A 56,404-nucleotide genomic window follows, 5' to 3' on the forward strand; every position below is an offset into this window, starting at 1 on the left:
ACTACGGTCGAACCCTCTACATGTTTTGTGCTGCGGACAGTCCCTACGATCTGCCGGTCTATCCGCGACTCTTTCGCGCCAGCCGGCATGACTCCGTGTCCTGGATTTGCGGTTACCGCGAACTTCGTCACTGGTTTCCGGATTGGAAAGTGGGAGAGGCGATCTTGGACTCGGCCCACGACGCCCTCCCGATCTATACCCTGCTGGAACACGATGATGTCTCCGCCATCATCGACCTGAACCTCAGGCGTTCCGGCAAACTGGTATACAACGATATGGAAATCGGTTCGGACGGCGTTCCCGTGTGCCCGATTGGCCGGAAGATGATCGGTTGGGGCAAATGCCCCGGCCGTCAACGCGTCAAATGGCGTTGTCCCGCCAAAGTAGGGAAATGGGAGTGTCCCCATCCTTGTTCACCTTCCGAGTACGGAAGGACATTCTACACATCCACTTCGGATAATCCTCGTCTGTTTCCTCGCGTCAGGCGCGACAGCAAGGAATGGAAACAGCGATATGCCCTACGGACCGGAGTGGAGCGGTGCATCAAGCGTCAAAAGGTGGATTACAAACTCGAAGCCTCTGAAGGTCGCAGTTCCCGTCACTGGAACATTCGAGTCTACTTGATTGCCATGTGCCAGCATGCCGACGCATGGTTGGAAGAAGCAAGGAAAGCGAACCTTCCTTCACTGGACGAATGGTTTGCAAGCCAATTAGCTGCATAGTCACAGGGCTGTTCCATATTTTTAAAAAACCCGATATTGTCGGGTTATTTGGCATGCCCATCTTTTTGAAAATGGCTTTCAAGGTTAACAAAATAGGCGATTTTTGACCCATTCACCCCTTGTCCAGACTCGGATTCATCTCTCTAATTCCGAGCTACTATAGTTAAAAATTACGGAAAAAATCTACACCTCCCTCGCTTATTAATTGAATTCTCTCCTAATTTGTAATTACCTTTGTCAAAAATATTACAATTTATTCATATATATTAAAAATTACTGAAGATTTGTATTGATATGAAGGAATATTACTTTTGGAGTAGAAGTATAAAACAATGAAGGAGAGAAAAACATGAATTTTAAAAAGGACGATCAAATCGTAATAAAAAGCGGCCTTTATCTAGATCTAACTCAAGAGCTACTAGTTAATAACAACTTTCCAATTTCTCTCTCAAGGATAGAGTTTCGTCTTCTTCGTTGCTTAGCCCTGAATATGGGTTCTATTGTTCCAAACCAAGTTCTTATAGAAGGTGCTTGGGGGAAAAAATTCAATTGTATCAAGCAATCAATTACACGTACATATTCATCGAATACGAAAACTTTTTGAAGAAAAACCGAAACAACCTAAATATTTACTGACCGTTCGCGGGATAGGTTATATTCTCTACTGTCCAGAGAATAACTATATCTAACTCAGTTTCATATTTTTTTAATACGAGGAGGTACATTATGGAGAATAAAGCCGAATTATTTAAAAAATTAGCATGGGTACCAATTCTAGGTTTCCTTATTGCTGGATTAGTGTCAGGGAACGGGACGATGATCGCTTTACTGTTTATTTGTGGCCTAGTACTAGGTATTATTTTTTTCGGATTAGCGGAAATTATGAACCTATTGCACAAAATCCATGAGAAACTAGGAAATGGTTGAAATGAAATAACAAGGTTATTTCTGAAAGTCGAATGTTAAAACATAGAAGCCGGTATCTCTAAGTTGTAACGGCTTCTTTTTTATTGGGTAGAATTACATAGAGTATGTTTTCGTAAGAATGTTGGCGGACTTCATAATGTAGATTGTCAGGAATAAAGTACTTGTACGTTTGAAACCATAAGCTATACCAACAAGCGTAGGAGGTTTCAATGGAAAAGCAAAATCAACAACAAGCACAGGATTCAACGATGAATATGCTCGGAGTCATAAATGCCAAAGGAGATGTGGAGGAGATCCGAAAGTATTTTAAGGCGCAGGAACCTCCAGAGTCACAGCGGAAAAAAGAATAGTCTGTGTGAGATCCAAGGCCCAATCGGACATTCCGGATAGCCTTGGCTTTCTTCATGGAAAGGGTCAGGTAGCGGTTAAAATCACAATCAATCAGGATATATTGGAGGTAGAGGCATGAAAAACTGATTCAGGGGAATGAGAACCATGAAGAATATAACAAACGATATTGTGGCGATTGTCGGGGGCTCCAGCGGAATTGGCAAAGAATCAGCCAAGCTGTTGGCCGCTCTTGGGGCACAGGTTGTATTGATTGCTAGAGGAGCGGAGCGTTTGCAGGAGGTGGCGGAGGAAATCCGTAACCAAGGAGGGCGGGCGGAAGTTGTTGTGGCGGATGTTGCTTCCGCGGATCATGTTCAAAAAGCGGCTCGAACAATTGAAGAGAAATTCGGTCAATTGGATGTGATGATTTACAGCGCGGCCGTTTTTTATTTATCACCTGTGGAAACGATGGATCTAAATCTTGCGAGGCAATCGATGGAGATCAATTACTGGGGAGCCGTGAACGTTACCCAGGCGTTTTTGCCATTGATTCGTAAAGGGCGGCGCAAATCGATGATTTATATTTCCTCTTTGTCCGCCCAGTGTACACCGCCATTCTTTACGGCTTATGCTGCCACCAAACATGCACTGAGAGGCTTTCTGCTCTCTTTGCGACAGGAACTGAGGCCGGAGGGAATCTATGTTGGAATGGTCTCACCCGGACCGGTGGAAACGCCTTTAATTGAGAATGACCTGCATCAGGACATGTACCGCTTGCCTCCCGGCATTCCTGTCTTGACACCTGAAGCGGCGGCAAAAGGGGTCGTGAGAACTCTTTTGAAACAGAAGCAGGATCTGGTTGTGCCGGGAAGAATGGCTTTCGCGGCGAGACTGGCCAGTGCATTTCCCTCAATAGTGGAGAGGTATTACCGTCTTTCGATTCCCGGCTGGAATCACCTCATTTTGTCCCAAACCAAAAGATCCCGTGTATTGACTGAAGATGAAACAAACAACCCGGTCGTATAGACCGGGTTTTGGTTTAAAGGCGAGTTGTCATGTCATAGGAACCTGGGGTACGATGCGGCCTTCGATTCGTTCGAAGATATCGTCCAGATTTTTCCCTGTAATGGTTAATCCGTGATTTTTAAGCCCAATAATTGCCCTCGAAGGGTCATCCGCTTGGCGGACAAGATCTGCAACCGCTTTCGCGAGCTCCACCGTTCCGCAGGGATAATTGATTTGGGTAGAGGGGATTCCGTCCATCCAAGCATGGATATGGACAATCGCTCCTACTTGAGGATGCTCCGTATAGATCATCCAGTGTTCAATTGCATCGACCGATACGCGGCGGGGCTGAACATGTGCAGGAACGCTTAACAGCATCGTGTTTCGATCCGAGTCAAACTGTTTGATCAAGAGCACATCTTGACCGATTCTCCTCAGATCCCCCTTGTTGACACCGCTGCCGCTCATCCAGAAACGGTTTCCTTCCTTGCGTGCGCTCAAATTCCCGTAGCTGAGTCCGCCAATGCCGTAAAGCCGCTTCACATGGCGGAAGTCTTCGGGGGGCAGGATCTCCTGAATCGGGAAAGGAGCGGGCCACAAGTTCATCGCTTCAATTTTCTTGCCCGCTTCCCTAATCTGTTCGGTGACCTCATCACCTTCCCACAGATGTTCCGGCAGATCGGGGTGAAAATCGTTATTGATAATCAAATTGGAAGAGGCAAGCGGCTCCAACCGCTCAAAGATCTTATCAAAGTAAGCATCTTCTTGGCCTTCTTGAAAAGGAACATTGTAATATCCCTGTTCGAGAGTTACAAAATACGTTTCAAACGTCTCCGGAGTCCGAACCATATAAATCAACAGGTTGGAAAGTGCCCGAATCAAAATCGGGTAGCCGGCAAGCAGAATATTGTCCGGTTTTTGATCGGTTTCGACAACAGTAACTACATACGTCGCCTGGGCATTGCGCCGGTACGGGCGAGGAGAATTGGGATCCACGAAGTTCAATACAAGACGGATATCGTCCTCCGGGTGTTCCGCCATCCGATACCCGTGCCCAGCCAGCTTTCGATTCAGTCCATCGGCAAACCATTGTTGAAAGTTGTTTCGAAATTCACCAGCAAAAGCGTAACTTGCCATAAGAACCTCCAAATAATTCCTTATAGATTTTGTGTTCAGTATTTCCTGATCTTTACCAAAAAAACCGGAAAATCGAAAAAACTTTACATATCGGAAGTTGTCAGCACTTTAGCAACTGCCGGAAAATTGTATGAGAGCCTACTGAACCGGGAATAACTGCTTGTAACATCCGATGGAGGCAAAGTAGCAATGAAAACACTGCTAATCGTGAATGAAAATGCCGGGCGGGGCAAAACGAAGAAACGTTGGCCGCAATTTCAACATTATCTCAACGCACTGGGAATTGAGCACGACGTGCATCTTACTGCCGCACCCAAAGAGGCAATTGAAGTCGCCAGAATGGCTGGCGCGGATCAATATTCCTATGTGGTGGCAGTAGGCGGGGATGGGACTGTTAATGAAGTGGTAAATGGAATTGCAGGACAAAAAATAGCGTTTGGGGTACTGCCTGCAGGTACAGGAAATGATTTCGCACGCATGTTAAATATCCCGCGCGATCCACGTTTGGCCGTAAGGCGTTTATCAGACAGAAATCACACAGCTGTTGATCTGATGGAAATGAACGGTCAGTTGGTTGCGGGAGCGATTGGAATCGGTTTTGATGGGGCAATCGCGGAGGACATCAATCGGACATCCTGGAAGAAAAGAGTCGGGCCATTCGGCTATGTTCTCAGCATGTTAAAACTCATTTTTACGTTTCCTCCCTTTACGATGCATTTGAAAATTGATGATCGGAGTTTCGTGTTTCAGAATTGTTGGTTGGTGGCGGTTGGAAATTCAAAATTTTACGCCGGCGGAATGAAAATTTGCCCAGATGCAAAACATGATGATGGGCTGCTTGACGTTTGCATCGTGCACAATATGTCGCCCTTGCAGTTATTAAAGCTGTTTCCCTCTGCCTTTTCGGGGAACCATGTTCTTCATCCCAATGTGATGTGTTTACAGGGAAAAAAGGTTCGCGTGCTAACCGATCCGGCGGTTCCGATTCACGGCGACGGTGAGATCTTAGGCCGAACTCCGAGTGAAATTTTGATTCGCCCACAAGCATTGACTGTAGTCTAGAAGGAGCGAAAGCCATGCGATTCGTACTCGTTAGTTTATGGGGAGTTGTTTGTGTATTGGCAGGGGACTGGATTTTGCGAAAAGGGATTGAATTTCAGCAGCAAGGAATTCGACGAGGGGTCTGGATTCAAATCTTGGCCGCTATTGTGACAATCGGCCTCCCGATTCTGGTGGCTTTTATAGTGAAATAAACGAAAGCCGCAGTCTTGTGTGTACCTAAGACTGCGGCTTTTCTTTAGTGGAATCGGAGGATGACTCGCGTATTGACAGCAGAAGCGATTCAGCATCAATTCTCCATCGGTCCAGGAGGGCATCACGGGTTACGATGAGTTCAATGTCCTTCCGAAGACGCTTTCCTTCCGATGTGTGGATCGAGATTTTAGAAGGTATCTTAACTTCTTGAGGACCTTGAAATTGTGGGAGATCCAGATTCACCTCTTCCTCTTTTTCGGTTATCCGGATTCCTTCAATGTTTTTGGCCAGTTCAATGAATTCTTCAACCGCTGTCGGATTTGACTGGTTCAGCGTCAGCCGCACGATGTGGAAATCTTGTTCATGGAGCGCTGTGATCAACAAATCCACCAACCGGGATGGAGTCGCGGCAACAATATATTCATGCAGTCGTCCCGATGCTTTTTGTATCATGAGATGATGGCCTGGATCTTGTTTGCGCATCTTATGAGTGGTGCTGCCTTCGAAATGGATACAAAAGTGTCCTGGAAAGTCATTTCCTTTAATCGCTCCCGCTCCATGCGGCATGCCGTTCATGGAAGCAGCAATTGCACGTCCGCCCACTTTGACAAGTATGGCCCTGCGCTTCCAACTCCACTTCCCGCTATAGATTTCTTTCATTGTATGGCTATCCTCACGGGTCACGGGCTGCACATCAGCATGACGGTTACCTGCGCGCCGCTGAACGTTGAAAGAGAGACCGGATTCCAGGTCAATTACCTGAGCGGTACCTTTCCGGGGAAGAATTTGCTTTACGGCATCCCAAGTAAGCGGTTCGCCATAGTGTTTTGCCTCCAACTGTTGAATGAAGTGATTCAGCTTTTCCTTTGTCTCTGTCGAGAGTTGGAGTTGTGTCTTATCGGCTAAGTTAAAAACGCTCAGAGAGTAGTCCACGACGTATTCGCTTCGATTGTTCCCCCGATTTACTGTCAAGTACGCGTACGGCAAATCCGGAACCCGTTCTGCCTTGCTTTTCTTACTTTTCGTTATGGAACGCAGGAATTGCCGTTCATGGACTTCCATCGTGGAAGAAAACTTCGCCTCAGGAGAAGATTTGACCGTAATGATGATTCCATCGGCTGATGCCGCTTCACCAATTTCTGTATTTCCACCGCAGATCACCATCAAGGTGGTAATGATGCAAATGATTGAAACAAAGAGGACTTTCGACTTTTTCCACATCATTAGATTCCCTCCAACCCTTACTATCACCAACATGTAATTGGGCATATTCGTGGTAAATATGGGGGAAACTCCATGAGGAATCCTACGTGACAGGTGAAAAAATGAATACAAACAGACTAATTCTTGCCGGTTTTCTATTGTGTCTCCTGGGTTTAACCATTCCCCATGCACAGAAGGAGGTCTTCAATTCCTCTCCTGTCCCTACCGGGGAAGTGGCATTGCAAATTGATCCCCTCCGCAATCAACTAACGTTATTAATCGACGGAGTTGCCTACAAAAAATACCCGATTGCGCTGGGGAAGCCTGAAACACCTACGCCGGTTGGAGAATGGAAGGTGATCAATAAATATAAAAACTGGGGAGCCGGATTTGGAACCAGGTGGATCGGTCTTGACGTACCGTGGGGGGTGTACGGAATTCATGGAACAAATAAACCGCATTCAATCGGGAGTGATGCGAGTCACGGATGTGTTCGGATGTTGAATCGGCATGTTGAACAACTATACGAATGGGTGAAAATCGGAACACCAGTATCAATTGTCGGACATCCCTTACGCGAGCCTTCGTTGGAACCTCGCCGCTTGGCTGCGGGCGATAGCGGATCCGATGTGCAGTTGATTCAAAGTCGTCTGCGCAGCGGGGGATTTTACAACGGTGAGTGTGACGGTCGTTTCCGACTCTCTACGGAACAGGCTCTCAAAGCATTTGAAAAAGCGAACCGTCTTCCTGTTGACGGAGTCATGAGCCTGCACGACTATCGGGCAATGGGTCTTATGGAATAAAGAGCGGGTCTTCACAGGACTCGCTCTTTGTACGACAAGTACAGATTTTATTGCAGTATCTGTTATAATACAGATGGAGTTTATCAGAAAAATAGGTGACCGGCGGAAGATTGATGTTGAAAAGCCGGGGGAGGGGTTGGAAGAATGAGTTTCAAAACTGCTGATTTATGTGATGAATTTCATGAAGAACTGCAAATATGCGAGACAAGCTTTATCTCGTATGGAGGAAGAAAACGTTTTTCCGGACCCATTGTAACGGTAGAAGTCCTTGATGATAATGTATTGGTGCGGCAGGCGATTGAAACCGTTCCGCCCGGATCCGTCTTGGTCGTAGACGGTAAAGGTTCAAGACGGTGCGCTTTGTTGGGTGATATGTTGGCCGCCTTGGCAGTGTCCCGAGGGCTGGCCGGTGTGATCCTCAACGGGTGTGCACGAGATGTGGCAGACATTGCGGAATTACAGCTCGGGGTTTTCGCACTGGGGAGTATGCCATTAAAAAGCAAGAAGGAAGGCAAAGGGAAACGCGATGTCGTATTGAAGTTTGGCGGTGTGGAGTGGACACCCGGACACTACGCATACGCAGATGAAGACGGAGTTGTAATCGCGTCCCGTCCGCTGATCTAGCCAATACGAAGAGGTGCTGCATGCTGCAGCACCTTTTCTATATCGCCTAGTACAGGATCTTGTTCCAAGCGTCCGATGCTCGGTGTCATGCTATTTCCACGGTCGTGCCAAGGTTGGAAGGTATTTTATTCTGCTTTTTAGCTTTGCAGATGTTTGCGTGTAAGAATCGCCCGCCTCTGGTTGGATACATACACTCCGAACAGGATGAGAACCAAACCGATCAACAAATTCCAGGTGACGGATTCATTAAGCAGCACATAGCCCCACAAGATTGCGGTGGCGGGAACCAGGTAGGTAACCATCGTTGCCAGTTCCGGACTTCCTTTTTGCAGCAGATGGAAAAACAGGATAAAAGCGATGCCGGAGCCGAATGCTCCCAATCCGATAAGTGCCAGAAGGTTCGACCACGAGAAAAGGGCTTCTGCGGAGAACCCGCCAAACAGAAGCGTCAGCATGCCGCCGGCAACAGCTCCCACAAGCAAGGTTCCAAACGAGATTTCATAGACTGACAATCCAGAGAAGTGACGCTTTGAATAGTGGGACGAAAACCCGTAGGAAAGAGAGGCTGTAAGCATAAAAAACAGACCCAAGAGGTCTACCGATACTATGGTGGCGGGATTGATGTCGAGCAGCACGATCAGCCCCAAAAATCCGATCCCGAGGCCAATCCAGTGGTTGCGGGTCGGTTTCCCCTGAAACAATAACATTCCAATCACAGTCGCCCAAAGCGGTGTAGTGGCGTTGAGAATGGAAGCCATACTGCTGGTGATGCGTGTTTCACTTAAAGCGATCAGCCCCCAGGGAACCACCGTGTTGAACAGCCCTACTACAATTAAAGGCAACCATGGTAACTCTTTAAATCGGATTTTTTGGCTGCCGGGCACGAGCAAAATCAGAATTGCAAGCAGGCCAAAAAAGATTCGCAAAAAAGCGATGGACCAGGGGTTAAAGTCCTGCAGCAGGATTTTGATAAAGAAAAAGGAGCCTCCCCAGATGAGGCTTAACAGAGCCAGTGAAAAATAAAGGGAACGTGTCATCTAGAGTGCCTTCTTTCTGTGGTGGTCATTTGCAAACACTTTTCCGGTCATCCATAAGCCCGCAATTATCACTGCCGGATACAAAACTGCCCAACCGACAAACGGAAAGATAACGGCTGTAAGCAGGAACGACAGCCAACTGATGCCAACTCCCCACCTGCTGCCCTTAAGCAGCCGGATTCCTGCGGCACAGCCGCCGAGGTAGGTCAGAATAAAAGTTGCGTTTGGAAACTGGATTAACGTAGAAAGGGATACAGTGTCAGTAACGTAAAGCAGGAGAACCAACACGAACAAAACGGTTAAGAATCCCAGTCCGCCTATCGGTGTGCCATATTTTTTCGAAAGGGCTGCCAGCGGCTTGGGAGCATCTCCCTTGACCGCCAACGCATTGGCAAGCCGGGAGGCGGCGCCGACATAGGCGATGATGGTGGCGGTGCAAATGAACACCCCTGTGAATCCGGCAACGACAGCCCCGCTTGCTCCAAGCATTCTTTCGATAACAAGCACGAGTGATGCTTCCGAACTGGCCGATCCGTAACTGTGGGTTCCGACAGCAGCGAAGGCAGTCAGGAAATATAAAATCCCTACCAGTACCGCGGCGATGGTAACGCCCTTGATTGCTTCCCGCTGCGGATCAACAAACTCTTCCGACAGATGGGAGACAGCTTCCCACCCGATAAAACACCAGAACAGAATGGCGGCGGCCTGCCCGATGCTGACCCATCCGTTTGGCAGAAAAGGAGTGAAATGTGCCGGCTCGATATTGGGAACAGATCCGATGATCGCGATTACAAGCACCGATATAATGGCGGCCACCACCGCGACCTGAACCTGACCGGCCAATTTCATGCCAACGAGATTTGTTGCGATCCCGATCATGAGCATTAGAACGGCTATCAAGACCCGGCTTTCTTCACCCCATCCCATTGCGGTGCTTAAATAACCTGCTCCTGTCAGTGCAGCAACAGGGGCACCGATCGGCACGGACATCAGAAAAAACCAGCCGACCAAAATGCCGGCCTGAGGACCGAACGCTCTCGTGACAAAGTGGGATACTCCACCGGCATTCGGAAATTTGGCGGACAGCAGTCCCATCGACAATGCCATCGGGAGGATGAGGATGGTCATCAGTCCCCATGCGACAAGGGAGGCGGGACCTGCTATTTCGGCCGCCAAACCGGGCACAAGCAGCACCCCTGATCCAAGAACGGCTCCTATATATAGGGCAACGGCCTGCGGCAATCCAATAGTCGCTTTGATTCCGGCTTGACTCTCCATGATGAAAACTCCCATCGATGTAAATTTCTTCTTGTTTCTATTCTATCAGGGGAAGTATAATCAGTGAAATGAATGGTTTCGATATTATGAATCGGTTTTTTCGATGGGAGGGATTCCGGTGGAGTTACGACATCTTAATACTTTTAAGGTAGTTGCGGAAATGCGGGGCTTCACCCGTGCGGCGGAACTCTTGGGGTACGCCCAGTCCAGTGTTACCGCGCAAATTCAGGCACTGGAAGAGGAACTGGGCACCCCGCTGTTTGATCGTCTTGGCAAGAAGGTGGTGCTGACCGAAGCGGGAAGACGTCTGCTCCCATTCGCACAGGAGATGCTGAAACTGCAGGCATCGGTAAAAGAAGTAATCCATACGGATACCACACCGTCAGGCACTTTGACAATCGGAGCAATTGAGTCTCTGGCTGCTTATCGCTTACCCGCCATCCTTCAAGAATATAAGAAACTGTATCCGCAAGTAAAAATCATATTAAAGCCCAGTGTTTGCTGGGAAATGAGAAATCAGGTGCGCAACGGGGAACTGGATCTGGCTTTCGTCCTGGATGCGGAAGTGGAAGCACCAGACCTTGTGACCGAAAAACTGGTCAGGGAACGAATGGCATTGATTGCTCCGCCGGATCATCCCTTGGCGGCGAAAGAATGGATTGAAGCGAAAGATCTGGAAAACGAAACTCTGCTGCAAACCGAAACCGGCTGCAGTTACAGGATGCAATTCGAACAATATCTCCAACGTTATGGGGTTGTACACTCGGGAAACCTGGAATTCTGGAATATCGAAGCGATCAAGAATTGTGTAATGTGTGACATAGGAATCTCTTTTCTCCCCATGATTACGGTGGAATCGGAGTTGAAGGATCAAAAATTGGCCCTCCTGCAATGGGATGAGACCGCGGTCCAAGTTGCAACCCAGATGGTATATCACAAAGCCAAGTGGATGTCACCCGCTCTAACGGAGTTTATCCGGATTGTTCGGAAGCATGCGGAGGGTTGGCGTTCCTCATACTCTTCACCATGATTTTCCATTGCGGTATAGTAGAGTCATGGAGGTGGTTGGTAATGAATTTCCAATTATCCCTTCGATCCATCGGAATCGTTAAAAATGAGGTGTCGGAAACGGTTGATGACAATTGGGGAGAGGTTGTATCCGAAATCCAATTCACGCATGTTATCGTGATTTTCTATATGCATCAGTCTTCTTTTGATGCCCGGAGTGACTTGATTCGCCGTCCGCGCGGACGTGAGGATATGCCTGCGGTGGGGATTTTTGCACAGCGTGCGAAGCATCGGCCGAACCCGATTGGGGTCACGACAGTGAAATTGTTGGAGGTTTATGGGGCGGTTCTGCGAGTCAAGGGACTCGATGCTGTTGACGGAACGCCCGTTTTGGACATAAAACCCTATTTTCCTGTTTTTGATCGGCGGGATGATGCAACGGTACCGGCCTGGGTTGAGAGACTAATGGAGGGATATTTCTAGGAGAGCGGGGATGAAATGGAATTTGCGGTTACAGGAATCGATCATATTCAACTTGCCGCACCTGTCGGTTGTGAAGAAGAGGCTCGATATTTTTACGGAGAAATCTTGGGAATGCAGGAGCTTAAAAAACCGGAGTTACTTCGGAAACGAGGGGGAGTTTGGTTTCGGTGCGGAGACCGGCAGCTGCATAGTGGAGTGGAAGCTGATTTTAGACCTGCAAAGAAAACACATCCGGCGTTTCGGGTAAAAGATGTTGAACGATTGAAGGCGCACTTGCCGGCAACCGGGTTCGAAGTTCAGGATGATGATGCGCTTTCTGAGGCAAAACGATTTTACGTTGAGGATCCGTTTGGCAACCGGTTGGAGTTTCTTGAATGGAGGGCTTAACATGAGTAAGGTCCGGGTTTTTCTTCAATCTTATCATCCGATTGTCCACTCCCTGATCTTTGGTACTGTCATTGCCCGGGCTGCCGATTCTATGAGCTTGCCATTCCTTGCCATCTATCTCTCCCGCCAGACCGATTTGAGTCCCGTCATGATCGGGATTACCATTGGACTGGGACCTGTTGCAGGCACAATAGGCGGTTTTATTGGCGGCACGTTATCCGACAGGTTCGGACGCAAGAAAGTGATGTTAAGTGCCCTTTACACGTGGGGACTCGTTTTTCTCGGATTTGCGTTTGCGAACAGTTCCTGGATGTTTATGATGCTGGCGATGGTAAACGGGTTATGCCGTTCTTTCTTTGAACCGGTTTCCCAGGCGTTGATGGCCGATCTGACAGAGCCGGAGCGGCGCTTACGGGTATTCTCAATGAGGTATACCGCAATCAATGTCGGAGTTTCTGTGGGGCCGCTCCTAGGAGCTGTTCTTGGATTGACAGCCGGCTGGCTTCCTTTCTTTGTTACCGGGACCATTTATCTGGTTTATGCCGCAACTCTGCATACCCTGCTTAACCGTTTCGGTATTCGAGAAATTGAGGGACAGCAAAAAGAACCCGTTACCTTCCTTTCCGCCTGGAGCGTACTTGCACAGGATGTTGCGTTCCGCTATTTCATAGTGGGCGGGATTTTCACGTCACTTGCTTACGCTCAAATGACAGTTACATTATCGCAGTATGTGGAGCAAAGCTTTACGGATGGAGTTAAATTATTCGCCTGGTTAATGAGCGTGAACGCCATTGCAGTAATTGTGTTTCAGATGCCGTTGGCAAAGTGGGCGGAGAAGCGCACCCCCTTGATCGCGATTGCAGTTGGAAATTGCCTGTACGCGCTTGGGGACGTTGGATTTGCTTATTCGAACGGGTGGAGTACGATGATTGCCTCCATGGTGATTTTTACTTTGGGCGAGATTCTCACCTTTCCGGCAGGGAGCGTATTTATTGACCGGTTGGCCCCGGAAGGTATGCGGGGAACCTATTTTGGCGCCAAGACGTTCACCAATGTCGGTCATTTCCTGGGGCCGTGGGTTGGAGGAATTCTATTGGTGGCCTACGGAGGCTCCGCGATGTTCATGATTTTTGCGGCCGTGATTCTTTTTTCAACTGTTTTCTATTGGGCGGGACAACGGCGGCACGAGATTCGTACAGGCAAAACTATGCATATGGCGAAAAGCTTGTAGTATGATAGAGGTAGACTTCAGGGGAGGTTGCTTTCGTGGAAGCAGTGGTAAAGCAGGAATCGCAGACTCAGTATCGGATCTTGTACTTTATTTGTGCCGCTCATTTTTTGCAAGACTTGTTGACATCCGTGGTTCCGGCAATGCTTCCGGTTTTGCAAACCAGTCTCTCTCTCGATTACGCCCGGTTGGGGATTGTAGTGATGGTGGCGAATATCACGGCCTCTTTTTTTCAACCTGTATTGGGTTCTGTGACTGATAAAAAACCGGCTCCGTGGCTGCTGCCGCTTGCCGCCCTATTTGCCGGGGTGGGCCTGACGGGTCTTGCGGTTGCCGATAGTTTCACCGAGATTTTGCTGATGGTGGTTCTGATCGGACTTGGATCCGCTACGTTCCATCCGGAAGGCTCCCGGGTAGCTCACTTGGCTGCCGGTCCCCGAAAAGGGTTGGCTCAGGCCATTTTCCAGGTTGGCGGAAACGCAGGGCAGGCGGTGGGGCCGTTGATGATTCCTCTGCTGTTTCTGCCGTTTGGGCTGAAAGGTGCGTACTGGTTATTGATTCCCATGCTGTTGGGGGCGAGCGCTCTGACTGTTGTTGCCCGTTGGTATAAAAATTGGGCAGGTGCTCGGAAAAAATCCGGTCAACCAGTTCAGGGGGCGAATCGGTACGGGGCTTTGAGTTTGCTGGTGGCCGTTGTCAGCATTCGCTCTTGGATTCACAGCGGAATCTCCAGCTTTCTGCCTTTGTACTACATTAACGCAGTCGGGATGAGCACAAAATTGGCGGAAGTTTATCTGTTTGTATTTTTATTCGCCGGTGCACTTGGTACTTTTGTCGGAGGTCCGTTAGCAGATCGGTTCGGCAAGAAGAGCGTGCTCCTCTTTTCAATGGTTGGTTCGATTCCTTTCATATTAGTGATTCCTTATTTGACCGGAATCTGGGCATTGATCAATATCTTCATCGTCGGATTTATCAGCTTGTCGAGCTTTGCCGTTTCGGTTGTGTTTGCGCAAGAGCTTGTACCGGGTAAAGTGGGAATGGTATCGGGTCTGATGATCGGATTCGCCATTGGCGCCGGCGGTGTCGGGGCGGCCGTAATGGGGTATTTTGCAAACTCAATCGGCATTGCTGCCTTAATGGAAATGCTGCTGATCCTGCCCGTCCTTGGATGGCTGCTGGGGATCCGGCTGCCGAAAGATCGTACTGCTCAGGCGCCCATATCGACTTCTGCCTGAAGTGCGGCAAAAAAGCGTACCGAATCTAGCGGTACGCCTCTTTTTTGTTCAGAACCACACGCACGGAGGCGTTCGATTTGTAAAACAGATTGACCATCATGTTGGAAAGCAGCTGCACGGAAATGCCGAAGAGGGTCACATGCCATCCGATCAATGCCCCCGCGGCCAGTAAGATGGCCGAATTGATGGCAAACAGATTGGTGCCGAACCGGGTTCCCCATTTGCGTTCGATCAATTTTGCCAAGATGTCCATTCCGCCTGTTGTGGAACCGCTGTATAGAATTATGCTCATGCTAATCCCAAAACACAAAGCTCCCACAGATGCCGACAACCATTCAACCCGAAGGGGCGGCCCGATGGGAAGCAGATCGATGGTCAATGACATGAGGGACACGGTGAGCAGTGTGCGCAGAACAAATTGAAACCCATGGATTCGATAGCCCAGAAGCAATAGAGCGGCGTTCAGCAAAAAAAGGCCTGTGCCGTTGGGCACCCCGAACAGATTAAAAAGCAGAACGGAAACACCTGCTGCTCCCCCGGAAGGAATATTGAACGGGAATAGAAACAGTTTCATGGATGCGCCCGCCATCGCGGATCCCAGGATAAGTGAAAAGTATCGCAAGATGCATGTCTCCGTTTTTTGAGAGTTTGTCCTAATTATATCTGTTTCATCTCATATGTTCACCTAAAAGAGAATAATCTTCTAGGAGGAATATTTTTACTGAGTATAGAAAGTAAAATTAGAATCTTCTAGAAAATTGATGGAGGGGTTGCTATGAGGTTAGGAGGGTATCGCAACAGGGCAGCATGGGTCGATCTGACAAACGGAGACATCGAGTACAAAGGCATCAATGAGGAAGATGCAATTAAGTACATTGGCGGCCGTGGATTAGGCGTCAAGTACATGTTGGATAACGGTCCTGAGGTAGAACCGTTTTCGCCGGACAATCTGCTGTGTATCATGACAGGTCCTCTGACGGGGACACGTGTGAACATGAGCGGCCGCTTGTGTGTGGTTACCAAATCGCCGCTGACCAATACGGTAACGGACTCCCATATGGGCGGTTGGACTGCCGCGCGTTTGAAATGGGCCAATTTTGACGCGTTGGTTTTTAAAGGACAAAGCGACACCCCGGTGTATCTCTATGTGGAGGATGGACAGGTCGAATTGCGGGATGCCTCCGATCTTTGGGGACTGAATGTACGCACGACCATCAACACCTTGAAAGACCGGTACGGCAGTAATGATATCAGTGTCATGGCCATTGGGGAAGCGGGAGAGAAGTTGGTCAAATTCGCTTCCATCATCAACGAACACGACCGTTCTGCAGGCCGTGGCGGGACGGGGGCGGTCATGGGCCACAAGAACCTGAAAGCCATTGTTATCAAAGGGAAATCGAACATGCCGAAACCAGCCGATGAAGAAAAGTATAAAGTTGCAGTCAGGAACGGATTGAAAGCGATTATGGAAAGTCCGGTAACCGCACCGAACAAGGGCGGCTTATCCCTCTACGGAACGAACGTGCTGATGAACGTGACCAACACGGTAGGCGCTTTGCCGACAAGAAACTCCCAATTCTCCAATTTTGACAATGCGGATGATATCAGCGGTGAAACGATCCGCGATACGATCCTTGTGGAGGAACCGACCTGTCATGCATGTCCGGTTGCCTGCAAGAAGCTTGTTGAAGTGCCGGAAGGAAAATACAAGACTCGTGTGGAAAGCTACGAATATGAATCCGCTTGGGCACTTGGCGCAAACTGCGGTACGAACAATAAAGAAGCGATTGCCTATATGATCGACCAATGCAATGAATACGGCATGGATACGATAGAAATGGGGAATGCCCTTTCAACCGCTATGGAAGCCTATGAAAAAGGGCTCCACCAAGAGCGGATCGATTGGGGCGATGTGGATCTGATGATCGAATGGATCCGCAAGACGGCAGCAAGGGAAGGAATCGGAAACATTCTGGCCGAAGGGGCCGGCCGGGCGGCAGCCGCTTTTGGCAATGCAAAGCTGGCTATGGTCGTCAAAAATCAATCGATTCCCGCCTATGACCCACGCGGCATTCAGGGGATGGGCCTCGCTTATGCAACAAGCAACCGGGGAGCCTGTCACTTGCGCGGATATACTGTGGCGAGTGAAATCATGGGAATTCCCGAGCCGACGGACCGCTTGAAGGCTGAGGGGAAAGGGCTGCTCCTTAAAATCTTCCAGGACATGCACGCGTTCTCCGATTCGCTTGATATTTGCAAGTTCTCAGCTTTTGCCGAGGGTGCGCAGGAGTATGCGGAGCAATATTCGGCGGTGGTCGGAATCGACATTACAATGGAAGATGTATTCAAAATCGGGGAGCGTGTTTATAACCTGGAGCGGTACTATAACAACCTGGCCGGATTTGACCGGAAAGACGACACTCTCCCGGAACGCTTCCTGACCGAAGAAGGTTCGGGCGGCAGCGCAGGAGAGATCAGCAAGCTGCCGGAAATGCTCAAAGAGTACTACGAAGAACGAGGCTGGGTCGATGGCGTGGTTCCGGTGCAGAAACTGCGGGATCTTGGAATCAAGCCGATTGAAGACCTCGAAGGCGAGGTTATCGCGTAAGATAAAGAAATTTTATAGTGCAACGGATGGCTGTCTGCGGCTGGTCTTACTCATGACCGGCGTCAGACAGCTTTTTTTGTGGCAATCATTCCTCTTTATCATAACGCTTTTAATTTCTCTTTGAGATCAGGCAGCTCTCGAAATACCACATTCCATACAATGTCTAAATCAACACCCATATAGTTATGAATCAAAACATTTCTCAAGGCTTTCATTTGACTCCATGGAATGTCTGGATAATTATCACGAAATGCTTCTGAAATTTTACTTGTTGCTTCTCCAATAATCTCTAAGTTTCTGATTACCGCATCCTGGATCAGTTCTGATTTTACAAAAGCGTCGCGATCCAAGGAGGTGTATGTTTCGATCTTTTGGATGCTGCTTAAGATATGGGCAATATAAATTCGATCGTCCTTCATAACTGAATCGCTTCCCCTAAGACTTTATTTTGAATTAATGGATGAAGCGATTTTTCAGTCACTATATCGACTGAGTATCCGAATCGTTCTTCCAGCTCCTGTTTGAATCGGATAAGGTCAAAAAGACTACGCCCTTCTTCGAAGTTGACCAGGAGATCAATATCACTTTCCTCTTTTTCTTCCCCTCTGGCAGCCGATCCAAAAATTCGAACATTATATGCTCCGTGCTTAGATGCTATTTCTAGGATGCTATTACGTTCCTCTTGTATTTTCTGTAGTAAGGACATTTTCCCACATCCTTTAGTAGTTTTCACAAGCTTTACGCTTCTTGATAATAAGTCTGCGTTCTCTTTCCGTTCATGTCAATTGAATTTTCTACTGAACGTGCTTGTCCTTTGACAACTAAGAACTTTCCGTCGTTTTGTTTTTTGTTCGTGAAAATATTTCCGAAAATTTAGTCCGAGGAGTGGTGGATTGCCAGTGACCGTGTTGTTGAGAAATTAAAGCACGACCGGAGCAGACAAGAACACTTCCGTGATGGATCGCTATTGATTCAGGTGAATGTAAATGATCAAGGATACCCCGTACCGTCCACTAACGATTTAAACCTTGATTTGTCTGATGAAAGATTGCTTGTTCCCGTTCCGGCCGCTTTTCAAAAAATAAAGGAGCGTGATTTACAGTTGGCCCTGTCGTGGCGGATGATCACCGTTCTGTATTTACTGATTATTTTAGGCGCGGCTGGCAAGTTGCGGATTTTATTAAAAATCAAACTTCAGGTAAAGACGAAACAGGGACTGTTCACTATTACGCACTCCGAAAGTTGAAGTAAGAGATGGAGGAATTTCCGTGGAATTCAAACACATCGTGTTACGACATTTGAAAATGGAACTGCTGCACCCGTTTACAACCAGTCTGGGCACAGAATACGAAAAAGATTTTATTCTTGTAGAGATCGTATCCAGGCAGGGAATATCCGGGTGGGCAGAATCTGTGGCCTCGAAGGATCCCCTGTATAAAGAAGAAACGTTAAAAACCAACTGGCATATTATGGAGGATTTTTTGATCCCTCTCCTGCTGCAAGAGCCGATTCATCATCCGGATGAAGTTTCGGATCGGTTTAAGCATATCCGGGGCAATTACATGGCAAAGTCCGCTTTGGAGGGAGCAGTGTGGGACCTTTACGCGAAAGAACAAGGAATTCCGCTATCAAAAGCTTTGGGCGGCAGGAAAGAGAAAATCGAGGTAGGGATAAGCATAGGCATCCAGAATTCAGTGGAACAATTGCTGCGCTTGATTGAGGAATACGTGTATCAAGGATATAAACGGATCAAAGTGAAGATACAGCCGGGATGGGACGTGGAAATCATCAGGGAAATCAGAAGACACTTTCCCGACATTCCATTGATGGCGGATGCCAATAGTGCGTACTCGCTGAAGGATATGGATCGATTGACTGCGCTGGACGAGTTTCAATTGACCATGATTGAACAGCCTCTTGCTCACGATGATCTGATAGATCATGCAGACTTGCAAGCGAGACTGCAAACGCCGATTTGTTTGGACGAAAGCATTCATTCTGCGGAAGATGTGCGCAAAGCAATCAAGCTGGGAAGCTGCAAGATTGTCAATATAAAAATAGGCCGGGTAGGAGGATTGACGGAAGCCAAGAAAATTCACGACTTGTGCGAGGAACATCAAATTCCGGTCTGGTGCGGCGGAATGCTGGAGTCGGGGGTCGGGAGAGCTCACAACATTGCGATTACAACATTGCCCAACTTTATTTTTCCAGGGGACACCGCGGCTTCTTCCCGATACTGGCAGCAAGATATCATTGATCCGGAGGTTACGGTGGAAAACGGCATCATTACGATTCCAACCACGCCAGAGATCGGATATGAGCCCAATTATAAACGTATTGAAGAGAGGACTTTTACAGCAAATTATACAAGAGATAAGAATGAACAAGACTCTGGTGGCCGAGGAGGGGACTCGAATCGTTGGTACCCCGCAGATTATTCAAACTGCTGCGGGGTATCACCCGCCTCCTCGAAGCGCCTTCACCCGGAAATCTGCTATCACTCGCTCCACAACTTCAGGGCTGCCTGTAAAGGTAATAAACGTGCGGGGAATCTTCATGACTGTTGAAAAAGAGATTGTATCTTCTTCCGATAGTTCCGCCTTCCAGCCATCCCCGAGAATCACAGAGGAACCGGATTCTTTTCCTCCCAATTCCACTAAAAATCTTTTATAAGAAGACTGGTAGAGTCCCCGGAATTCGAGCCGCACCACGCATCAACCGCCCCCAACCGGCGGGATCAACGCGACTTCGTCCGCAGCTGACAGAACGGAATCGAGACCGTTTCCGTGAATAATGTTTTTCCCGTTAATAAATACATGGACATGCGGCAGCAAACGTTGCTCGGAGTCGAAAAGTTCGTTTTCAAAAGCCGGAAACTTCTCAATCAGGGCGAAAAGCAATTGACGGATGGTCTGGCCGTCCTGAATATCCAGCGTTACTTCCTTGCCTGCAGCAATTTGGCGAAATGTTGCGAATACTTTAATGACCATGTGAATTCCCCCTTCCCTACTAAAGTATCACATTTTTAGAGATTATGGTTATGGGAACCGAAATAGCAAAAAACGGCACCAAGGCCGCTTTTGTTAGTGGACCAACTCACTTTGTTGAGAAAGAACAAAGAGATACTCGAGGTAACTTTCCAAATCCAAACGTCCGTCCCGGATAAAAAATTCGAGGGTTTTCAATTCTATCAACCTCCGAAATGTTTGATTGGTAGTATTAGTATAGACCTGAATCTAGTAACTTATTCCTTTGTATGCTAGATTTTTTTCGAGAGAAAAAACAGGGAAATCGAAGTGGATAGAAGACGGGAACGACAGGATATAATGAAATGAGGAATGGAGGTCGGCGGGTTGGAACATCGTGAGAAAGTAAGCAAGAGAGCGGCTTGGATCGCAGTTGCGTCCAACGTCCTTCTAACGGTTTTGAAACTGGTCGTCGGATACATATTCCTTAGTAATGCCTTAGTCGCGGACGGATATCACTCAGCGGCTGATGTATTGGCTTCGGTGGCCGTTTTGATCGCCATGAAGGTTTCCAATCAGCCTGCGGATGAAGATCACCCTTACGGTCATGGCAAAGCGGAAGTGATCGCATCTGGAGTTGTCGCGGGGATTCTGACGGTGGCCGCTTTGGAGATCGGAATCGGTTCAATCGAAGCGATGACGGAACCTGCCCATCCACCGCACTGGATTGCATTTGCCGTCGCCAGTTTCTCTTGGGTATTGAAACAGATTTTATATAGATATACGATGGGGCTTGGCAAACGGTTGAACTCTGCCGGATTAATTGCAACAGCTGTTGATCACCAAGCGGATGTCATTGCTTCCATTGCTGCCGTTCTGGGGATTGGTGCCGCGCTGATTGGAAAATGGGTCCATATTCCTTTGCTTTATTATGCAGATCCATTGGCAGGTTTTGTGGTGGCGTTGTTAATTCTGAAGCTTGCCTATGAGACCGGAAGAGAAGCGGTTGAAATCTTAATGGAACGTACTGTGGAACCGGAGAAAATAGAGGCGTTCAAAAAAACGGTTCTGTCGGTTCAACACGTAAAAAGATTGGACCGTATTCGCGCCCGTGCCCACGGTCACTACATCTTGGTCGATGTCCGAGTGGGAGTGCCGGGAACGATCACGGTCCAGGAAGGTCATGATGTGGCACGAACAATTCGGGATACAATCAAGCGGGAGCATCCAGATGTGGAAGAGGTACTTGTCCATCTGAACCCTTGGTATGGGGGAGAGGAAGGTGAATCGTAAAAGTGCTTCCTTCTCCTTCTTTACTGCTCGCCTGTATGGTTCCGCCATGCTCTTCGATAATTTGTTTGCATACCGGAAGCCCCAGTCCCGTGCCCCCTTTTTTGGTCGTATAAAACGGTGTAAATATATGCGGGAGAGTTTCGTCAGCGATTCCGCAACCTGTATCCGCAACTTGAATCACTACGGTTCGCTCCGCCTGGGAAATTCGAATCGATACCGTAACCGATCCTCCGCGAGCTGTTGCTTCCAATGCGTTACGAACCAGATTAATGATGACCTGTTTAATCTTTGTCTGGTCACAAAGTATCGTTTCATCCGTCAGATAAAAATGAAGATTAACCCCTCGCAAAACGGCTTCACTTTCCATCAGAATCCGAATGTCATCAAGCAGTTTCAGTAAACTGGTCGGCTGCTGTGTGTCCAGATTTTTTCGGGACAGGTTGAGGTATTCGGTGATAATTCCATGTGCCCGTTCCAGTTCTTCCATCATCACTTGCACATACATCTGCAGTTTGTCGGGATCCGGCTGTCCTTTCGACAACAATTGGAGGAACCCTTTGATCGAAGTGAGCGGGTTGCGCACCTCATGTGCCATGGAGGCAGCCATTTGGCTTAACGATTGGACAAGATCGGTTCGCTTTGACAGTTCACTCCACTGCCATTCGGTTGAGAGATCTCTGCCGATCAGCAAGGCGCCTTTCATCGTGCTGTGCGGGTTTACCAGGGAAAGGACATCGAGTGAAAAATGGCTCATTTGTCGGTTCAGAAACTCTTTTGGCATTGCGTGAGCCCGTGAAGAACGGCCGGACAAGACGAGCCGCAAATCTTCACAGACGGATTCTTCCATACTTGACTCAAATATCTGTCTTCCTACCCACTCGCTGCGGGAGATAGACAAGATCCGTTCAAAAGCATGATTCATATAGGCAATGGTCCCATTTTCATGAAGGATCAAAACTCCTTCATTCAGGGCTTCGAGCAGCAGAGCGGTTTGTGTTTGAAGCCGACGGAACTGATGGTAATCCCGCAAATCATAAATTGAGATGACGATCCCCTCGAGGCGATCTTTTGACAGCATATTAAAAGCACGGAGTTCGACCGGAATCGAACTGTGGAGCTTCGTGTGGAGTATGTATTCCGCCTGTATTTCCATTGGGGCCTCACTGTACAACAAACCCGAAAGCGTCGGACTTCCGGCCTGAGGCTGATATAAGAGACATCTTTTCTGAATGGGCAGTTCGTTCAATTCCTGCACAGTATATCCGGTCAACTCTTGCAGTTTCGGATTGAGGTAAACAAATTCCCTCTTGTCATTCAAAATCGCCACTCCAGATGAGGAGTGATCCAGCACACGTTTCACCAACTGCCGATACATGGAAGTAGATTCCAGAAAAGGCCGGATTGAAGGGGGAATGTTTCCGGAATGATCCAACAAATCGGTCATTTCATCGTCATCAAATTTCAGCAGTTCGGTCCCAGGCTTTAAAGAATAGCGCTGTAGCGCCAATTGCCTGGAGTAATAGAAAAGAACGAGCAGCAGAATCCATACGCTTACTGAAATTGAAGCCCATTTCAGGTGCTGCATCGAGTTTTCGCGGATTTTGCTTTTCACCATGTCTTCCGGGATGCTGACGCCCAATAAACCGAATAGGTGACCGTTCTTGATCAAGGGAACGGTTAAGAGATAGCAGGGGCCGCGCCAAGGGCTTTCCACGAATTGAAAGGAAGAAAGTTTCGTATTCAATACATTGCGACTGGGATGATCCGGAGGAAGCGGTTTCACGATTTCGTCTTTCGTGAGTTTAGCCTGCCCGTACGCAAGTACCGAATCCCGTTCCGCATCATAAAAAGCGACGGACACACCGTTTATGGAAAGAGTTTCAGCCAGAGGCTGCAGTTGTTTATGTAAATAATTCAGCTGATAATCACGCGGATAGAAATCCATTTTGGCTTCACTGAGAAGATCGTGAAAAGTTCGCCCCTGCAGCTTGTCCTCAGCGGCCACCGAAACATGAAACAAAGTCTCGCGGGTTTGATTTAAGATCAGGTTCCTGTCCGATACAAGTGCTTCCACAAAATACAAGGCAGCGATAGTGAATCCAACTAGAATAAATACACGGAGTAAGAGCTTCTCACTGAAAAGTCTCATGGGGAGAAACCTCCAAACAGATGGCCATCAGGTAGTAATGCCTAAGAAGTCGATCTAGAAAGTAGTATATCAAGATATTCAATAATTGAATAGAAAATAAAGATTATTGATTGATTATTCTGGATAAAAAAGGGGGCTCTCTCTGTCTTGTACTATTCCTTGGACCGGTTGAATATCTTGTATCAGATGTGTGGACAGCCGTTGAGCGAAAAAGGAGTGGTGCTATGCGCAAATCGTTTGTGCTTCTCATGGTGGTCATCCTGGTGGCGAGTATGGGATTGGCCGGGTGTGGCAAACGGACGATGGAAAATGTAATGAAAGATCTGCAGGGGATTCAAGGGAGTTTGAAGTCCTATCAGAGCAAGGCGATGATGCTGGTGCAGACACCAGGTGGCTCATCCACGAAATACTACATAGAAACCTGGTACCAACGACCGGATCTGTACCGAATTGCACTGGGCGATGACAAGAAACAAATTAATCAGGTGATTGTTCGCAACGAAGAAGGGATTTTCGTGGTCAATCCCAGCTTGAAGAAGAGTTTCCGATTCAGAGGAGATTGGGCGGAGAATCAAGGAGGCCACGTGTATCTGTACCACGCCTTGGTTGACAGGATTCTGAAGGCGGAAAACAAAGAGTTTTCGATCAAAGAAGGGTTGGTCCAGATCGAAATGCCGATGGTCCCTGAGAATCCGCTTGTTACGAAGCAGCAAATCTTTTTAAAGGAAAAAAATCTGCATCCTCACCAAATGGTTCTTCTCAGTAAAGACGATCAACCGATAGTCACGGTGGATTATGAATTTTTTGATACTGGCATGAGCTTCAAGAAGGATGCGTTTACGCCGGAAGCAGCGATGACTCTTGGTCCGGAAAAAGGTGCCCTGCCTGCGGCGGCCGGCAAGACCGATTTTGGCGTAATTGAACCGGCCTACTTGCCAAAAGATATGGTGCTAAAAGAGATCAGTGAACGTGATGGGGCTATTTACTTGGTCTACAATGATGCACAAGGGAAGACAGTTACTCTGGTTGAACGACGGCCGGCTCCCGGCACAACTCCACTTCCTTCAAACACCACTGTCAGAGATCTCTATGGAACACCCGCAGTTGTTACTGGTGCGGGAGAAGTGAAGACAATGTATTGGACAAATCGAGGTGTGGAGTTTTCGATGACGGGTTCCCTGCCGATTCAGGAAATGATGAAAATTGCGCAGTCCACGATGGGGACGGTGGGAAAATAACAACGTTATACAGAACAAAAAAGGGCGGATCAATCACCGTCCTTTTTTAACTGCTTGACTAGCCCGGTTTGCGTTGATACGCTTTTTAAAACAGAAAGAATCGAGGGCGCATTGATGATTCGACCGACTTGGGCGGAAATAAACCTTTCAAATATTGCACACAATGTTCAAGAATTTCGCAGAATCCTTCCGCCTCATACCCGAATCATGGCAGCCGTAAAAGCTGACGGATACGGGCACGGGGCGGTTCAGGTAGCCAAGCGGGCTTTGGCGGCTGGCGTCACATATTTGGCGGTTGCGAGTGTAGAAGAAGCGATTGAACTCAGGCAAGCACGGATCCTGGCACCGATACTCGTTCTTGGGTACACCCCTCCTACGGCTGTAGAACATGTTGTTCGCTGGAATTTAACCCAAACGGTATTTCAGACCGATGTGGCGGAAGCGCTGGCCAAAACGGCCGCAGCAGCGGGGAAATCAGCACGCATTCACGTAAAAGTGGACACGGGAATGGGCCGTATAGGAGTACAGGCGGAGGAGGCGGCTGCTTTTATCAGCCAGCTGTCGGGTCGGGATGGAATTGAGGTGGAGGGTATGTTCTCCCACTTTGCCACAGCTGATGCAGCTGATAAACAGTATGCGGAAGGGCAAATTTTGAGATGGAAGACTCTCCTTGGACAGCTTGAGGAGCGGGGAATGAAGATCCCTCTTCGGCATATCGCCAACAGTGCGGCAGCAATTGAATTTCCCGAAATGGCATACGATATGGTGAGAATCGGCATTTCGTTATATGGACTTTATCCTTCCAAAGAAGTGAACCGATCAAAAGTGGATCTCCGCCAAGCACTTCGCCTGGTCAGCCAAATTGTTCATTTGAAAATCCTGCCCCGCGGTGCCGGAGTTTCGTATGGGGCTGCAAGGATCGACCGGGAACAAGCGGTGATTGCCACGATTCCCATCGGTTATGGGGATGGATATTCCCGTCGACTGTCCGGGAAGGCGCATGTATTAATTCGCGGGCAGCGAGCCCCGATTATCGGCCGCATCTGCATGGACCAGTGCATGGTGGATGTCACCGATATTGAAGGTGTGTCTCTTGGAGATGAAGTCGTGTTGTACGGAGGCCAGGAAAAAGATTTTATTTCTTTGGATGAAATAGCGGATTTGTTGGGAACAATTTCTTATGAAGTGGCATGTGATCTTGGAAAGCGAGTTCCCAGGGTTTATTTGGAAAAATAACCGCAAAAAAGCCTTTTTTAAGATTTCTGACTTTTGACATATGCTTGGAAGAATGGGTATAATACCAGAGTGGGTAGGAATAGGTAACGTGTCGGGGGTGCCGGATGTTGTCAAAGACGAAACGCATTATGATCAGTATTCCAAATCATCTCCTACAGGAAGTGGATGGTATCGTGGAACAGGAAAATTCCAACCGGAGTGAATTGATTCGACAGGCTATGAGAATGTACCTGAACGAACGCAAGAAGCGGCACATTCGGGAAACGATGCAGCGCGGCTATATGGAGATGGCGAAGATTAATTTGAATATTGCATCGGAAGCGTTTCTGGCTGAAGAAGAAGCGGAAACCACACTGGATCGGCTCGTTAGCGGGGTGTAGCCCGTGAATGTTAAGCGTGGGGATGTTTTTTTTGCAGAATTATCACCCGTGGTCGGTTCCGAACAGGGTGGATTCCGCCCCGTGCTCATTCTTCAAAATGACATCGGCAATCGCTTCAGTCCAACTGTGATCGTGGCGGCTATTACCGCTCAGATCCAGAAGGCAAAACTTCCCACTCATGTTGAGATCAAAGCGGAAAAGAACGGACTTGAACGTGACTCGGTTATACTTTTGGAACAAATACGTACGATCGACAAACAACGATTGACCGATAAAATTACTCATTTGGATGACGAACTGATGTCAAGAGTAAACGATGCATTGATGATATCACTTGGATTGATTGAATTTTAAAGCCCTTGCCTGGTTGGGTTCAGGCAAGGGCTTTTTGATGCGAGACGGGAATGTAACCGTTTCTACCCGTCTTTATAGGGCCTCGACTTTTAAGAAGCAAGGCCCTTCCGTCCACTCGATGAGGATTCACTGGGGTGGACTTATCTGGAACTTTGCATCTTTTTGTAATACTGCAATGGATCTGAGACATTCCCTGTTAAGTCATAATATTGACCGTTCTGTTCGTACAGATAATAGTTCAAATCGCTATGCCACAAAGTGGCTCCCATGACGAGAGCGGGGTCGGTCTGAGCGGTGAAGATGGCTGCCCGTTTCCCATTTTGCAGTTTCGTGGTGAGGTCACCGGACGCTTCTTGCTCAAATACCACTTCTATTGTTTCTCCCGCTTGAATTGTTCCTCCAGAAGGAGTCAGGTTTTTCTCTACGGTTAACTTCAAGGACTGTACTTTCGTGATGATTTTTCCATCTTGCTGCTCGATAGAGATTTTCACGTCCCTAATGGTTCCCGTCACGACCTGGGCGACTTTTTCAAAATCACGGTAGTAGACCGGTGCATCCTTGACGCTGAAAGGGGAAGTGCTGCTTTTGATCACATCCCACACTCCCTGTCTTTTCACCAACAACACGTATCTTGTATTGGTTCCCTTTTGATAATTGGTTTTGGTGCCCGGGGCGAAATCAACTTCGATTCTTGCTTTTCCTGTCATGACGTTTTTCTCTGTCTGGGGGTCAGGAGTAAAGTCGATCAAGCTCATTTCTTTTATGCCGGGGACATTATATTCGTTTGAAAAGTACTGTTGAATCCGTTCTTCAACCCTTGGTTCGTTTTGAAAAGCAAATTGGGCAACCGACCATTTTCCGTTCTGTTTAATCAGCACGATTTGTTGTTTCTGGGGGCCCGCTTTAAACTTTGATGTTGCAATGCCGGGCTGCAGTTCAATATTGAGCACCAGAACTCCAGTGACCTTAGCTTGTTGAGCATTGGAGTCCGGCATGAAGTCATCTATTTGAATCCGCTTGACTTCATTTATGCTGGTGTTTTCTCTAAAATAAGCGCGAATCGCTTCCATCATTTCCGGATTTTGAATAGAAGCCCTTGGACCGACTTCAATGGCGGGAACATTCGGATCGCCGATGGGAATAGAAGTTATTTGCTGCTGGTTGTCTTTTTCCGGTACTTCGGACGCAGATTGAGTCATAGGTGCTTCCTGGCCGTTTTTCAACAGGATCCCTGTTGCTAGAGCAAGCAACACACTTGCCGCTGCGGTGACAGCCAAAATCTTTTTCCAAGGTTTTGTGCGATTTCTTTGTACGGTTTCCCGAATGACTTCCTTGCTTGGCACTAACGACCGGGAAGGAGAGGGGACCTCGATTGCGCGAAGGCTGCCTATGATCTGCTGCATATCAGTCGCTTCCCGCTGGCATGAGAAGCAAGTTTCAATATGTTGCAACACTTCTTCAGTCTTCTTGCCTGACCAGAGTGCATTTTGTACGTCTGCGCATTTCATAGAACTTCACCTCCCTTGAGAAACAAGCTTCGTAACCGGTCTTTCAGGCGGAACACCCTAGTTTTCACGTTCGATTCGGAAATGTTCATGATCTCGGCCACTTCCCGGACCGACAGGTCATTTTGAAAACGCAGAATTAAAATGTGACGATCCAGTTCGGGCAGATCTTGCAGCAGTTTCTCCAATAGAATTCGTGAATTTGAAGTATCCTCGAAAGAACGGCTGGCCGCGTGTTCCGGTAAAGATTCTGCCTGCCGGGACTTCATTTTTCGAAGATAATCTTTGTACGTATTCATCACCAAGGAATAGACCCATGTTTGAAGCGAACTGTCTCCCCGATAAGAAGATAATTTGGTACAGATTTTGTAGAGTACGTCCTGGGCGATATCTTCCGCATCCTGCTGATGACGGGTCAAATGGAAGGAAACCCGGTATACGAATGGCTCCAGTTCCCCAAGCAGCGTGGCCATTTCTTCTTCATCGACGAGCGCTCGTTTAATAAACTCTTCCATGGTTCCACCCCTCCTCCCCTTGTACAGTGTGCTCATAGAATCTGACGAACAGATGGGTCTGAAGGTTACAACTGATTCCAAAATGTTTGTCTAATGATTTCCTCGGCTGGACAAACTATCCCTGTGAAATTTTGAAAAAGGGGTGTCGCCTATGCACCAAAAACCGCATTTGCAGCGCAGGTCCGATTTTATCGGGGACAATTTTATAGCGGAACACAATGATGCAGGAATTCTGGTTACCCGGGAAGGCAACACGTATCACTTTGCGGTCGAACTGGACGTGGACTCGGTGGTGGAAGTGGAGTCCACACAAGAAAAGGATCGGGTGAATGACATTATTAACTCTTTGATCCCGAAAATACCGGACATCCGGGAGCGATTCGGGGACTGCCTGCCTGACTGACTGACTTCGAACCATCTGTTTGGGACCTGTTGACTGTGGGGCAGGCCAACGCTATAATGATTTTCGAAACTGTTACATCGACAAAACGTTGCGGAAACGGAGTAAGGTACAGTCCACGGTCAGAGAGAGGGCCCCACGGCTGAAAGGGTTCTTCTGTGAAGGGTATCTGAAGCTACTTCCATAGTGCAGGTTAACCCTGCCGGCTTGTGTCCGTTACAGCACAACTGAGGTGGCCGACGCCCACCAAAGTGACGAAAAAGCTTTGTAGCGTATTCCGATACTTTGGCGGGGACCCGAAATAACGGGCTAAACGTGGGCAATTAGGGTGGTACCGCGAGAGCAAAGCCTTTCGTCCCTGTTGTGGACGGAAGGCTTTTTTGTCGTAAGCGTGAAAAAGGATGAAAAGGGATTAACGGTTTTTGGAGGCCTTATTCCTCTAAGATGATCGCCTATTTTCAGAATAACCGATTTTTGAGGCGCTATTTCGTGATTTTGTACCCCTCACAGCCCCAAAGTCTGCACATAGAGACTTGAAAATCCGTTATTTCAAAAACGAGCTCAAAAAAATTGAAAATAAGGACGCGAAACTCCGTTATCCGAGAAACGGAGCTGCTGAAAAACGAGGAGGATTCGAATGAAATCGGCTGAAATTCGTGAAAAGTTTGTCCGCTTTTTTGAATCGAAAGGGCATGATATTGTGCCAAGCGCAAGTTTGGTGCCTTACAACGATCCCTCTTTGCTGTGGATCAATGCGGGGATGGCACCGTTGAAGAAATACTTTGACGGCAGTGAGGTTCCGAAGAACCCGCGGATGACCAACTCGCAGAAATGCATTCGCACCAATGATATTGAGAACGTCGGAAAAACCGCGCGCCACCATACATTCTTCGAGATGCTCGGAAATTTCTCGATCGGGGACTACTTCAAGCGGGAAGCGATCCACTGGGCGTGGGAGTTTCTGACATCGAAAGAATGGATCGGCTTTGACAAAGACCATTTGTACGTAACCGTTCATCATGAAGATGACGAGGCTTTCAAGATCTGGAATGAAGAGATTGGAATTCCGGCTGAAAAAATTGCCCGCACCGAAAGCGACAACTTCTGGGATATTGGAGAAGGACCCTGCGGGCCCTGCTCTGAGATTTTCTATGACCGGAATCCGGAAAGAGGGCAGCCTGCCGACTTCCACCCGGATCTCGACGGAGGCACTCGCTTCCTTGAAGTTTGGAACCTGGTATTCTCGCAATTCAACCACAATCCGGACGGCACGTACACGGAGCTTCCGAAGAAAAATATTGATACCGGTGCGGGATTGGAGCGGATCTGTTCGCTTCTGCAAAATGGAGAAACCAACTTTGATACCGATCTCTTCCTGCCGATTATTGAAGAGACCAGCCGTTTATCCGGTAAACCGTACCACGAGAAGGAAGAATGGGATGTAGCATTTAAAGTGATCGCTGACCACGTGCGGACCGTGACCTTCTCCATCGGAGACGGTGCACTGCCATCAAACGAAGGCCGCGGGTATGTAATTCGTCGTTTACTGCGTCGTGCGGTTCGCTTCGGGAAAGTCCTTGGTGTTGAGAAGCCGTTCTTGTATTCGCTGGTGAAAGTTGTCGGCGACATCATGGGTGTCTACTATCCGGAAGTCGTGCAAAAGCGTGAATTTATTGAGCGAGTGATTAAAGCGGAGGAAGAGCGCTTCTCCGAAACATTACAAGAAGGCGTGAACCTGCTGTCCGAGGTAATTAACCGGGTTAAGGCAGAAGGAAAGACCGTTATCCCAGGTGAAGACGTATTCCGTCTGTATGACACATATGGCTTCCCAATTGACTTAACCGAAGACATTGCGTTTGAAAACGGGCTGACCGTTGACCGCGAAGGATTCGAGAAATCGCTGCAGGAACAACGTGAGCGTGCACGTGCGGCACGGAAAGACGTGTCCTCGATGCAGGTGCAAAACACCGTATTTGAGGAATTGGGCGAATTGGTCTCCACTTTCATCGGCTATACGGAACTCGCTTCCTCTGGTAAAGTACTGGCCATCATTAAAGACGGAGCCATCGTAAAATCGGCCCAGGAAGGCGACGTGGTGGACGTTGTACTCGACCACACCCCGTTTTATGCGGAGTCGGGCGGACAAGTCGCGGACAAAGGAATTATCTCTGTCGGAGAAAAAGCCCAACTGCAGGTTCTGGACGTACAAAAAGCCCCAAACGGCTACCATGTCCATAAGGTGCAGGTAATTTCGGGCGAAGTGGACGTACTGGATACGGTTGAGGCTTCCATCGATGCGGCGAAACGCGCCGATATCATTAAGAATCACACCGGTACCCACCTGCTTCACAAAGCCCTGCGGGAAGTGTTGGGCGAACATGTTGCTCAGGCAGGTTCATTGGTGGAAGCGGATCGTTTGCGGTTTGACTTCTCCCATCTCAGTGCGATGACGGCGGAAGAGATTGCTCTTGTCGAACAGAAAGTCAACGAACAGATATGGGCGAATACACCTGTTGAAATCCGTGAAATGCCGATTGAGGAAGCCAAGAAACTCGGTGCCATGGCGCTATTCGGTGAAAAATATGGCGATGTGGTGCGTGTTGTACAAGCTGGAGACTATTCAATCGAACTTTGCGGAGGCTGTCATGTGGGCCGTACAGGAGAGATTGGAATCTTCAAGATCGTCTCCGAATCTTCCATCGGCGCAGGAATTCGACGCATAGAAGCGGTAACCGGTCGCGGTGCCTACGAGTTTATGCAGGAGCAAACGAAGCTGCTGGAAGAAGTAGCAGGGAAACTCAAATCGAATGTGAACGACATTCCGTTCCGGATTGATGTTTTGCAATCGAATGTGAAGGAATTGTCAAAGGAAATTGAATCCCTGAAGGGTAAACTGGCCTCTTATGAGGTAAAGGGCTTGGTCGATAAAGTGCAGCAGGTAGAAGACATTTCCTACATTGCAGCTGAGCTTGCAGGCTTGGATATGGACGGTTTGCGCAATGTCGCGGAAGACCTGCGGAATCGCATCGGTTCCGGTGTCATTGTAGTAGGCGGAGTGAACGAAGAAAAAGTGAACTTTGTTGTCGCGGTGACAAAAGATCTGGTAGCGAAAGGTTTGCAGGCGGGCAAGATTGTGAAGGATGTCGCGACAATCGCCGGAGGCGGAGGCGGAGGGCGTCCGGAGCTGGCCCAAGCAGGCGCACGTGATGCTTCCAAGCTGCCGGAAGCAATTGCTCAGGTTCCGGAGATCTTGAAAAATCAACTGGCGAACGCGAAGTAAATCCAAGAGGCCACCGTTTTTTAACGGGGCCTCTTTTGTGCTGCCTACCAACCAAATTGAGAAACGGTATACAAAATCATACTGACAGACAGGAATGCAGAGGCAATGGTCAAAGCAAAGATCCATTTCCTCTTATTCCGGTGTCTGTAGAGGCGATACAGTGAGACCAATACGGTGAAAACGGTCGCAACAATCATGAATCGCCGAATCCACAAGACTCCGGACATGGTTGCCATCATGTTGGTGGACCCGCCGAGCAACAAGAGAATACCCATGTGAAGCCAGTGATGGGAGGAAGCCAGAAAAGAGAGAAGTACGGATGAAAGGGAAACGGCTGCTTGACGATTCTCGGAATTCATTCGGATTCTCCTCTCATTTTGGATAAGGAATCGGTAAACATACGAAAGCTTTGAAGGATTTGCTGCTGTTGTTGATTCGACAATCCATTCAATATCGATTGATAATAGCGAACCGATTGGGTCCGAACCGTTCCGATTGAATTTTTTCCCTTTTCCGTCAGGAAAAGCAGGACTTCCCGACGATTCTTCTCATTTACTTCGCGGCGGACAAAGCCGGCTTTTACCAAGCTGTCAACCAATCTGCTGACAGAACTTCGTTCCAGATGGAGTTTATCTGAAAGTTCACCGACCGTTAACGTCTGTTTTTCAAGTTCCTGCAGCGCTAACACCTGCGACACCGATAACGGGTAACCGCATGGTGTAACTGATGGATCCAGCAATCCAAACAACCGGATAAATTTTTGAACCAGGGTTCGTAGTTCCAAGATTTGATCAGTATCCAAACAGATACACCTTCCATCGGTATTTTACATGTATTATACAACAATTGTATAATACATGTATTTTTCGTGGATGTCAAAGGAATCTTAAACTGAAAGGATACAAAAAATGGTACAGAAACTACCGACCGCATCGGTTTGCTTCCGTACCATTTTAAGTTAAAAATCGAATTTTTCCCGGCGGCGTTTGCGCAGTGCGGCCCGTTCCTTAGCCAACTCAAATTGATATTTTTCTTCTTCGGTTTCCGGTTCAATCGGCGGCACGGGAATCGGACGGCCGTTTTGATCGACGGCCACAAACGTAAGAAAGGAAACGCCTGTTACCCGGCGCTCAGTCAGACTTTCCGCTTCAATCGTGACCATTACTTCCATCGAGGTTCGGCCGGTCCAGGTGACCGACGCATTCAGAATAATCACTTCACCCAATCGAATTGGGGAAAGAAAGTCAAGGCTGTCGAACGAAGCCGTCACCACCGGCAAACCGCAATGGCGGGATGCAGTTATGGATGCGATACGGTCGACGTAGGACATCACTTCACCGCCAAAGATCGTGCCGTGATTATTCGTTTGTGCGGGGAGGATGATATCGGTCATTTGAGATCTTGACTGAGAAGGTTTTTTCGGTTTTAACGACATATGTAAGCTCCTTTCTCGAAACGATACAATTATATAGTCTACACCAAGTTGGCAGCAAATCCCTGCTGCACAAAAATTCTGCAATTCCCACTTTTTTACCTGTCTTTTTTTGCTTCAATCTTGTAAACTTGAGGGAGTCCTATATAGAAAAGAGTTGAGAAACAGAGTGCTACTTCTCTCCGAAACCAATTTTAGACTTGAAGCCCGTTTAAAAGATTTGTTGGATCGTCACCGCGAACAGGCTGCCAATATCGATTGGAGCTACCATGAATATATTCCTTGGGAACAGGGACGCAGTTTTAAGACCGATCCTTGGTCGAAAGAGCAAAGAAAGATCCCGGATGAGATCTATACCGCCATTGAGACGGCACTTCTTACGGAAGTGAATCTGCCGTGGTTTACAGCCGGTTTAAGCTCTACGTTTCGCGGATCTTTTCAGGTTCTGCAGGATTTTGTCCATACCTGGACGTCCGAAGAGGACCAGCACAGCAACCTGCTGGAAACCTATTTGATCATAACCCGAAACTCCAATCCGACTGAACTGCACAAGCTGCGCAAGCATGTGGTGGAGCAAGGATGGGAACCGGATTATGAGACTCCAATCGAAACGATGATTTACACGACGATTCAGGAACTGGCCACCATGGTCTTTTACATGAATGTGGCCAAGGCGGCTCAACCGCATGATCCGGATCTGTCAACCCTGCTGCGGCGTTTGGCGAAGGATGAGACTCTCCATTACACATTCTATCGGGATGCGGTAAAAGTCCATCTTGAGCTGGAACCGAATTATGTAAGTTTGGTTACCGATGTCATCATGAATTTCAGGATGCCGGGTGCGACTATGCCCGATTTTGAAGAGCGGGAAAAGATTATCGCGAAACATGCGAATTACAGCCCGGTCCATTACTTCAATCAAGTGGTCGATACGTTGATCGATTACTGGGGCATTCGCGATCTTCGTCCGTCCTCCTCGCAAGCGGAAGCGGATCGGTTGCGTTTGCTTACCCACTATGACCGTTTAAAGCGGATTGTGGATAAGATTTCAAAGTCACGCGTCTAGAAAGCGATTCCATAAAAAGTCCCTTGGGGTTGAGGCATTCTTATCTCAATCCCAGGGGCTTTTCTTATTGTTTAGTTCAGCTTAAACCTCTTCACCGTTTCCTCCAGGTCATAGGACAGACGAGACAATTCTTCCGCGGAACTTGCAAGCTGCTGAATGGTGCTCGATTGGTCGGTCACGGATGCTGTAACTTCTTCTGTCGCCGCAGCCGATTCTTCTGCAATCGCCGCCAAATTGGAAACCACGCTTGAAACTTCTTCCGTGGATCGGTTCATGCGATCCGTTGCTTTTGCAACATCGCTTGCATGTCCTACGATTTCTTCGACCGCTTTTGCAATTCGTTCCAGAGATTGCAAAGTCCCACGAACAATATGGGTTCCTTTTTCTGCTTCTTCCGTGCCTTGCGTCATCTCTTCGACCGCCATTGTTGTTTCATGGCGAATCTCGGCAATGACGGACGTGATCTGTTCGGCAGCCTGCCTCGATTGCTCGGCCAATTTTCTCACTTCGTCCGCCACAACGGCGAATCCCCGCCCCGCTTCGCCCGCCCGGGCAGCTTCGATTGCCGCATTTAGCGCGAGCAGGTTGGTTTGCTGCGCAATATCTGTAATCAGAATCACCATTTGTTCAATTTGCTGGGACTTGTTTTCCAAAGAGAGAATCTGATCGGCAGATCGGCGAGCTGCAGCTTGAATTGTATCCATTTGTGCAGTCGCCTGGTTCACACCATCCATGCTTCGTTTTGACTCCTCGTTTAATGACTGGGTTAACTGATGCACTTGATTTGCGCGTTGATGGATTACGGCGATCTCGGAACGAAGGTTCTCCACCCCCATGGCCGCCGAATCGACTTGTTGGGTTTGGCTCTCATTGCCGGCTGAGAGTTCTTCCATGGTCGCCGCAATCTGTGTCGCTCCTTGAGAGATGACATTCGTCCCCTGAGAAAGCTGGTTTGACGCATCGGATACCAACTGAGCGTTCCGCCGGGTCGCAAGAAGCAGTTCTCGCAGTTTTAAGATCATATCGTTGACCGATTCATTTAATTGATGAAACTCGCGAGTCATTGTAGTAAAGGTTACCCTGCTTGTTAAATCTCCTGCGCTCACATGTGTGGTTGTCTCCATTACGCGCTTAACAGGATTTACGAAAATATTCGACAGGAAAAACGCCACAACAGCTCCGATCAAGGCCAAACCCAGACCGACTATGATCTTCTTGACAAGAAGTTTGTGGGCGATTTCGGAAATCTCCTGCTCAGGAACCTGTACAGTGGCCGACCAGCGAACGGCAGAGTCCGGAGTCGCAATTGGAGTGTAGGCTCCATAATTTGGCACTCCCTTGGAATTGACCCAGGAAGAAACGCCGTTTTTGCCGTTTAAGGATTCCGCTACTGAGAAGGTGTTGCCGATATTAACCTGTTTCAGGACGAATTCATCAAAGCGCGGATGAGCAATTGCAATGCCTGTTTGATCGGCCATATAGGCATAGCCGGATTTTCCCGGTTTCACATCTTTCACTAAAGATTGAAGATACGCCAGACTTAAATCGCCGCCGATGGTTCCTATGATTTTTCCGGATCCGTCTTTTAACGGTAATGCGATGGTGACGGTTGGCTGATTGGTAGCCTTGGAAATATAGGACCCGGAGAAGTAATGCTTCCCCTGAATGGCAGTCTTGAACCATTCGCGATCCGAACGATTGGCATTCTCCCCGGAACTGCGTGCTGTCTGCATCCCAGCTGAATCGGTTACATACAACAGTTCGAAAACGGGCTGCATCTTAACAACTTTCTCCAGTATCCTCCGTTGGAGAGTTCCGTCTTTTGAGAGAATTTCCGGATCTGCACTTAATGCTTTCATGGTGATATCGGCTTCTTTTAACCGTGTTTCAGTGGAAAGTTTGATATTTTCTGCTTGAATCTTCATTTCATTCGCAAACTGCTGGCGAGAAGCTGCTTGATTATCTCGATAATCAAGAATTGATAAGGTGATGATAGGGAGGATGATAAGTAACGAAATAACACTAACCATTAGTACTTTTAGACTGATGTGACATTTCAATTGGATGCTCCCCTTAAAATAAGATTCACACTGAAATTATTTCGACAATAGCCGAGCGATTCTTGCATCATGAAGCCGTTTCTTCTCTTTTTTTCTTTCTTTCGGTAAAATGGGGGTGTATGGAAAGGGTTGAAGATATGCAGAAAACGGACACATTGTTGGCGGCGGAGAAGAGAAGGATTGTTACGTATCTGCTTTGCGGCTTTTATTTTTTTCTGTTCTTCGGATTTGGGGCGAATCTTCCGCTGTTGTCCCTCTATCTGCAATCCTTTGGACTATCGGGTGTCCAGATTGGCACTTTGTTGTCTGCGGGACCGATTGTGGCGATCCTCGTACAACCGGTTTGGGGGATACTCTGTGATCGGTTTCGGGCACAGAAAAAGGTGCTGGTGCTTGCACTGACATCAGCTGCCGCGGTGGGGCTGCTGTTTCCGGCGGCAGGCGGTTCCTACATTCTTTTTCTGCTGCTGTATGTAGTGATGGTTCTTTTCCAAAGTGCCATGGTGCCGATTATTGATGCCATGACTCTCTTTCATTTGCAAAAGAGTAAAGGGGACTTTGGAAATGTCCGGCTGTTTGGCGCATTAGGGTTTGCGGTTGCTGTCTGGGTGGCCGGGCAGTTTGCGGAACGAATCGGCCTGCAATCGATATTTTATTTATACGCCGCTTCTTTTTTACTCTGTGTGGGTATCGCGTTAACGCTGCCTCAACAGGGAATCCCGATCACCACAAGTATTTGGGCGGGGATCGGGAAACTGCTGAGGATCCCGCAGTATGTTGTATTTTTGATCGCTGCATTTTTGATATTCGGTCCGATCAATGCGAACAATTCCTACTTCTCTTTGTATTTTACCGCGATTGGGGGTGCTGTCGTAGGCGTTGGGACTGCATTTCTTCTGTTTGCAGGTTCTGAAGCTCCCATTATGCGCTTCGCGGGACATTTTGCGAAACGATATGGGATGCTCACCATGATCATCTTGTCGGGGGGCGTGTCGGGAATCCGCTGGTTCTATTACTCATCCCAGCCAACGCCGGAAATGGTGATTGCTTTGTTCCTGCTGCAGGGAATATCGGTTGGATTGTTTCTACCTTTGGCAGCCAGTTTTATCAGAGAAAATACACCGTCGGAGGTACAGGTCACAGCTCAGGCGATTTATGCTTCGGCAGCAAACGGATTGGGGACTGTTGCTTCAAGCTACGCTGCCGGATGGCTGCTCGACCGGTATGGAATTTTCTCGATTTATCACTATTTTGCCGTCTCTTCCATAGCCGGGGCTTTCTTGCTGGCGGTTTTGTCGGTAAAACAACGAGTTGAGAAGGGGAGGGATTAATGTGCATGGCATTCTTCTCGTCGGGCACGGTTCTCTTCTGAAACACGCAACCGGCGGTATGTACCAACTCGCAGAGGAGATCCGTCAACGACAAGGGATCGAGGTTGTGGAAGTCGCATTTTTGGATCTGTGTCCGCCCGATATTCCGACAGGAGTGCTTTCCTGTGTAAAAAAAGGGGTTACCGATCTCACCGTGATTCCCTATTTCCTATCGGACGGCTTTTTGATGCGAAAAGCTGAACGGATCGTGAAACAAGAAGTGGAAGATTATCGCGGAATGACGATGCGGTTTGGAGATCCGATCGGGTTTGACCCGCGGATTGTCCACGTGTTAAAAGATCGAATCAAGGAAGCATGGGCAGATCAGGAGGAATCGAAATGAAGCGAATCTTGGCCATACTGGCTCTCACAATGACGGTGGCAGGTTGTTCAACAGGAATTGACGCGGTGGATCAGAAAATTAACCAGGTCAAAGAAGCTGCGGATTCGAAAGTGAAAGAGCAATTGCAAATTGGAATTCAAAATCAGATCGATCAGTTGAAAGCGAATAATCCGCAGTTTGCGGCTGCCCTGGCCCAAAAGGACAAACTGAAAATGGACTGGGAGGCTTTGAAAAATACCGAATTGGCCCAGCATTCTTTCTTCTCCGCCTTTGGGCATGAGTATTTGGCGAAGGTGCGCGGGGACGGCACGGTACAGGTAGTTCAGCGCAATACGCAGACGGGGGAAGAAAAAGTGTTCCGAGAATACAAAATGTCGATTGACGGAAATGGTCAGGTTGAACTTCAATAATGTTTGCAGCGGGGGTGGAAAACCACCCCTGTTTTCTTGTGCGCCTCACAGTCGCACAATCTAGGTGGTTCGAATCCACCCGGTAACTTTACCCTTTGAAGTGCCGTAGCCGAAGTAGAGGTCCTAACTCCATCGGAGAAGGATTGACAGGGTGTCTCTCGTGAGGGGGAATCCGAAGGGTCTGCAGGCAAAGTCCAGCCCGGAACAATAGGTAAACCAGAGGTGGCGGCGATGCTGGACGACCCGCCAAGAAATCGGGGAAGTCTACGCGAAGGCGTATCTAGCAGGAAAACAGGAAAGGGAAATGACCTGCAAGACTCATCGACGTGAGTAGGGTCAGGATGGATGGAACAGAGGGTGCGATGACTGAGGGAAATCTCGTAGATTCCTTGCTGCAAACGCAGCAAGGTAGAGGAGGTATAACCCAAAGGGGAAAGCCGAGTCGATGGTTTGCGAGATGGCAGATCGTTCCGTAGTAGCGAATAAGTCTGAGCCAATGAAAGCTGGTGACAGCATGGAGGGGAAAACTCGGACGAATGCGTGCCGGGTCACGTATCCTGCTCCCACTCCAAAAGAGGGGAGACAGAGGCAAAGGGAACGTACTTCGTCAAAGCTGTGAGTCCAAGTGAGTGGAGACCGTAAGCGCCTTAAACACCAAAGGGTATGACCGAATGGGTGTGTCCCGCCGATGGCGAAAACGCTTGGGGATAAAGGCATACTGGCGACCTGAGTACATCCAAAGGTACGGAAGCGATTGGTTTTTTTTTCTAACCTAGAACGCAGTCACCTTGGGGGGGAACGAGTAAGGAATCGGTCTTTGTAACGAGGGCAAGACCGGCTTGGTGAGTAGCGGTAAGGTGGTGAATCATCATGAAGCCGAAGAAGAGATATTACACCCTTATCGATAAAGTTTACCAAATGGACAATCTGTATGAAGCATGGCTGGAGGTCAAGAAAAACGGCGGAAGCGGCGGTGTTGACGGGGTAACATTAGAGACATTCGAGAAGAACCTAGGAATGAATCTGAAAGAAATCCAACGGTTACTACAGCAGAACCGCTATGAACCCGACCCGGTACTCCGCCATTACATCGATAAAGAGAATGGCAAACTGAGACCGCTTGGGATTCCCGCAATTCGGGACCGAATCATCCAACAAGCGGTACGAAGAATCATCGAGCCAATCTTTGAACAAGACTTCTACACCTATAGTTTCGGGTTTCGTGCAGGATACTCAGCCCACCAAGCATTAGCAACCATAAGACGTGCAAAGCGGGCGGGATATGAATACGTGGTCGATCTGGATATCATGTCCTTCTTCGATGAAATTCCACATGACTTACTGATGGAGAAGGTACATGAACGAATCACAGACGGGAAAGTCCTGATGCTCATTCGCAAATGGCTGACCGCCGGTGTCATGGAAGATGGCCAGTTCCATGAAACAGAAATCGGGTCACCACAGGGCGGAGTTATATCTCCACTGCTCGCTAACATTTACCTGAACCACTTTGATTGGGGAATGAAAGAAAAAGGCTTCGCAGTTGTAAGATACGCAGATGATGCCGTAATCCTCTGCAAAACAAAGGAGGAAGCGGAGAAAGCGCACCAAGCGGCGAAATTAATACTGGAAGGAGAACTTCAACTTAGGATGCACCCTGAGAAAACGAAAGTGGTGCACTTCGATGAAGGGTTCCGATTCCTTGGATTTGACTTCTGGAGAGAATATATGGTCCTGCCCGAAGCAAAGGTGAAGAAATACAAGGACAAGATTCGTAAAATCACGAGAAGGCAGCAAGGAATGAATCTTAGTGAAATGGTGAAGAAGCTAAATGAAGTGGTACGAGGATTTGGGAACTATTATCGAGTAGGAAATGTAACAAAGAAATTCCAGCGTCTAGATGAGTGGACGCGAATGAGGGTACGAGCCTTCATGCGGAAGAAGAAATCAACGGTTTCAAATTCGCTGATTCCAAACAAAGTATTGGAAGAGGCAGGGATGGTATTTCTAACGAGCTTACTCACCACGAGTTCCTAATTCGGGAGAGAAATTTGCAATTCGGCGACGAATGAAGACAACTCACTCCTGAAGATGGGGAACTGGCGGAGGAAAGCCGTATGCGGGAAATCCGCACGTACGGTTTGACGGGGAGTCCGGGGGAGTAATCCCCCGTCTTACCCTATTTTAAATTTTGGCTCTCAGGGCTTCGAAGGAGTAACCCCTTCCCAAACGGTTTATGACTCTAATCAGGTTGTTTAGAGACTCCGTATATGCGTTTATAATACGGTGGTCGAAATAGGAAAATATCTCTTTCTCCCATCCCTGCATTGCTTTTAAGAGTGGGTCAAATGCATATTCAAGATCGGCTGGAATCTTTGTTTTCCAATCTTCATATTTGATGAAAGCAATCTGGCGAGTTTTGCAATCCCAAATATCAAAGAAAGATTCCTTTAATTCGTATGCGATCCCAAGACTCTTGTGATTCTTTATCCATACATCCAAAGTTAATTGCTCCATCTCTGAGAGTTCCCGCTTACGCTTGAGCAGAATAAAACGGTCGTGCATTAATCCCCCCGTCTCTCTTTGGTAGAAAGATTTGCTCGAAGGTCTTTACGGATCGTTTCGAGTGCTTGATTTGCCATTCTGACAACATGAAATTTGTCAATAATGATGGTCGCTTTAGGCAACACCGTTCTTACAGCATCTCGATACGGCTGCCACATATCCATTGTGACATACTGGATTCTCTCTTTGTTTGGAAGATGGTATAGGTAGTTGATAACACTCTCTTTGTTTCGATTGGGAAGCAAGTTAATCAATGTTCGTTCTTCGATATTGGTTATTACACATCTTGGCTTGATGATGTGGATTTCATCAAGCCCAAGCCACTTCGGGGTTTCGAAACGAACAGTCTCTTCCAAACGATTAATGTAATCACGGAAGATATTACGAATCGTCTTTTCATCGACTCCAACATCTTCGGAAATGCTTACAAATGTTTTACGAAGCGAATCTTTCTCTATGTGTTTTACTAGTCGTTTTGTGGCCGCTCGTTTCTCGTCCATGTCCGCTAAAAGTTCCCAAAAAGTACGGTTGCAATCACGACATTTGTACCGTTGACGAAGCACCAGAATGCCAACCCTCTTTCTATGCATCGGCAGATCCATAAATAACTGCTCTTTTTTACTGTGCTTATAAAGGTTCGGAATGCAGCCGCAATGCGGACAATAAGAAGGTGGAGAAATACCTCCACCGTAATCTGATAGTCATATTCGTTTTCGTCAATCCGTAAGACATTGAAGTTATGTAAATTAAGTATATTCATGTTGTTCACCTGGAGCTTTTTTCTGTTATCTAAACGCTTTTATAAATTCTTCGAATTCTGTTATAACGATTTAATTGTATCGTTTTATCTTCTATTTTCCCAGTGTTCTTTTACTTTAAGATGTTCTTTCGGGGACTACTTTGAGATTTTTCTTTCGTTAATCAAGTTGGTCTCCATTAAGTTTCCTAACAGATCCGGAATGGGGATATTATTCTGTCATTGACTCGAGACAGAATAGCACATCTATATAGCTGTGAAAATAGCGGTTTTCGGCTCATAAAATGGTGGTATTGTCGTATCAACGAACATAAATTAAAAGTTCAATTATGTTAGCTTGAAACTTGAAAAAATTAAATAGAAAAATTTTTTCTATAAACTGGAAGGGGTTTTAGTGATGGACGAGAATTTGATTTTGTGAAAGGGAGGGATGAGTCCGACAAACAATCTTTATAGCTGGAATTATCAAATGATTTGCAGTGGATTGTGATTTAAAGAGGAGGAGAAATTAAGGTATGAAGATCAAAAAGTTTATTTCAGTACTTTTAACAGGAGCATTCTTACTTACTTCAGCATCTATCAGTTCTGCTGCACCTGCAAACACTGACAAAATTCCATTGACACCACAAGACGAACAGCGAATAATACAAAACATGAAGGAATCAGGAGTTGACGATGCAACTCAAAAGAAACTGATTGGCAAGCTAAAAAACGGCGAAAAATGGGACTCTATGAAGCCGGAGTTATTAGAGCAGGCTAAAAAAGAAGTGAATATTACTCCTACGAGCCGAGAAACAAAATATACCTTCCCGGATGGATCTGCGATAATTCAGTCAATAAGCGGTGGTACTGTAAGTTGCGGAACCGGATATTGTGTTTATACAAACATGAAAGTCAGTGAACAACGTTGGTATGTTGGGGGTAGTTTCAAAGCTGATTTTACGATCTTAAATGGTTCCAACGATTATATTTCAAAAGTTTATGATGCCTCAATTTGGTCGTTCGGTACGGTTAGCAGTGACACATTAACTCTTGACAAATCACAGGAAGATTTGAGTGGGCCAGCACAAGCCACATTGCGATGGGTAGGGTACAATGGAGTTACTTCCGCCACATTTATACTAAGACTCAAAGTTGGCGGGAATAACTATTGGGATGAAGCAAACTATTAAAAATTAACGGGGGACTTCCCCGTTACAATTTTTAAGGGAGAGGTCTATATGGAAGTGGATTTAGGAACAACTATTTATCAGATTACTATTTTGATTGTAATAACTGTGGTTGTAGGTATCGGTCTTATATTATATAAATCCAGGAAAAAATAAAAATAGAAAGGGTGGTTACTATCAAACGAATATGCTTTTCTTTGATGTTGGTTCTCTCTCTCATATTCAGTTCAACCAGTTTTGCAACTAGCAACCAACCTTTGGAGCCATTTAAAAAGTATTTTGTTGCATTTCATTCTTTCGCTGATGCTGATCTGATCAAAACAAAAAGCGGCAAGATTCATCGACAATATAAGTACATCCCTGTGATCTCCGTTGAATTATCGGATACCGCTGTCCAATCTCTCACAAACAATCCGAAGATTGCCTATATTGAGGAAATGGGAAAGTCGAAGCAAGCGGTCAAGTAGTGACGTGGGGTGTTTCGGACGTTAAAGCACCAGACGTTCAACAACAAGGAATCACTGGTAGCGGGGTTAAAGTCGGGATTTTAGATACTGGCATTGATTATACTCATGAAGATCTTAGAGTAATCGGAGGGGCTACATTCGTACAAGGGACGACGGATTTTAAGGATGATAACGGACATGGTACACATGTTGCGGGAACAGTAGCCGCCTCAAACAATACGGTCGGTGTTTTAGGCGTAGCGCCTCAAGCGGAGCTTTACGCAATCAAAGTGCTAGATCGAAACGGAAGTGGCTACAGCGATGTTGTTGCAGGCATTGAATGGGCCATTACAAATCATATGAATGTTCTTAATTTGAGCTTGGGAGGAACTACTAGTTCCCGAACCTTGAAAGCGGCAGTTGATAAAGCTTATAATTCCGGCATTCTTCTTGTCGCTTCTGCGGGCAACAATGGGTATAGCTCAAAAGGAACAATCACGTACCCTGCGGCTTACGTTTCTGTGATTGCTGTGGGGGCTGTGGATCAACAAAACAATCGAACCAGTTTTTCTAGTGTTGGTCGGCAATTAGAATTAATGGCTCCCGGAGTTTCTATTCAAAGTACAGTTTTGGGAGGGTATGCGAGCTATAGTGGAACCTCTATGGCCGTTCCACATGTAACTGGCGTAGCAGCTCTCGTATGGCAAGCTAAGCCGAATTTAACTAATGTTCAAGTAAGAAACATTTTAAACCAAACAGCCGTTTCTTTAGGAGATTCCTTTTCTTATGGAAATAGCTTAGTGGATGCTTTGGCCGCAGTCAATTATTCGGAGAACATCACTTGCAAGTGATGGCGGGAAAAAGAAATAGTAGAACATAACGCCTCTGTAGATTCGACAGAGGCATTTTTGCGTTTATTCTCGAATTTCAATAGTCTTAGTGAGATTTTTTAGATATTCGTTAAACAATAATTTTACATTTAATTCCATATACTTTGCGAGTGGTGACAGCTACGCCGGTACTACCCCTTAATGGTGTTTCTTTAATCCACCTGATATTCCGATTTAACCTCTACAATACAAATCAAATGTATGAATCAAATTCCACCCGATAATCCGAAGAGCCAATTTAAATAAAGCTTCTTTCGAAGCACCTTCAAAGAAGAAGAAGGGGCGATTTTTTGAGGAAGCTTTCTAAGCTGTTAAAAAAGAGTTGTAGGTAACATAAAAAATGTCTATAATAATATTTTATATAGTTTGAACGAATAGCAAAGGTGGTTAAATACGATGGCGGAAGTAACATTTAATAAATTGGCGATTCGCAAGATGCAGGAAGTTTTGAACGGGCCGGAAGCAGCCGGCCAAATGGTTCGCCTGATGGTCGATCATGTACACGGGGATCATGCGCATTACGGGATTACCCTTTCGAAAAAAACAGCAAACGATGAAGTGGTGGATGTCGGCGGAATTGAGGTTCTGTTAGACAGAAAACAGTTGGATTGGCTTGACGGTGTAGAAGTGAAGTACCTTCTGTACCCGAAGGAAGGCTGGAAAATTACAAATCCGAAGAAAAGCAACTACGGCGATCATTAATTCTTGAATTTTAGGAAAAGCCGGCTTAGGATAGAATTGTATCGATTGTTGACGAATCATGTCGGAAGTGTATAATTTTCTCGTTCTTTTTAAACATTTTGTGAATTTTTGAAGATTCCGAGAAAAGCGCTTGAAGTTTTTTTCTTTTTGGAATACTTTATATATGGTTGTCCAAAACTTTAAAATTAAGAAAAGCAGGTGACCTGAATTGCCTCTTTTGGAGAAAATCCAAGAATTTAATCGGCTTTTACAAAAATCGGCCTTACAAGGTGTAGATTTTAAAGAATTGGCAAAATTACTCAGCGATATGGTGAATGCAAACGTATATATCGTTGAGAGAAACGGCAAGATTCTCGGTTACGGTCTTGCTGAATACGAATTGACACTCGAATGGAATCAGATCATGAACGTGGAGAAACGGTTCCCGGGCGACTTCAACGAATCCTTGTTAAAGTTTGAGGAGACTGCCAAGAACGTTGAGGATAAAGAAGCGCTTTACGTGTTCTCGAAGGAAGAGAACGAAGTATTCAAGAAGAAAAACATCACGATTGTACCGATCCGTGCAGGCGGACAACGATTGGGTACATTGCTGCTTGCCCGTTTGAACAAGCAGTTTACAAATGATGACCTGATCCTTGCCGAATACGGTGCAACGGTGGTCGGAATTGAGATAATGCGGGCGCAGCAAGAAGAGATTCAACTCCAGGCCCGTAACCGTACGGTTGTGGCAATGGCTCTCGAATCCTTATCCTTCTCGGAGCAGGAAGCGATCCATCATATCTTCCAAGAGCTTGAAGGAAGCGAAGGGCTGCTGGTTGCAAGTAAGGTAGCCGACCGTGTGGGAATCACCCGTTCGGTAATTGTGAATGCGATCCGCAAGCTCGAATCGGCCGGTGTTATTGAATCCCGTTCGCTTGGTATGAAAGGGACTTACATCAAGGTTCTGAATCCACTGTTCCTTGAACAGCTCGATAAACTGCATAACCGGTAATGGATGTGAACTGTAAGCCGTTCGTGGAACCTTTTTTGGTTCTCACGAACGGCTTGTACTTATGATAAGATGGATACGGAGTCGAAGATCGATTATCTTGCGAAAAAAGGGATTGGTGATATAGAGTGTCCACTGCAGCCGCTGACTCACAAATTCGCGATCTGAAACTGGCGCCTCAGGGCCAACTGAAAATTGAATGGGTTGCTGCCCATATGCCTTTATTGAACAGCATCAAGGATCAGTTTGAAAAAGAGAAGCCATTTAAAGGGAAGAAGATTACCATCTGCCTGCACCTGGAAGCGAAAACCGCTTATTTGGCAAAGGTGGTCCAGGCGGGAGGGGCAGATGTTGCCGTTGTAGCGTCCAACCCATTGTCAACACAGGACGATGTGGTTGCAGCTCTCGTCGATAGCGGGATCTACGGGTATGCCTGGTATGGCGCAAGCATGGAGGAGTACAAACGACATATTGATCTTGCCCTTGATTTCCGTCCCGACGCAATCATTGACGATGGCGGAGATCTGGTGTCTACCCTGCACGGAGAACGGTTGGAACAGGCGAAAACAATTATCGGTGGCTGTGAGGAGACAACTACCGGCATACTCCGCCTGCGGGCAATGGAGAAAGAGGGAAAACTTCAGTTTCCGATGATGGCTGTGAATGATGCGTATTGCAAGTATTTGTTTGATAATCGTTACGGTACGGGCCAGTCGGTTTGGGATGGCGTTATGCGCACGACGAACCTCGTTGTTTCGGGAAAAACGGCGGTAGTTGTCGGTTATGGCTGGTGCGGAAAAGGGGTGGCGATGCGCGCGAAAGGTCTTGGAGCAAAAGTGATTGTTACAGAAGTTGATCCGATTAAAGCGGTTGAAGCTGTTATGGATGGATTCGAAGTCATGCCAATGATCGATGCGGCTCGCGTGGGCGACTTCTTCATAACTGTGACGGGCAACAAAGATTGTATTACGGCTGAGCATTTTTATGTTATGAAAGACGGTGCCGTTCTCTGTAATGCCGGACACTTCGATGTGGAAATCAACAAAGCGGATTTGGGCGGGATGGCCAAAACGGTGCGCAAGGTCCGCAACAACATTGAAGAGTTCACGTTTGCCGATGGCAGGAAAGTTTATCTGCTGGCCGAAGGCCGGCTTGTGAATCTGGCCGCCGGTGACGGGCATCCGGCAGAAGTTATGGATATGACTTTCGCTCTGCAGGCGCTTGCTTTGCGCCACGTCGTTGAGAATCGGGCAGATCTGCAGCCGAAGGTATACTCGGTCCCGAATGAACTCGACCAGTATGTTGCGCAGCTTCGTCTCAAAACATGGGGTATTCAAATCGATGAGCTTTCCGAGGAACAAAAGCGTTATCTGGACAGTTGGACGGAGTAGTGCCTAGTCGTGTCCCGTTAGCTTCTTCTTGCATAGGATGGAATCACCTTCAACAAAGTTTGCGTGCATTTCGACGCGATAGGAGGAATCTGTCCCATGCGGAAGTTAATTGGAGTCACGAGTTCTGTTCACACGACCCGCTCTGGTGTGGAAGGGATTTTTGTCGGGGATGATTATACGGCAGCCATCGTTGAAGCGGGTGGACTGCCGATGGTATTGCCGATGGTAACGGATGAAGAGGCTCTTTTGGCTTTGGCTGATCAACTGGATGGACTTCTTCTGACCGGCGGGGTGGATTTGGACCCTGCTTTCTTTGACGAAGAGCCGATTCCCCAGTTGGGAGAGGTGTCTCCGGTCCGCGATGAGATGGAATGGAAGTTAACGGAAGAATTTCTGAAACGCGATAAGCCGATTTTTGCCATATGCAGAGGTGTGCAGGTACTTAACGCGGTTGCCGGAGGAACCTTGTATCAGGATCTGGCTGCACAGAGACGCAAAATCGTGCAGCACACGCAGCGTGCTCCGCGCTGGCATGCCTCCCATCAAGTCTCAATTCTCCCGGGATCAAAGTTGAAAAAGATTCTTCAGGTGGATGTTCTTCGGGTAAACAGCTTTCACCATCAAGCGATTAGGGATGCGGCACCCGGATTTTTAGTGTCTGCAACTGCGCATGACGGAGTGATTGAAGCTGTGGAAAGCACGAGTCATCGTTATGTATTGGGGGTACAATGGCATCCCGAGAATATGTGGCGGCGGAACCCGATTTTTTATAAGTTATTCCAGGTTTTCGTGGATCATTGTTAATTTACGTCACTTTAGGCCCTTTTATGGAGTGTGAACTGGTTGGAATGGTTTGAGAGCATTACAGGCGGTCAAATCGGAATAGGGCACTTGCTGTTTGTGTTCCTGATGATCGCCTTGACTAACTTTTTCGATACAACGTCGTATGCTGCGAGGTTGGCAGGAGTCCGGACCAAACAACTGGCAGTCGCAAATTCGTTGTTTGCCATGCTTACCTTCGGTTCACGAACCACTACCGCCTTGTATTTGCCGGCGATTGCAGGAATTGCCCAACGGGCGATCAATCAGGGATTTGATCCGTTATTCCCGCTTCAGTTCGTATTACTGGGTGCGGCGGTTGGAACGGCGGCGGGCATTGCGCTTCTGCCGGCTACGGATAAGTTTTATGAGTTGGGAATTTCCCGAATGGAACAACAAGGAACCGCTATAGGTGTTTTTAAGTCATTATGTTTGAAGAAGAGCGGTTTGAGGGATTTGGCCGCGTGTTGGCGGTGGCCGAAATGGAGTATGTGGAAAGGGATCAGCCTAGCCGGTGTCCCGAAGGATATGATTTTTATGAACGCCATTCTGTATGCCTTCTTTACGGTTGGTTCAATTGCAACTTATTATGCAGGATCCCTTCATCCTGAAGTGGCTTTGACAGCCACCGGTCTGGCACCCGCGATCAACGCGGTCGGAGCATTCCTGCTGCTGTTTCTTGTGGATCCGCGGGGGGCTATTATTATGGACCAGGGGATTCAACGAAAAGTTCCAATGGAAGTTGTCAAATCTTCAATGGTCTATTTGGCTCTGAGCCGGTTCGCCGGAACGGTACTGTCAATTCTCGTGTTATATCCGGCTGCGTTGTTTGTAGCGTGGTTGGCGAAGTTTTTTTAGACTTGAATAGCGGCAGATTCTTCGAGGAAGAATTGAAATAGCCACCGCAAGGCTCCCTTGGGTGGCTGTTTCAATTAAGTCAAAGCTGCCATTTTCTCACGCAGCTTTTCAAGCAGGTCTTCCGGTTTGGATTCGGCAAGAATCTCTTTGTCGTCAATGATCACAAACGATTTTTTGAAGCATTCCGAACAGTTGCCGAGGCATGCCCAACGGTTTTGGCTTATTTCGGGGAACTCCTGTTTTATGGTATCGTACACTACACTCGTGCCGTTGTTTTGAATATTGCTGATACAATATTCAAGTTTTTTGATTGCCATGTGAGAACCCTCCTGACTGATGTGAAGAATTACTTTGCTGTATGGCGTCTAAAGAAGATCCAGGCGATCAGGCCGCAGGCCAGGATCAACATGAGAACCAATAGAATTCGGTTGATTTGGGAGAGTAAGTTGTCTGCATGTTCTCCGAACAAAACTCCGATCCCCAGCCAAGCTGCACACCAGAACGCAAACCCGATCAAAGACATGAGCAGGAACGTCGGCCACGACATGCCGCCAATCCCGGCAAAATAGCTGGATAACGTGCGAACGCCGGGCAGAAAACGACCGATAACCAGCACCCAAATGCCGTAGCGTTGAGACAATTTTTCCGTAAAATAAATGTGTTTTGGCTTCAGTAAGAGGTATCGTCCATGCCGTTTCAGGAATTCGACTCCGTAGGTTCTCCCGATCGCGAAGGCAACCGTTGAACCGAGCCAACAACCGGCCGTACACCAGAGAAGCGCTTGTACATAGGAGAAATCACCTTTTGAAATCATATACCCATAGAATGCCATGACGGCGTCCCCGGGAAAGGGGATTCCCAGTCCTTCAAGCAGAAGAGCGGCTCCCATGCCAAGATACCCCGCGTGGTGCACCCATGTCAAGAATGTCTGCCAAAACGATAGAAGCATTGGAACTCCCCCTTAGTATTGTGGGACATCAGTAAAACCTACAACATGTCCGTGAAATCTATGCCTAAAGTTTGCTGTTTTTTGGGTGGGAATTTTTCTGCAATAGAGGTATGTACAGAGTCATAGAGAGGAGTATCCATATGGACGTAGTCTCGCTCGGCGAAATGCTGATTGATTTCGTGCCCGATCGGCGAGGGAGTTTGGATGAGGTGGAATCGTTTCGCAAGTCGCCGGGAGGTGCACCGGCCAATGTGGCGGTTGCGGTAACCCGGTTGGGTGGGAAAGCTGCTTTTCTGGGCAAAATCGGCCTGGATCCGTTTGGCCGCTATCTTGTAGAAGTGTTGGAACGTGAAGGTGTGGACACTCGCGGTGTCGTGTTGACCGAGGAAGCAAAAACCGGGTTGGCATTTGTAGCCTTGGATGAAAGCGGGGACAGGAGCTTTCTGTTTTATCGCGACCCGTCGGCTGACATGCTGTTGAGGGAATGCGAAATCAATGAGGAAGTGCTGCGGGAAGGGCTTGTGTTTCATTTTGGGTCGGTGACTCAAATCCACCCGGAATCGAGACTTGCGACCCTTATGGCGGCCAAGCGTGCGCGTGAGTTTGGGAAAATCGTGTCGTTTGATGTGAATCTGCGGCTTCATTTGTGGCCCGGCAAAGAAGAGGCGCTGGAACAGATTCAACGATCCTTGCCGCTCTGCGATATATTGAAAGTATCGGAAGAAGAGATGGAGCTGTTGGCCGGGACGGACGATCTGATGAAAGGAGCGGAAGCGTTACGGGCATATGGCCCGCGTTTGGTTCTGATCACATTGGGAGAGAGAGGAACGTATTACCAAACCGCAGATTTGACCGGACGGGTTCCTTCTTTTCGGGTGAAACCGGTGGATACAACAGGAGCGGGAGATGCATTTGCGGGAGGTTTTCTCCTGCAGATGTGTGATCGGATGCGAGGCAGATCGTTTGATCAGGTGATTGGATTTGAAGAGGAGCTTCGGGAAGTGATCCGTTACGCCAATGCGGTAGGAGCGTTTACGGTGACCCGCCACGGAGCGATTCCGGCCCTGCCGACGAAAGCGGAGGTATTTGAGTTTATGTATGCAGGCAGGGGGAAAATCAACAAAAATAACCCCTTTCCCCGTCCGGAACGAAAGTTCAACGTGTACAAGGAGAAGGGGTGATCGTTCATCCTTTGAAGTTCATCAATTTGCATCATCTACACGAAAGATTCCTTTCCCGGAGGATGACACCACTACACCGCCGCAGCGATCGCATATTTTCTCATGGCGTTCGCCCTTTTTTGGAAGGCCAACATCTGTGACTTCGTGTTCTGCACCACACACCCAGCAGTATGCGTAGACTTTCACTGAGATCACACCCCACCTCTTTGTGTTTCCTATCCTGTAAGACGATAGAATCACAGATTTAGTTTCACGCCCGCAATGGAATCAAAAAGTCCCCTGATCACACCAGGGGACCGATTCCTGTATGCGCTTTAGTACTGATCGTGGCGAAGTGAGTCCGTAAGCGGCAGCTTCAGGAAGTTGGATAAGTACTGCGCATCTTCCTGGGTGAGATTGAAGAATTTCGCTAAATATTCAATGTTTTCAATGTCGTGGCTGTCCAAGAGTGCGCTTCGATTGGATTGGAGGCACGTGACAATCGTTTTTCCGTAAAAGTGTTCGGAATTGGTCAACGTGAAATCGAACCGCTTTCCTCCTGTGATAAACCCAATGTGGCGAGTACGGGTTGTTTCCACCTCGTCAAACAAGATTTGATCCATTCGAATTCGCCCTCCTTTTTTTGGTCATTAACCAGCGCCGATAACATGCGCAATTTTGATATATTCTAATAATACCTTATGTGGATTGAAAAATAAAGAGCCAATTTGAAAAAATATCATGAAAAATATTGTCGAATTGTGTCAATAGACATTAATTTAAATTGAATTGTAAAGGTTTTGTAAAATACAGGATGGACATCCTTGGTTGTATATTTTTTTAATCCACTTAAAAGCGCCGTAAACATGGGGTGAACAAGCTTTCGTTTGGCCGCCACTGGAGCACTCGAACGGATGAGAAACGAATGGTAAAATGAGAGTTGCAGAATGGAGGGGTATCATGGCAATAGCAGCACCTGATTTTGCACAAGTAATCGGCGGAGAACTTCAACTCCGCAGGGGACAAGTGGAAAAAACGATTGCATTATTGGACGAAGGCAATACGATTCCGTTTATTGCCCGTTATCGAAAAGAAATGACAGGGGAATTGGATGAGAACCAACTCCGTGCGATTCAGGAGCGATTGACGGCCTTACGAAATTTGCATTCGCGCCGGGAAGAAGTGTTCCGGTTAATCGACGAACAGGAGAAGATGACTCCTGAACTGGAGGCCGCAATTCAACAGGCAAAGAATCTGACAGAACTGGAGGATATCTACCGGCCATACCGTCCGAAAAGGAAAACCCGAGCATCGGTGGCACGTGAAAAAGGCTTGGAGCCGCTTGCGTTATGGCTGACTCAGGATGGAAGAGGGGATGTCCTGGAACAAGCTGCCCAATACATATCTGAGGAAAAAGGCGTTTCCTCTGCAGAAGAAGCCCTTCAGGGAGCACTCGACATATTTGCGGAGGAGGTCGCAGATGATGCAGAGAACCGGAAACGGGTCCGGGAACTCACTCTGAAGCAGGGAGCGATTGTAAGCAAAGCGGCCGCCCCCTCTGTTGAGTCAGTGTATGAAGCCTATTACGAATACGAAGAACCGCTGGGGAAAGTTCCGCCGCATCGGATTCTTGCAATGAATCGCGGGGAAAGGGAGGAGATTTTAAAGATCTCGATCAAAGCGCCGGTCGACGATATTTTATCACTCCTGCAAAAAAGGGCTTTACCGAAGAAGGATGACCGTCCGGACGCAGCGGTTTCTCAAACCGAAGCAACTCCCTATTTGATCGAGGCGATTCAAGATGCTTACAAACGGCTCATTGCGCCTGCGGTTGAGCGGGAAGTTCGGGCGATTCTCACGGAGAAGGCGGAAGAACAAGCAATAGTCGTATTCTCAGGCAATCTTCGGCAGCTGCTTTTGCAGCCGCCTGTTCGCGGTAAGGTGGTCATGGGGGTAGACCCCGCGTATCGTACCGGATGCAAAGTGGCGGTCGTAGATGAAACCGGAAAGGTGCTGGATATCGCGGTAACTTATCCGACACCGCCGCAAAACAAGGTGGAGGAAGCGAAGAAAATCCTCACCGCTTTAATCACTAAACATGCTGTCAATGTGATAGCAATTGGAAATGGAACCGCGTCTCGCGAAACCGAACAGTTCATTGCCGATTTGATCAAGGAACTGCCTCAAGAGATCGTCTATGTCATTGTCTCGGAAGCGGGAGCCAGCGTCTACTCTGCCTCAAAACTGGCGGGTGAAGAATTCCCGAACCTTGATGTGGCGGAGCGCAGCGCGATTTCGATAGCACGACGTTTGCAGGATCCATTGGCCGAACTTGTGAAGATTGATCCGAAGTCGGTCGGTGTCGGACAATACCAGCACGATGTATCACAGAAACGGCTGGAAGAGCAATTGGCCTATGTGGTAGAATCGGCGGTAAACTCGGTTGGAGTGGATTTGAACACCGCTTCCCCGTCGCTGCTCTCCTATGTATCGGGGCTTTCATCCACTGTAGCGAAGGGAATTGTGACGTTCCGTGAGAAGAACGGCAAATTCAAGACCCGCAAACAGCTTTCGGATGTACCCAGGCTCGGCCCCAAAACGTTTGAGCAGGCGGCCGGTTTTTTGCGGATTCCAAACGGGGGCTACTCACTGGATAACACACCGATCCACCCTGAGTCTTACAAAGCTGCTGAATCTCTATTGCAAAAATTGGGTTTCACAGTCGATGCGGTAAATGACCCACACCAGCGTGAGTCACTTAAGCAAGCTTTGCAAAATGTGGATGTAAACAGCACGGCAGAGCAGCTGGGAGTCGGGGTTCCCACCTTGCGGGACATTATGGAGGCGCTGCGGAAGCCCGGGCGAGATCCGCGGGAGGAGCTTGAACCGCCGGTATTCCGGACCGATGTGCTAAAAATTGAGGACTTGGCGGAAGGAATGATCTTAAAGGGAACCGTTCGCAACGTGGTCGATTTTGGGGCGTTCGTCGATATCGGTTTGAAAAATGACGGACTTGTCCATATCTCGGAGCTATCCGGCCGATATGTCCGCCACCCGATGGATGTGGTTTCGGTTGGCGACATCGTCGATGTTCGCGTCAAGAGTGTTGACGTCAACAAAGGGAGAGTCGGTCTTTCGATGAAAGGAATCCAGCAAAAAGCTTGAGACTTTGTGTCTTAAGCTTTTTTATCGTAATGGAAAGTATATCTTTTTTTGGCCTAAAAGCTCGATTTCATTGGACGTTGCGGTGCTGCCTCCCCGTTTGAAGAATAACGGATTTTCGATCCGTTATTTCACTATCTGACGGCTGGATTTTTGAAATAGCGGATTCGCAGGTACTTATTCGGCACTTTTTATACCTCTTCGGCGATCAAGGGGTCAATAAGAGTCTCAAAAACCGCTATTTCAAAAAACGCTAGCAAAAATATCACAAACAGCACCTGAAAGTCCGCTATTTTTCAAGGACGAGTCATTTTCCCAAGGAGGAGTCAATCACTGCACACCGAACCTATCATCACAACAGACCGAGACTCCGGAACTGGGTCCAACCCAGTAACAGGTGTCCAATAGAATGCCGCGGCTTCGGCAACTTTTTTTGTGTGATTGAGTCCCGGTGGCAATTCCCGACACCCAACGACTCGATTCGAATTTTTTTATTCACTTCCAAAATGGAAGTCCAGTTTTTACAAATGGAGTGCGGCTGTCGGAAAACATTAACTTTTAAAATATAGGTCAAACCTTTAACCGGAAAGGTCTGACCTGTGAAATTGCTATCGGAGCTTATGTTTTCACACGGCTCTGTCATAAGTGATCGAAATTTCCCGAGAAATGAATGAGGCGGGGTAAATAATTTAGCTGGAGGGTGGTCATAATGTTTTGGGGGGCAATCCCAAAAACATTATCGTTGGAGGAGATTCGGATATGACCGCAAGATTTGGAGCCCATGAAGTGATGGAACTTCATGAAGTGTTAACGGATGCGATTGACGGAATCAATCAGTTTCAATTGTACCGTCCGCATGTCAAGGATCCGCAGCTGGGCCAGATGCTCGACAGACAGATCCAGTTTATGACGCAGGAGTATAACAACTTGGTGCAAGCGGTGAATCAGCAGGGAATGGTGCAGGCGATCCCTTATCGTACCCCGCAAAACATGAACCCTCAGTACGGACTCAATAATCCTGCCACCCAAACCCCAAATATGAACATGAACCAAATGGATGACCGGGATGTGGCAAGCGGAATGTTGGGATGCCATAAGGCGTCAGCCTGCACGAGAATGGTGGCGGCTCTGGAATTTGCGAATCCGCAATTGCGCCGCATGGTTCAACAGTCAGCGATAAACTGTGCGGAACAAGCCTATGAAGTTTGGCAATATATGAATATGAGAGGGTACTACCAAGTGCCGACCATGCAGGAAATGACCACAAACACAATGCTCAACG

Annotated in this window: 57 protein-coding genes and 4 pseudogenes (1 of these 61 cut by a window edge); 40 read left to right on the top strand and 21 right to left on the bottom strand. The window is 47.7% G+C overall.

The features are described from left to right. The 6 genes and pseudogenes from ACFO8Q_RS05420 to ACFO8Q_RS05445 all read left to right on the top strand — a co-directional run. Nucleotides 1-722, top strand: a pseudogene (locus tag ACFO8Q_RS05420) (DDE transposase); the annotation flags it as partial. 349 nt (nt 723-1,071) lie between these two features. Beyond that, the gene (locus tag ACFO8Q_RS05425) at nt 1,072-1,326 is read left to right on the top strand and encodes a winged helix-turn-helix domain-containing protein (protein WP_380024711.1); all 255 of its coding nucleotides are present in this window, start codon (nt 1,072-1,074) and stop codon (nt 1,324-1,326) included. Next, a complete protein-coding gene (locus ACFO8Q_RS05430) occupies nt 1,250-1,411 on the top strand; it encodes a winged helix-turn-helix domain-containing protein (protein WP_380024712.1) in 162 nt (53 codons plus the stop codon). The genes ACFO8Q_RS05425 and ACFO8Q_RS05430 overlap by 77 nt, the downstream gene beginning before the upstream one ends. A 37-nt stretch (nt 1,412-1,448) precedes the next feature. Beyond that, nucleotides 1,449-1,649 (top strand): hypothetical protein, encoded by a 201-nt coding sequence (locus tag ACFO8Q_RS05435; protein WP_380024713.1) that lies wholly within the window; start codon nt 1,449-1,451, stop codon nt 1,647-1,649. Between the two features lie 209 nt (nt 1,650-1,858). Continuing rightward, nucleotides 1,859-1,999, top strand: a complete 141-nt coding sequence (locus ACFO8Q_RS05440; protein WP_380024714.1) for a hypothetical protein — start codon at nt 1,859-1,861, stop codon at nt 1,997-1,999. A 145-nt stretch (nt 2,000-2,144) separates the two neighbouring features. Further along, on the top strand, nt 2,145-3,005 hold the full coding sequence (locus ACFO8Q_RS05445; RefSeq protein ID WP_380024715.1) for an SDR family NAD(P)-dependent oxidoreductase: 861 nt from the start codon (nt 2,145-2,147) through the stop codon (nt 3,003-3,005). Between the two features lie 27 nt (nt 3,006-3,032). On the opposite strand, the gene ACFO8Q_RS05450 is transcribed toward ACFO8Q_RS05445, so the two are convergent. After that, on the bottom strand, nt 3,033-4,121 hold the full coding sequence (locus tag ACFO8Q_RS05450) for a class II aldolase/adducin family protein (protein ID WP_380024716.1): 1,089 nt from the start codon (nt 4,119-4,121) through the stop codon (nt 3,033-3,035). 189 nt (nt 4,122-4,310) lie between these two features. On the opposite strand from ACFO8Q_RS05450, the gene ACFO8Q_RS05455 reads away from it, so the two are divergent. Continuing rightward, nucleotides 4,311-5,183 (top strand): diacylglycerol/lipid kinase family protein, encoded by an 873-nt coding sequence (locus tag ACFO8Q_RS05455; RefSeq protein WP_380024717.1) that lies wholly within the window; start codon nt 4,311-4,313, stop codon nt 5,181-5,183. Between the two features lie 14 nt (nt 5,184-5,197). Next, a complete protein-coding gene (locus ACFO8Q_RS05460) occupies nt 5,198-5,374 on the top strand; it encodes a hypothetical protein (RefSeq protein ID WP_380024718.1) in 177 nt (58 codons plus the stop codon). Nucleotides 5,375-5,399: 25 nt separating this feature from the next. On the opposite strand, the gene ACFO8Q_RS05465 is transcribed toward ACFO8Q_RS05460, so the two are convergent. Beyond that, nucleotides 5,400-6,599 carry a hypothetical protein gene (locus ACFO8Q_RS05465; RefSeq protein ID WP_380024719.1) on the bottom strand — a complete coding sequence of 400 codons (1,200 nt, stop codon included), beginning with the start codon at nt 6,597-6,599 and terminating at the stop codon, nt 5,400-5,402. Between the two features lie 86 nt (nt 6,600-6,685). Here ACFO8Q_RS05465 and ACFO8Q_RS05470 point away from each other — a divergent pair, with 86 nt between their 5' ends. Both ACFO8Q_RS05470 and rraA read left to right on the top strand, forming a co-directional pair. Then, nucleotides 6,686-7,381 carry a L,D-transpeptidase family protein gene (locus ACFO8Q_RS05470; RefSeq protein WP_380024720.1) on the top strand — a complete coding sequence of 232 codons (696 nt, stop codon included), beginning with the start codon at nt 6,686-6,688 and terminating at the stop codon, nt 7,379-7,381. A 144-nt stretch (nt 7,382-7,525) separates the two neighbouring features. Beyond that, complete coding sequence (gene rraA / locus ACFO8Q_RS05475) at nt 7,526-8,005, top strand: ribonuclease E activity regulator RraA (protein WP_380024721.1); 480 nt, start codon at nt 7,526-7,528, stop codon at nt 8,003-8,005. A gap of 137 nt (nt 8,006-8,142) precedes the next feature. On the opposite strand, the gene ACFO8Q_RS05480 is transcribed toward rraA, so the two are convergent. Next, nucleotides 8,143-9,042 carry a DMT family transporter gene (locus tag ACFO8Q_RS05480; RefSeq protein WP_380024722.1) on the bottom strand — a complete coding sequence of 300 codons (900 nt, stop codon included), beginning with the start codon at nt 9,040-9,042 and terminating at the stop codon, nt 8,143-8,145. Continuing rightward, the gene (locus ACFO8Q_RS05485) at nt 9,043-10,320 is read right to left on the bottom strand and encodes an amino acid permease (RefSeq protein ID WP_380024723.1); all 1,278 of its coding nucleotides are present in this window, start codon (nt 10,318-10,320) and stop codon (nt 9,043-9,045) included. 118 nt (nt 10,321-10,438) lie between these two features. Between ACFO8Q_RS05485 and ACFO8Q_RS05490 the strand changes: the two genes are divergently transcribed. Genes ACFO8Q_RS05490 through ACFO8Q_RS05510 form a run of 5 tightly spaced genes read left to right on the top strand, consistent with a single transcriptional unit; the run spans nt 10,439 to nt 14,661 of the window. Further along, nucleotides 10,439-11,350, top strand: a complete 912-nt coding sequence (locus ACFO8Q_RS05490; RefSeq protein WP_380024724.1) for a LysR family transcriptional regulator — start codon at nt 10,439-10,441, stop codon at nt 11,348-11,350. Nucleotides 11,351-11,391: 41 nt separating this feature from the next. Next, on the top strand, nt 11,392-11,811 hold the full coding sequence (gene tsaA / locus ACFO8Q_RS05495; RefSeq protein WP_380024725.1) for a tRNA (N6-threonylcarbamoyladenosine(37)-N6)-methyltransferase TrmO: 420 nt from the start codon (nt 11,392-11,394) through the stop codon (nt 11,809-11,811). Nucleotides 11,812-11,826: 15 nt separating this feature from the next. After that, nucleotides 11,827-12,198, top strand: coding sequence for a VOC family protein (locus ACFO8Q_RS05500; RefSeq protein WP_380024726.1), 372 nt, complete (start codon nt 11,827-11,829; stop codon nt 12,196-12,198). Nucleotide 12,199: 1 nt separating this feature from the next. Then, on the top strand, nt 12,200-13,429 hold the full coding sequence (locus ACFO8Q_RS05505) for an MDR family MFS transporter (RefSeq protein ID WP_380024727.1): 1,230 nt from the start codon (nt 12,200-12,202) through the stop codon (nt 13,427-13,429). Nucleotides 13,430-13,464: 35 nt separating this feature from the next. After that, entirely contained in the window at nt 13,465-14,661 is a 1,197-nt protein-coding gene (locus tag ACFO8Q_RS05510; RefSeq protein ID WP_380024728.1) for an MFS transporter, read from the top strand. A gap of 25 nt (nt 14,662-14,686) precedes the next feature. Here ACFO8Q_RS05510 and ACFO8Q_RS05515 read toward each other — a convergent pair whose 3' ends face one another. Next, the gene (locus ACFO8Q_RS05515) at nt 14,687-15,283 is read right to left on the bottom strand and encodes a YitT family protein (protein ID WP_380024729.1); all 597 of its coding nucleotides are present in this window, start codon (nt 15,281-15,283) and stop codon (nt 14,687-14,689) included. Between the two features lie 153 nt (nt 15,284-15,436). On the opposite strand from ACFO8Q_RS05515, the gene ACFO8Q_RS05520 reads away from it, so the two are divergent. Then, on the top strand, nt 15,437-17,269 hold the full coding sequence (locus tag ACFO8Q_RS05520) for an aldehyde ferredoxin oxidoreductase family protein (RefSeq protein ID WP_380024730.1): 1,833 nt from the start codon (nt 15,437-15,439) through the stop codon (nt 17,267-17,269). 98 nt (nt 17,270-17,367) lie between these two features. Here the strand turns inward: ACFO8Q_RS05520 and ACFO8Q_RS05525 are convergent, their stop codons facing one another. Further along, nucleotides 17,368-17,688, bottom strand: coding sequence for a HepT-like ribonuclease domain-containing protein (locus tag ACFO8Q_RS05525; protein WP_380024731.1), 321 nt, complete (start codon nt 17,686-17,688; stop codon nt 17,368-17,370). Continuing rightward, the gene (locus ACFO8Q_RS05530; protein ID WP_380024732.1) at nt 17,685-17,975 is read right to left on the bottom strand and encodes a nucleotidyltransferase family protein; all 291 of its coding nucleotides are present in this window, start codon (nt 17,973-17,975) and stop codon (nt 17,685-17,687) included. Before ACFO8Q_RS05530 ends, ACFO8Q_RS05525 begins: the two co-directional genes overlap by 4 nt. A gap of 261 nt (nt 17,976-18,236) precedes the next feature. On the opposite strand from ACFO8Q_RS05530, the gene ACFO8Q_RS05535 reads away from it, so the two are divergent. After that, entirely contained in the window at nt 18,237-18,515 is a 279-nt protein-coding gene (locus ACFO8Q_RS05535; protein ID WP_380024733.1) for a hypothetical protein, read from the top strand. 22 nt (nt 18,516-18,537) lie between these two features. Further along, a pseudogene (menC, locus tag ACFO8Q_RS05540) lies at nt 18,538-19,620 on the top strand (o-succinylbenzoate synthase); the annotation flags it as partial. A gap of 105 nt (nt 19,621-19,725) precedes the next feature. On the opposite strand, the gene ACFO8Q_RS23910 reads toward menC, so the two are convergent. Both ACFO8Q_RS23910 and ACFO8Q_RS05545 read right to left on the bottom strand, forming a co-directional pair. Beyond that, complete coding sequence (locus ACFO8Q_RS23910) at nt 19,726-19,980, bottom strand: MoaD-like domain-containing protein (RefSeq protein ID WP_465251878.1); 255 nt, start codon at nt 19,978-19,980, stop codon at nt 19,726-19,728. Nucleotides 19,981-19,983: 3 nt separating this feature from the next. Further along, a complete protein-coding gene (locus ACFO8Q_RS05545) occupies nt 19,984-20,259 on the bottom strand; it encodes a ubiquitin-like small modifier protein 1 (RefSeq protein ID WP_380024734.1) in 276 nt (91 codons plus the stop codon). A gap of 348 nt (nt 20,260-20,607) precedes the next feature. Here ACFO8Q_RS05545 and ACFO8Q_RS05550 point away from each other — a divergent pair, with 348 nt between their 5' ends. Further along, entirely contained in the window at nt 20,608-21,528 is a 921-nt protein-coding gene (locus tag ACFO8Q_RS05550; protein ID WP_380024735.1) for a cation diffusion facilitator family transporter, read from the top strand. Here the strand turns inward: ACFO8Q_RS05550 and ACFO8Q_RS05555 are convergent. Then, complete coding sequence (locus ACFO8Q_RS05555) at nt 21,449-23,677, bottom strand: PAS domain-containing sensor histidine kinase (protein ID WP_380024736.1); 2,229 nt, start codon at nt 23,675-23,677, stop codon at nt 21,449-21,451. The genes ACFO8Q_RS05550 and ACFO8Q_RS05555 overlap by 80 nt on opposite strands. Nucleotides 23,678-23,901: 224 nt before the next feature. On the opposite strand from ACFO8Q_RS05555, the gene ACFO8Q_RS05560 reads away from it, so the two are divergent. The 4 genes from ACFO8Q_RS05560 (at nt 23,902) to ACFO8Q_RS05575 (ending at nt 26,885) form a co-directional block, all read left to right on the top strand. Then, nucleotides 23,902-24,915, top strand: a complete 1,014-nt coding sequence (locus tag ACFO8Q_RS05560; protein WP_380024737.1) for a DUF4367 domain-containing protein — start codon at nt 23,902-23,904, stop codon at nt 24,913-24,915. 114 nt (nt 24,916-25,029) lie between these two features. Then, nucleotides 25,030-26,151: an alanine racemase gene (gene alr / locus ACFO8Q_RS05565; RefSeq protein WP_380024738.1), complete on the top strand. Its 1,122-nt coding sequence runs from the start codon at nt 25,030-25,032 to the stop codon at nt 26,149-26,151. A gap of 104 nt (nt 26,152-26,255) precedes the next feature. Next, nucleotides 26,256-26,531 carry a CopG family ribbon-helix-helix protein gene (locus ACFO8Q_RS05570; RefSeq protein ID WP_380024739.1) on the top strand — a complete coding sequence of 92 codons (276 nt, stop codon included), beginning with the start codon at nt 26,256-26,258 and terminating at the stop codon, nt 26,529-26,531. A 3-nt stretch (nt 26,532-26,534) separates the two neighbouring features. After that, the gene (locus ACFO8Q_RS05575; RefSeq protein WP_380024740.1) at nt 26,535-26,885 is read left to right on the top strand and encodes a type II toxin-antitoxin system PemK/MazF family toxin; all 351 of its coding nucleotides are present in this window, start codon (nt 26,535-26,537) and stop codon (nt 26,883-26,885) included. Between the two features lie 140 nt (nt 26,886-27,025). Here the strand turns inward: ACFO8Q_RS05575 and ACFO8Q_RS05580 are convergent, their stop codons facing one another. Further along, nucleotides 27,026-28,393 (bottom strand): anti-sigma factor, encoded by a 1,368-nt coding sequence (locus ACFO8Q_RS05580; RefSeq protein WP_380024741.1) that lies wholly within the window; start codon nt 28,391-28,393, stop codon nt 27,026-27,028. Then, on the bottom strand, nt 28,390-28,905 hold the full coding sequence (locus ACFO8Q_RS05585) for an RNA polymerase sigma factor (protein WP_380024742.1): 516 nt from the start codon (nt 28,903-28,905) through the stop codon (nt 28,390-28,392). Before ACFO8Q_RS05585 ends, ACFO8Q_RS05580 begins: the two co-directional genes overlap by 4 nt. 151 nt (nt 28,906-29,056) lie before the next feature. On the opposite strand from ACFO8Q_RS05585, the gene ACFO8Q_RS05590 reads away from it, so the two are divergent. Further along, nucleotides 29,057-29,308, top strand: a complete 252-nt coding sequence (locus ACFO8Q_RS05590) for a hypothetical protein (protein WP_380024743.1) — start codon at nt 29,057-29,059, stop codon at nt 29,306-29,308. A 634-nt stretch (nt 29,309-29,942) separates the two neighbouring features. Next, a complete protein-coding gene (alaS, locus tag ACFO8Q_RS05595; protein WP_380024744.1) occupies nt 29,943-32,585 on the top strand; it encodes an alanine--tRNA ligase in 2,643 nt (880 codons plus the stop codon). 44 nt (nt 32,586-32,629) lie between these two features. Here alaS and ACFO8Q_RS05600 read toward each other — a convergent pair whose 3' ends face one another. The 3 genes from ACFO8Q_RS05600 to ACFO8Q_RS05610 form a co-directional block, all read right to left on the bottom strand. Further along, nucleotides 32,630-32,944 (bottom strand): hypothetical protein, encoded by a 315-nt coding sequence (locus tag ACFO8Q_RS05600; protein WP_380024745.1) that lies wholly within the window; start codon nt 32,942-32,944, stop codon nt 32,630-32,632. Further along, nucleotides 32,941-33,387, bottom strand: coding sequence for a MarR family winged helix-turn-helix transcriptional regulator (locus tag ACFO8Q_RS05605; protein WP_380024746.1), 447 nt, complete (start codon nt 33,385-33,387; stop codon nt 32,941-32,943). The genes ACFO8Q_RS05600 and ACFO8Q_RS05605 overlap by 4 nt, the downstream gene beginning before the upstream one ends. Nucleotides 33,388-33,543: 156 nt before the next feature. Then, a complete protein-coding gene (locus tag ACFO8Q_RS05610) occupies nt 33,544-34,020 on the bottom strand; it encodes an acyl-CoA thioesterase (protein ID WP_380024747.1) in 477 nt (158 codons plus the stop codon). A 166-nt stretch (nt 34,021-34,186) separates the two neighbouring features. On the opposite strand from ACFO8Q_RS05610, the gene ACFO8Q_RS05615 reads away from it, so the two are divergent. Continuing rightward, entirely contained in the window at nt 34,187-35,083 is an 897-nt protein-coding gene (locus ACFO8Q_RS05615; protein WP_380024748.1) for an acyl-ACP desaturase, read from the top strand. Nucleotides 35,084-35,154: 71 nt separating this feature from the next. Here the strand turns inward: ACFO8Q_RS05615 and ACFO8Q_RS05620 are convergent, their stop codons facing one another. Continuing rightward, a complete protein-coding gene (locus ACFO8Q_RS05620; protein ID WP_380024824.1) occupies nt 35,155-37,113 on the bottom strand; it encodes a methyl-accepting chemotaxis protein in 1,959 nt (652 codons plus the stop codon). 167 nt (nt 37,114-37,280) lie between these two features. Here ACFO8Q_RS05620 and ACFO8Q_RS05625 point away from each other — a divergent pair, with 167 nt between their 5' ends. The 4 genes from ACFO8Q_RS05625 to ltrA all read left to right on the top strand — a co-directional run bounded on the left by ACFO8Q_RS05625 (nt 37,281) and on the right by ltrA (nt 41,303). Then, nucleotides 37,281-38,474: an MFS transporter gene (locus tag ACFO8Q_RS05625; protein ID WP_380024749.1), complete on the top strand. Its 1,194-nt coding sequence runs from the start codon at nt 37,281-37,283 to the stop codon at nt 38,472-38,474. 1 nt (nt 38,475) lies between these two features. After that, nucleotides 38,476-38,856 (top strand): sirohydrochlorin chelatase, encoded by a 381-nt coding sequence (locus tag ACFO8Q_RS05630; RefSeq protein ID WP_380024750.1) that lies wholly within the window; start codon nt 38,476-38,478, stop codon nt 38,854-38,856. Next, nucleotides 38,853-39,266 carry a hypothetical protein gene (locus ACFO8Q_RS05635; RefSeq protein WP_380024751.1) on the top strand — a complete coding sequence of 138 codons (414 nt, stop codon included), beginning with the start codon at nt 38,853-38,855 and terminating at the stop codon, nt 39,264-39,266. Before ACFO8Q_RS05630 ends, ACFO8Q_RS05635 begins: the two co-directional genes overlap by 4 nt. Nucleotides 39,267-40,136: 870 nt before the next feature. Next, nucleotides 40,137-41,303, top strand: a complete 1,167-nt coding sequence (ltrA, locus tag ACFO8Q_RS05640; protein WP_380024752.1) for a group II intron reverse transcriptase/maturase — start codon at nt 40,137-40,139, stop codon at nt 41,301-41,303. A 150-nt stretch (nt 41,304-41,453) separates the two neighbouring features. Here the strand turns inward: ltrA and ACFO8Q_RS23915 are convergent. Further along, nucleotides 41,454-42,591 (bottom strand): annotated as a pseudogene (locus tag ACFO8Q_RS23915) (ISL3 family transposase); the annotation flags it as partial. A 512-nt stretch (nt 42,592-43,103) separates the two neighbouring features. On the opposite strand from ACFO8Q_RS23915, the gene ACFO8Q_RS05655 reads away from it, so the two are divergent. The 7 genes and pseudogenes from ACFO8Q_RS05655 to ACFO8Q_RS05685 all read left to right on the top strand — a co-directional run bounded on the left by ACFO8Q_RS05655 (nt 43,104) and on the right by ACFO8Q_RS05685 (nt 49,851). Continuing rightward, complete coding sequence (locus ACFO8Q_RS05655; RefSeq protein WP_380024754.1) at nt 43,104-43,760, top strand: hypothetical protein; 657 nt, start codon at nt 43,104-43,106, stop codon at nt 43,758-43,760. 197 nt (nt 43,761-43,957) lie between these two features. Continuing rightward, a pseudogene (locus ACFO8Q_RS05660) lies at nt 43,958-45,054 on the top strand (S8 family peptidase). A gap of 435 nt (nt 45,055-45,489) precedes the next feature. Further along, nucleotides 45,490-45,795 carry an iron-sulfur cluster assembly accessory protein gene (locus tag ACFO8Q_RS05665; protein ID WP_380024755.1) on the top strand — a complete coding sequence of 102 codons (306 nt, stop codon included), beginning with the start codon at nt 45,490-45,492 and terminating at the stop codon, nt 45,793-45,795. A gap of 208 nt (nt 45,796-46,003) precedes the next feature. Then, on the top strand, nt 46,004-46,786 hold the full coding sequence (gene codY / locus ACFO8Q_RS05670) for a GTP-sensing pleiotropic transcriptional regulator CodY (protein ID WP_380024756.1): 783 nt from the start codon (nt 46,004-46,006) through the stop codon (nt 46,784-46,786). A gap of 125 nt (nt 46,787-46,911) precedes the next feature. Beyond that, a complete protein-coding gene (locus ACFO8Q_RS05675) occupies nt 46,912-48,174 on the top strand; it encodes an adenosylhomocysteinase (RefSeq protein WP_380024757.1) in 1,263 nt (420 codons plus the stop codon). Nucleotides 48,175-48,270: 96 nt separating this feature from the next. Beyond that, nucleotides 48,271-48,978 carry a gamma-glutamyl-gamma-aminobutyrate hydrolase family protein gene (locus ACFO8Q_RS05680; RefSeq protein ID WP_380024758.1) on the top strand — a complete coding sequence of 236 codons (708 nt, stop codon included), beginning with the start codon at nt 48,271-48,273 and terminating at the stop codon, nt 48,976-48,978. Nucleotides 48,979-49,017: 39 nt separating this feature from the next. Next, nucleotides 49,018-49,851 carry a lipid II flippase family protein gene (locus tag ACFO8Q_RS05685; protein ID WP_380024759.1) on the top strand — a complete coding sequence of 278 codons (834 nt, stop codon included), beginning with the start codon at nt 49,018-49,020 and terminating at the stop codon, nt 49,849-49,851. A gap of 74 nt (nt 49,852-49,925) precedes the next feature. Here ACFO8Q_RS05685 and ACFO8Q_RS05690 read toward each other — a convergent pair whose 3' ends face one another. Next, nucleotides 49,926-50,168: a DUF1450 domain-containing protein gene (locus ACFO8Q_RS05690; RefSeq protein WP_380024760.1), complete on the bottom strand. Its 243-nt coding sequence runs from the start codon at nt 50,166-50,168 to the stop codon at nt 49,926-49,928. A 29-nt stretch (nt 50,169-50,197) separates the two neighbouring features. Further along, entirely contained in the window at nt 50,198-50,800 is a 603-nt protein-coding gene (locus ACFO8Q_RS05695; RefSeq protein WP_380024761.1) for a DedA family protein, read from the bottom strand. Between the two features lie 140 nt (nt 50,801-50,940). Here ACFO8Q_RS05695 and ACFO8Q_RS05700 point away from each other — a divergent pair, with 140 nt between their 5' ends. Continuing rightward, entirely contained in the window at nt 50,941-51,981 is a 1,041-nt protein-coding gene (locus tag ACFO8Q_RS05700; protein ID WP_380024762.1) for a PfkB family carbohydrate kinase, read from the top strand. Nucleotides 51,982-52,002: 21 nt separating this feature from the next. Here ACFO8Q_RS05700 and ACFO8Q_RS05705 read toward each other — a convergent pair whose 3' ends face one another. Together ACFO8Q_RS05705 and ACFO8Q_RS05710 are read right to left on the bottom strand one after the other, a co-directional pair. Further along, the gene (locus ACFO8Q_RS05705) at nt 52,003-52,176 is read right to left on the bottom strand and encodes a hypothetical protein (RefSeq protein ID WP_380024763.1); all 174 of its coding nucleotides are present in this window, start codon (nt 52,174-52,176) and stop codon (nt 52,003-52,005) included. Between the two features lie 119 nt (nt 52,177-52,295). Next, complete coding sequence (locus tag ACFO8Q_RS05710; RefSeq protein ID WP_380024764.1) at nt 52,296-52,583, bottom strand: DUF3055 domain-containing protein; 288 nt, start codon at nt 52,581-52,583, stop codon at nt 52,296-52,298. Between the two features lie 337 nt (nt 52,584-52,920). Between ACFO8Q_RS05710 and ACFO8Q_RS05715 the strand changes: the two genes are divergently transcribed. Both ACFO8Q_RS05715 and ACFO8Q_RS05720 read left to right on the top strand, forming a co-directional pair. After that, nucleotides 52,921-55,125 carry a Tex family protein gene (locus tag ACFO8Q_RS05715; protein WP_380024765.1) on the top strand — a complete coding sequence of 735 codons (2,205 nt, stop codon included), beginning with the start codon at nt 52,921-52,923 and terminating at the stop codon, nt 55,123-55,125. A gap of 756 nt (nt 55,126-55,881) precedes the next feature. Further along, nucleotides 55,882-56,404 carry the 5' portion of a spore coat protein gene (locus tag ACFO8Q_RS05720; protein ID WP_380024766.1) on the top strand. 83 nt of this gene lie beyond the right edge of the window, so only the first 523 of its 606 coding nucleotides appear in the window; its start codon is at nt 55,882-55,884; its stop codon lies beyond the right edge, outside the window.

This window comes from Effusibacillus consociatus, assembly GCF_042652925.1.
GTDB lineage: Bacteria > Bacillota > Bacilli > Tumebacillales > Effusibacillaceae > Effusibacillus > Effusibacillus consociatus.

Bases quoted from the DNA above. Each gene is read 5' to 3' on its own strand.
- ACFO8Q_RS05665 (WP_380024755.1), top strand. From the start codon at position 45,490: ATGGCGGAAGTAACATTTAATAAATTGGCGATTCGCAAGATGCAGGAA.
- ACFO8Q_RS05545 (WP_380024734.1), bottom strand. From the start codon at position 20,259: ATGGTCATTAAAGTATTCGCAACATTTCGCCAAATTGCTGCAGGCAAG.
- alr (WP_380024738.1), top strand. From the start codon at position 25,030: ATGATTCGACCGACTTGGGCGGAAATAAACCTTTCAAATATTGCACAC.
- ACFO8Q_RS05520 (WP_380024730.1), top strand. From the start codon at position 15,437: ATGAGGTTAGGAGGGTATCGCAACAGGGCAGCATGGGTCGATCTGACA.
- ACFO8Q_RS05550 (WP_380024735.1), top strand. From the start codon at position 20,608: ATGGAGGTCGGCGGGTTGGAACATCGTGAGAAAGTAAGCAAGAGAGCG.
- ACFO8Q_RS05700 (WP_380024762.1), top strand. From the start codon at position 50,941: ATGGACGTAGTCTCGCTCGGCGAAATGCTGATTGATTTCGTGCCCGAT.
- ACFO8Q_RS05560 (WP_380024737.1), top strand. From the start codon at position 23,902: ATGCGCAAATCGTTTGTGCTTCTCATGGTGGTCATCCTGGTGGCGAGT.
- ACFO8Q_RS05525 (WP_380024731.1), bottom strand. From the start codon at position 17,688: ATGAAGGACGATCGAATTTATATTGCCCATATCTTAAGCAGCATCCAA.
- ACFO8Q_RS05440 (WP_380024714.1), top strand. From the start codon at position 1,859: ATGGAAAAGCAAAATCAACAACAAGCACAGGATTCAACGATGAATATG.
- ACFO8Q_RS05580 (WP_380024741.1), bottom strand. From the start codon at position 28,393: ATGAAATGCGCAGACGTACAAAATGCACTCTGGTCAGGCAAGAAGACT.
- ACFO8Q_RS05710 (WP_380024764.1), bottom strand. From the start codon at position 52,583: ATGGATCAAATCTTGTTTGACGAGGTGGAAACAACCCGTACTCGCCAC.
- rraA (WP_380024721.1), top strand. From the start codon at position 7,526: ATGAGTTTCAAAACTGCTGATTTATGTGATGAATTTCATGAAGAACTG.
- ACFO8Q_RS05635 (WP_380024751.1), top strand. From the start codon at position 38,853: ATGAAGCGAATCTTGGCCATACTGGCTCTCACAATGACGGTGGCAGGT.
- ACFO8Q_RS05435 (WP_380024713.1), top strand. From the start codon at position 1,449: ATGGAGAATAAAGCCGAATTATTTAAAAAATTAGCATGGGTACCAATT.
- ACFO8Q_RS05480 (WP_380024722.1), bottom strand. From the start codon at position 9,042: ATGACACGTTCCCTTTATTTTTCACTGGCTCTGTTAAGCCTCATCTGG.
- ACFO8Q_RS05655 (WP_380024754.1), top strand. From the start codon at position 43,104: ATGAAGATCAAAAAGTTTATTTCAGTACTTTTAACAGGAGCATTCTTA.
- ACFO8Q_RS05690 (WP_380024760.1), bottom strand. From the start codon at position 50,168: ATGGCAATCAAAAAACTTGAATATTGTATCAGCAATATTCAAAACAAC.
- ACFO8Q_RS05505 (WP_380024727.1), top strand. From the start codon at position 12,200: ATGAGTAAGGTCCGGGTTTTTCTTCAATCTTATCATCCGATTGTCCAC.
- ACFO8Q_RS05500 (WP_380024726.1), top strand. From the start codon at position 11,827: ATGGAATTTGCGGTTACAGGAATCGATCATATTCAACTTGCCGCACCT.
- ACFO8Q_RS05530 (WP_380024732.1), bottom strand. From the start codon at position 17,975: ATGTCCTTACTACAGAAAATACAAGAGGAACGTAATAGCATCCTAGAA.
- ACFO8Q_RS05570 (WP_380024739.1), top strand. From the start codon at position 26,256: ATGTTGTCAAAGACGAAACGCATTATGATCAGTATTCCAAATCATCTC.
- ACFO8Q_RS05485 (WP_380024723.1), bottom strand. From the start codon at position 10,320: ATGGAGAGTCAAGCCGGAATCAAAGCGACTATTGGATTGCCGCAGGCC.
- ACFO8Q_RS05465 (WP_380024719.1), bottom strand. From the start codon at position 6,599: ATGATGTGGAAAAAGTCGAAAGTCCTCTTTGTTTCAATCATTTGCATC.
- ACFO8Q_RS05600 (WP_380024745.1), bottom strand. From the start codon at position 32,944: ATGAATTCCGAGAATCGTCAAGCAGCCGTTTCCCTTTCATCCGTACTT.
- ACFO8Q_RS05455 (WP_380024717.1), top strand. From the start codon at position 4,311: ATGAAAACACTGCTAATCGTGAATGAAAATGCCGGGCGGGGCAAAACG.
- tsaA (WP_380024725.1), top strand. From the start codon at position 11,392: ATGAATTTCCAATTATCCCTTCGATCCATCGGAATCGTTAAAAATGAG.
- ACFO8Q_RS05625 (WP_380024749.1), top strand. From the start codon at position 37,281: ATGCAGAAAACGGACACATTGTTGGCGGCGGAGAAGAGAAGGATTGTT.
- ACFO8Q_RS05610 (WP_380024747.1), bottom strand. From the start codon at position 34,020: ATGTCGTTAAAACCGAAAAAACCTTCTCAGTCAAGATCTCAAATGACC.
- ACFO8Q_RS05590 (WP_380024743.1), top strand. From the start codon at position 29,057: ATGCACCAAAAACCGCATTTGCAGCGCAGGTCCGATTTTATCGGGGAC.
- ACFO8Q_RS05555 (WP_380024736.1), bottom strand. From the start codon at position 23,677: ATGAGACTTTTCAGTGAGAAGCTCTTACTCCGTGTATTTATTCTAGTT.
- ACFO8Q_RS05680 (WP_380024758.1), top strand. From the start codon at position 48,271: ATGCGGAAGTTAATTGGAGTCACGAGTTCTGTTCACACGACCCGCTCT.
- alaS (WP_380024744.1), top strand. From the start codon at position 29,943: ATGAAATCGGCTGAAATTCGTGAAAAGTTTGTCCGCTTTTTTGAATCG.
- ltrA (WP_380024752.1), top strand. From the start codon at position 40,137: ATGAAGCCGAAGAAGAGATATTACACCCTTATCGATAAAGTTTACCAA.
- ACFO8Q_RS05695 (WP_380024761.1), bottom strand. From the start codon at position 50,800: ATGCTTCTATCGTTTTGGCAGACATTCTTGACATGGGTGCACCACGCG.
- ACFO8Q_RS05620 (WP_380024824.1), bottom strand. From the start codon at position 37,113: ATGGTTAGTGTTATTTCGTTACTTATCATCCTCCCTATCATCACCTTA.
- ACFO8Q_RS05460 (WP_380024718.1), top strand. From the start codon at position 5,198: ATGCGATTCGTACTCGTTAGTTTATGGGGAGTTGTTTGTGTATTGGCA.
- ACFO8Q_RS05425 (WP_380024711.1), top strand. From the start codon at position 1,072: ATGAATTTTAAAAAGGACGATCAAATCGTAATAAAAAGCGGCCTTTAT.
- ACFO8Q_RS05445 (WP_380024715.1), top strand. From the start codon at position 2,145: ATGAAGAATATAACAAACGATATTGTGGCGATTGTCGGGGGCTCCAGC.
- ACFO8Q_RS05585 (WP_380024742.1), bottom strand. From the start codon at position 28,905: ATGGAAGAGTTTATTAAACGAGCGCTCGTCGATGAAGAAGAAATGGCC.
- ACFO8Q_RS05450 (WP_380024716.1), bottom strand. From the start codon at position 4,121: ATGGCAAGTTACGCTTTTGCTGGTGAATTTCGAAACAACTTTCAACAA.
- ACFO8Q_RS05715 (WP_380024765.1), top strand. From the start codon at position 52,921: ATGGCAATAGCAGCACCTGATTTTGCACAAGTAATCGGCGGAGAACTT.